The 55,854-nt window shown below is 59.7% G+C and carries 55 protein-coding genes, 2 tRNA genes, 2 rRNA genes and 2 pseudogenes (1 of these 61 only partly in view); 36 read left to right on the top strand and 25 right to left on the bottom strand.

The annotated features are described in order from the left end of the window. Nucleotides 1-2,159, top strand: partial view of an autotransporter domain-containing protein gene (locus AC07RO_RS00305; RefSeq protein ID WP_495085017.1) — the 3' portion only. Its footprint begins 940 nt before the window's first position; 2,159 of the gene's 3,099 nt are visible here — the last part of the coding sequence; its start codon lies beyond the left edge, outside the window; the stop codon is at nt 2,157-2,159. Nucleotides 2,160-2,163: 4 nt separating this feature from the next. Here AC07RO_RS00305 and AC07RO_RS00300 read toward each other — a convergent pair whose 3' ends face one another. After that, nucleotides 2,164-2,433 (bottom strand): hypothetical protein, encoded by a 270-nt coding sequence (locus AC07RO_RS00300; protein ID WP_172609708.1) that lies wholly within the window; start codon nt 2,431-2,433, stop codon nt 2,164-2,166. A gap of 140 nt (nt 2,434-2,573) precedes the next feature. On the opposite strand from AC07RO_RS00300, the gene AC07RO_RS00295 reads away from it, so the two are divergent. Continuing rightward, nucleotides 2,574-2,777 carry a hypothetical protein gene (locus AC07RO_RS00295; RefSeq protein ID WP_065991803.1) on the top strand — a complete coding sequence of 68 codons (204 nt, stop codon included), beginning with the start codon at nt 2,574-2,576 and terminating at the stop codon, nt 2,775-2,777. Between the two features lie 101 nt (nt 2,778-2,878). Here the strand turns inward: AC07RO_RS00295 and AC07RO_RS00290 are convergent, their stop codons facing one another. Beyond that, nucleotides 2,879-3,460, bottom strand: coding sequence for a YajG family lipoprotein (locus AC07RO_RS00290; RefSeq protein ID WP_192174929.1), 582 nt, complete (start codon nt 3,458-3,460; stop codon nt 2,879-2,881). 221 nt (nt 3,461-3,681) lie between these two features. Here AC07RO_RS00290 and AC07RO_RS00285 point away from each other — a divergent pair, with 221 nt between their 5' ends. The 3 genes from AC07RO_RS00285 (at nt 3,682) to mqo (ending at nt 6,155) form a co-directional block, all read left to right on the top strand. Beyond that, the gene (locus AC07RO_RS00285; RefSeq protein ID WP_346626974.1) at nt 3,682-3,915 is read left to right on the top strand and encodes a hypothetical protein; all 234 of its coding nucleotides are present in this window, start codon (nt 3,682-3,684) and stop codon (nt 3,913-3,915) included. A 540-nt stretch (nt 3,916-4,455) separates the two neighbouring features. Further along, nucleotides 4,456-4,650, top strand: a complete 195-nt coding sequence (locus AC07RO_RS00280; RefSeq protein ID WP_133771915.1) for a hypothetical protein — start codon at nt 4,456-4,458, stop codon at nt 4,648-4,650. Next, complete coding sequence (mqo, locus tag AC07RO_RS00275; protein WP_192174931.1) at nt 4,650-6,155, top strand: malate dehydrogenase (quinone); 1,506 nt, start codon at nt 4,650-4,652, stop codon at nt 6,153-6,155. The genes AC07RO_RS00280 and mqo overlap by 1 nt, the downstream gene beginning before the upstream one ends. 117 nt (nt 6,156-6,272) lie before the next feature. Here mqo and AC07RO_RS00270 read toward each other — a convergent pair whose 3' ends face one another. The 4 genes from AC07RO_RS00270 to AC07RO_RS00255 form a co-directional block, all read right to left on the bottom strand. Next, on the bottom strand, nt 6,273-6,734 hold the full coding sequence (locus tag AC07RO_RS00270) for a hypothetical protein (RefSeq protein WP_192174932.1): 462 nt from the start codon (nt 6,732-6,734) through the stop codon (nt 6,273-6,275). Nucleotides 6,735-6,960: 226 nt separating this feature from the next. Next, a complete protein-coding gene (locus AC07RO_RS00265) occupies nt 6,961-7,248 on the bottom strand; it encodes a PA4642 family protein (RefSeq protein WP_192174933.1) in 288 nt (95 codons plus the stop codon). A 67-nt stretch (nt 7,249-7,315) separates the two neighbouring features. Continuing rightward, on the bottom strand, nt 7,316-7,801 hold the full coding sequence (locus AC07RO_RS00260) for a hypothetical protein (protein WP_495009151.1): 486 nt from the start codon (nt 7,799-7,801) through the stop codon (nt 7,316-7,318). A 152-nt stretch (nt 7,802-7,953) separates the two neighbouring features. Then, a complete protein-coding gene (locus AC07RO_RS00255) occupies nt 7,954-8,511 on the bottom strand; it encodes a hypoxanthine-guanine phosphoribosyltransferase (protein WP_423574078.1) in 558 nt (185 codons plus the stop codon). A 197-nt stretch (nt 8,512-8,708) separates the two neighbouring features. Between AC07RO_RS00255 and upp the strand changes: the two genes are divergently transcribed. Then, the gene (gene upp / locus AC07RO_RS00250; RefSeq protein ID WP_133771905.1) at nt 8,709-9,347 is read left to right on the top strand and encodes a uracil phosphoribosyltransferase; all 639 of its coding nucleotides are present in this window, start codon (nt 8,709-8,711) and stop codon (nt 9,345-9,347) included. Continuing rightward, complete coding sequence (locus AC07RO_RS00245; protein WP_037018282.1) at nt 9,347-10,627, top strand: uracil-xanthine permease family protein; 1,281 nt, start codon at nt 9,347-9,349, stop codon at nt 10,625-10,627. The genes upp and AC07RO_RS00245 overlap by 1 nt, the downstream gene beginning before the upstream one ends. Before the next feature lie 224 nt (nt 10,628-10,851). Here the strand turns inward: AC07RO_RS00245 and hemH are convergent, their stop codons facing one another. Together hemH and AC07RO_RS00235 are read right to left on the bottom strand one after the other, a co-directional pair. Then, nucleotides 10,852-11,880, bottom strand: a complete 1,029-nt coding sequence (hemH, locus tag AC07RO_RS00240) for a ferrochelatase (RefSeq protein ID WP_495085016.1) — start codon at nt 11,878-11,880, stop codon at nt 10,852-10,854. A gap of 14 nt (nt 11,881-11,894) precedes the next feature. Beyond that, a complete protein-coding gene (locus tag AC07RO_RS00235; RefSeq protein WP_346626969.1) occupies nt 11,895-12,797 on the bottom strand; it encodes a TIGR01777 family oxidoreductase in 903 nt (300 codons plus the stop codon). A 299-nt stretch (nt 12,798-13,096) separates the two neighbouring features. Here AC07RO_RS00235 and AC07RO_RS00230 point away from each other — a divergent pair, with 299 nt between their 5' ends. From AC07RO_RS00230 to AC07RO_RS00205, 6 genes are all read left to right on the top strand, one after another. After that, entirely contained in the window at nt 13,097-14,083 is a 987-nt protein-coding gene (locus AC07RO_RS00230; RefSeq protein ID WP_495085015.1) for an NAD(P)/FAD-dependent oxidoreductase, read from the top strand. Then, nucleotides 14,080-14,295 (top strand): TIGR02450 family Trp-rich protein, encoded by a 216-nt coding sequence (locus AC07RO_RS00225; protein ID WP_495085014.1) that lies wholly within the window; start codon nt 14,080-14,082, stop codon nt 14,293-14,295. The genes AC07RO_RS00230 and AC07RO_RS00225 overlap by 4 nt, the downstream gene beginning before the upstream one ends. A gap of 169 nt (nt 14,296-14,464) precedes the next feature. Next, on the top strand, nt 14,465-15,445 hold the full coding sequence (locus AC07RO_RS00220; RefSeq protein WP_192174941.1) for a YbgA family protein: 981 nt from the start codon (nt 14,465-14,467) through the stop codon (nt 15,443-15,445). Nucleotides 15,446-15,447: 2 nt separating this feature from the next. Next, entirely contained in the window at nt 15,448-16,386 is a 939-nt protein-coding gene (locus AC07RO_RS00215) for a MerR family transcriptional regulator (protein ID WP_192174942.1), read from the top strand. Between the two features lie 9 nt (nt 16,387-16,395). Next, nucleotides 16,396-17,841 (top strand): deoxyribodipyrimidine photo-lyase, encoded by a 1,446-nt coding sequence (gene phrB, locus AC07RO_RS00210; RefSeq protein ID WP_495085013.1) that lies wholly within the window; start codon nt 16,396-16,398, stop codon nt 17,839-17,841. A 53-nt stretch (nt 17,842-17,894) separates the two neighbouring features. Continuing rightward, nucleotides 17,895-18,206: a YkgJ family cysteine cluster protein gene (locus AC07RO_RS00205; protein ID WP_122536194.1), complete on the top strand. Its 312-nt coding sequence runs from the start codon at nt 17,895-17,897 to the stop codon at nt 18,204-18,206. 186 nt (nt 18,207-18,392) lie between these two features. On the opposite strand, the gene AC07RO_RS00200 is transcribed toward AC07RO_RS00205, so the two are convergent. From AC07RO_RS00200 to hemA, 6 genes are all read right to left on the bottom strand, one after another. Continuing rightward, nucleotides 18,393-18,911 carry an acyloxyacyl hydrolase gene (locus AC07RO_RS00200; protein ID WP_192174944.1) on the bottom strand — a complete coding sequence of 173 codons (519 nt, stop codon included), beginning with the start codon at nt 18,909-18,911 and terminating at the stop codon, nt 18,393-18,395. Nucleotides 18,912-19,024: 113 nt separating this feature from the next. Further along, entirely contained in the window at nt 19,025-19,825 is an 801-nt protein-coding gene (murI, locus tag AC07RO_RS00195) for a glutamate racemase (RefSeq protein ID WP_495085012.1), read from the bottom strand. Further along, complete coding sequence (locus tag AC07RO_RS00190) at nt 19,818-20,591, bottom strand: molybdopterin-synthase adenylyltransferase MoeB (protein WP_495085011.1); 774 nt, start codon at nt 20,589-20,591, stop codon at nt 19,818-19,820. The genes murI and AC07RO_RS00190 overlap by 8 nt, the downstream gene beginning before the upstream one ends. Then, nucleotides 20,585-21,418, bottom strand: coding sequence for a peptide chain release factor N(5)-glutamine methyltransferase (gene prmC / locus AC07RO_RS00185; RefSeq protein ID WP_346631459.1), 834 nt, complete (start codon nt 21,416-21,418; stop codon nt 20,585-20,587). The genes AC07RO_RS00190 and prmC overlap by 7 nt, the downstream gene beginning before the upstream one ends. Then, complete coding sequence (gene prfA / locus AC07RO_RS00180) at nt 21,419-22,501, bottom strand: peptide chain release factor 1 (protein ID WP_192174948.1); 1,083 nt, start codon at nt 22,499-22,501, stop codon at nt 21,419-21,421. Further along, complete coding sequence (hemA, locus tag AC07RO_RS00175) at nt 22,498-23,775, bottom strand: glutamyl-tRNA reductase (RefSeq protein WP_192174949.1); 1,278 nt, start codon at nt 23,773-23,775, stop codon at nt 22,498-22,500. Before hemA ends, prfA begins: the two co-directional genes overlap by 4 nt. A gap of 258 nt (nt 23,776-24,033) precedes the next feature. Between hemA and AC07RO_RS00170 the strand changes: the two genes are divergently transcribed. From AC07RO_RS00170 to ychF, 8 genes are all read left to right on the top strand, one after another. Beyond that, complete coding sequence (locus tag AC07RO_RS00170) at nt 24,034-25,761, top strand: tetratricopeptide repeat protein (RefSeq protein WP_282369452.1); 1,728 nt, start codon at nt 24,034-24,036, stop codon at nt 25,759-25,761. Nucleotides 25,762-25,765: 4 nt separating this feature from the next. Further along, complete coding sequence (gene lolB, locus AC07RO_RS00165; protein WP_282369450.1) at nt 25,766-26,383, top strand: lipoprotein insertase outer membrane protein LolB; 618 nt, start codon at nt 25,766-25,768, stop codon at nt 26,381-26,383. A gap of 2 nt (nt 26,384-26,385) precedes the next feature. Next, entirely contained in the window at nt 26,386-27,237 is an 852-nt protein-coding gene (gene ispE / locus AC07RO_RS00160; RefSeq protein WP_495085010.1) for a 4-(cytidine 5'-diphospho)-2-C-methyl-D-erythritol kinase, read from the top strand. Between the two features lie 36 nt (nt 27,238-27,273). After that, a tRNA-Gln gene (locus AC07RO_RS00155) sits at nt 27,274-27,348 on the top strand. A 47-nt stretch (nt 27,349-27,395) separates the two neighbouring features. After that, the gene (locus AC07RO_RS00150; protein WP_037018241.1) at nt 27,396-28,337 is read left to right on the top strand and encodes a ribose-phosphate pyrophosphokinase; all 942 of its coding nucleotides are present in this window, start codon (nt 27,396-27,398) and stop codon (nt 28,335-28,337) included. A 140-nt stretch (nt 28,338-28,477) separates the two neighbouring features. Next, nucleotides 28,478-29,089 (top strand): 50S ribosomal protein L25/general stress protein Ctc, encoded by a 612-nt coding sequence (locus tag AC07RO_RS00145; RefSeq protein WP_065991778.1) that lies wholly within the window; start codon nt 28,478-28,480, stop codon nt 29,087-29,089. Between the two features lie 75 nt (nt 29,090-29,164). After that, complete coding sequence (pth, locus tag AC07RO_RS00140; protein WP_108120616.1) at nt 29,165-29,749, top strand: aminoacyl-tRNA hydrolase; 585 nt, start codon at nt 29,165-29,167, stop codon at nt 29,747-29,749. Between the two features lie 21 nt (nt 29,750-29,770). Continuing rightward, nucleotides 29,771-30,871, top strand: coding sequence for a redox-regulated ATPase YchF (ychF, locus tag AC07RO_RS00135; RefSeq protein WP_192174953.1), 1,101 nt, complete (start codon nt 29,771-29,773; stop codon nt 30,869-30,871). A gap of 123 nt (nt 30,872-30,994) precedes the next feature. Here ychF and AC07RO_RS00130 read toward each other — a convergent pair whose 3' ends face one another. Both AC07RO_RS00130 and AC07RO_RS00125 read right to left on the bottom strand, forming a co-directional pair. Continuing rightward, entirely contained in the window at nt 30,995-31,651 is a 657-nt protein-coding gene (locus AC07RO_RS00130) for a class I SAM-dependent methyltransferase (protein ID WP_192174954.1), read from the bottom strand. Between the two features lie 147 nt (nt 31,652-31,798). Then, complete coding sequence (locus AC07RO_RS00125) at nt 31,799-33,856, bottom strand: methyl-accepting chemotaxis protein (protein WP_346626960.1); 2,058 nt, start codon at nt 33,854-33,856, stop codon at nt 31,799-31,801. A 431-nt stretch (nt 33,857-34,287) separates the two neighbouring features. On the opposite strand from AC07RO_RS00125, the gene AC07RO_RS00120 reads away from it, so the two are divergent. From AC07RO_RS00120 to AC07RO_RS00110, 3 genes are all read left to right on the top strand, one after another. After that, nucleotides 34,288-34,364 (top strand) — tRNA-Met (locus AC07RO_RS00120). Between the two features lie 438 nt (nt 34,365-34,802). Then, nucleotides 34,803-35,507 (top strand): hypothetical protein, encoded by a 705-nt coding sequence (locus AC07RO_RS00115; protein WP_346631462.1) that lies wholly within the window; start codon nt 34,803-34,805, stop codon nt 35,505-35,507. Between the two features lie 141 nt (nt 35,508-35,648). Next, a complete protein-coding gene (locus AC07RO_RS00110) occupies nt 35,649-37,229 on the top strand; it encodes an aldehyde dehydrogenase (NADP(+)) (protein ID WP_495085009.1) in 1,581 nt (526 codons plus the stop codon). Nucleotides 37,230-37,327: 98 nt separating this feature from the next. Here the strand turns inward: AC07RO_RS00110 and AC07RO_RS00105 are convergent, their stop codons facing one another. Then, entirely contained in the window at nt 37,328-37,936 is a 609-nt protein-coding gene (locus tag AC07RO_RS00105; protein WP_192174958.1) for a flavin reductase family protein, read from the bottom strand. Nucleotides 37,937-38,118: 182 nt separating this feature from the next. On the opposite strand from AC07RO_RS00105, the gene AC07RO_RS00100 reads away from it, so the two are divergent. The 5 genes from AC07RO_RS00100 (at nt 38,119) to AC07RO_RS00080 (ending at nt 41,577) form a co-directional block, all read left to right on the top strand. Further along, nucleotides 38,119-38,256 carry a hypothetical protein gene (locus AC07RO_RS00100; protein ID WP_423574088.1) on the top strand — a complete coding sequence of 46 codons (138 nt, stop codon included), beginning with the start codon at nt 38,119-38,121 and terminating at the stop codon, nt 38,254-38,256. Further along, on the top strand, nt 38,253-39,005 hold the full coding sequence (gene aztA, locus AC07RO_RS00095) for a zinc ABC transporter ATP-binding protein AztA (protein WP_192174959.1): 753 nt from the start codon (nt 38,253-38,255) through the stop codon (nt 39,003-39,005). Before AC07RO_RS00100 ends, aztA begins: the two co-directional genes overlap by 4 nt. Continuing rightward, nucleotides 39,002-39,871, top strand: coding sequence for a metal ABC transporter permease (locus AC07RO_RS00090; RefSeq protein ID WP_192174960.1), 870 nt, complete (start codon nt 39,002-39,004; stop codon nt 39,869-39,871). The genes aztA and AC07RO_RS00090 overlap by 4 nt, the downstream gene beginning before the upstream one ends. A gap of 27 nt (nt 39,872-39,898) precedes the next feature. After that, nucleotides 39,899-40,786 (top strand): metal ABC transporter substrate-binding protein, encoded by an 888-nt coding sequence (locus AC07RO_RS00085; RefSeq protein ID WP_192174961.1) that lies wholly within the window; start codon nt 39,899-39,901, stop codon nt 40,784-40,786. Nucleotides 40,787-40,926: 140 nt separating this feature from the next. Further along, a complete protein-coding gene (locus tag AC07RO_RS00080; protein ID WP_192174962.1) occupies nt 40,927-41,577 on the top strand; it encodes an HD domain-containing protein in 651 nt (216 codons plus the stop codon). 13 nt (nt 41,578-41,590) lie between these two features. On the opposite strand, the gene AC07RO_RS00075 is transcribed toward AC07RO_RS00080, so the two are convergent. Together AC07RO_RS00075 and AC07RO_RS00070 are read right to left on the bottom strand one after the other, a co-directional pair. Continuing rightward, entirely contained in the window at nt 41,591-41,872 is a 282-nt protein-coding gene (locus AC07RO_RS00075; RefSeq protein WP_495085008.1) for a BrnA antitoxin family protein, read from the bottom strand. Nucleotides 41,873-41,881: 9 nt separating this feature from the next. Next, a complete protein-coding gene (locus AC07RO_RS00070) occupies nt 41,882-42,103 on the bottom strand; it encodes a BrnT family toxin (protein WP_495085007.1) in 222 nt (73 codons plus the stop codon). Between the two features lie 231 nt (nt 42,104-42,334). Here AC07RO_RS00070 and AC07RO_RS00065 point away from each other — a divergent pair, with 231 nt between their 5' ends. The 3 genes from AC07RO_RS00065 (at nt 42,335) to AC07RO_RS00055 (ending at nt 45,278) form a co-directional block, all read left to right on the top strand. Next, a complete protein-coding gene (locus AC07RO_RS00065) occupies nt 42,335-43,186 on the top strand; it encodes an MCP four helix bundle domain-containing protein (RefSeq protein WP_495085006.1) in 852 nt (283 codons plus the stop codon). A 17-nt stretch (nt 43,187-43,203) separates the two neighbouring features. Continuing rightward, entirely contained in the window at nt 43,204-43,992 is a 789-nt protein-coding gene (locus tag AC07RO_RS00060) for a methyl-accepting chemotaxis protein (RefSeq protein ID WP_423574095.1), read from the top strand. Nucleotides 43,993-44,111: 119 nt separating this feature from the next. Further along, nucleotides 44,112-45,278 carry a hypothetical protein gene (locus tag AC07RO_RS00055; protein ID WP_495085005.1) on the top strand — a complete coding sequence of 389 codons (1,167 nt, stop codon included), beginning with the start codon at nt 44,112-44,114 and terminating at the stop codon, nt 45,276-45,278. A 122-nt stretch (nt 45,279-45,400) separates the two neighbouring features. Here the strand turns inward: AC07RO_RS00055 and can are convergent, their stop codons facing one another. After that, the gene (can, locus tag AC07RO_RS00050) at nt 45,401-46,042 is read right to left on the bottom strand and encodes a carbonate dehydratase (RefSeq protein WP_065991764.1); all 642 of its coding nucleotides are present in this window, start codon (nt 46,040-46,042) and stop codon (nt 45,401-45,403) included. 161 nt (nt 46,043-46,203) lie between these two features. Between can and AC07RO_RS00045 the strand changes: the two genes are divergently transcribed. Next, nucleotides 46,204-46,617 carry a serine kinase/phosphatase gene (locus AC07RO_RS00045; protein ID WP_495009162.1) on the top strand — a complete coding sequence of 138 codons (414 nt, stop codon included), beginning with the start codon at nt 46,204-46,206 and terminating at the stop codon, nt 46,615-46,617. 57 nt (nt 46,618-46,674) lie between these two features. On the opposite strand, the gene rimI is transcribed toward AC07RO_RS00045, so the two are convergent. The 3 genes and pseudogenes from rimI to AC07RO_RS00030 all read right to left on the bottom strand — a co-directional run. Beyond that, nucleotides 46,675-47,127, bottom strand: a complete 453-nt coding sequence (gene rimI / locus AC07RO_RS00040; protein ID WP_237254780.1) for a ribosomal protein S18-alanine N-acetyltransferase — start codon at nt 47,125-47,127, stop codon at nt 46,675-46,677. Beyond that, a pseudogene (locus AC07RO_RS00035) lies at nt 47,120-47,722 on the bottom strand (energy transducer TonB); the annotation flags it as partial. The pseudogene AC07RO_RS00035 and the gene rimI, both read right to left, overlap by 8 nt. Nucleotides 47,723-47,802: 80 nt before the next feature. Next, a pseudogene (locus AC07RO_RS00030) lies at nt 47,803-47,926 on the bottom strand (energy transducer TonB); the annotation flags it as partial. Between the two features lie 144 nt (nt 47,927-48,070). Here AC07RO_RS00030 and mksB point away from each other — a divergent pair. The 3 genes from mksB to mksF are packed head-to-tail and all read left to right on the top strand — an operon-like array spanning nt 48,071 to nt 52,876. Continuing rightward, nucleotides 48,071-49,348, top strand: coding sequence for an Mks condensin complex protein MksB (gene mksB, locus AC07RO_RS00025; protein ID WP_192174971.1), 1,278 nt, complete (start codon nt 48,071-48,073; stop codon nt 49,346-49,348). Next, nucleotides 49,338-50,045 (top strand): Mks condensin complex protein MksE, encoded by a 708-nt coding sequence (gene mksE / locus AC07RO_RS00020; RefSeq protein WP_122536222.1) that lies wholly within the window; start codon nt 49,338-49,340, stop codon nt 50,043-50,045. The genes mksB and mksE overlap by 11 nt, the downstream gene beginning before the upstream one ends. Then, nucleotides 50,042-52,876: an Mks condensin complex protein MksF gene (mksF, locus tag AC07RO_RS00015; RefSeq protein WP_495085004.1), complete on the top strand. Its 2,835-nt coding sequence runs from the start codon at nt 50,042-50,044 to the stop codon at nt 52,874-52,876. The genes mksE and mksF overlap by 4 nt, the downstream gene beginning before the upstream one ends. A gap of 222 nt (nt 52,877-53,098) precedes the next feature. Here the strand turns inward: mksF and rrf are convergent. Both rrf and AC07RO_RS00005 read right to left on the bottom strand, forming a co-directional pair. Next, nucleotides 53,099-53,214 (bottom strand): 5S ribosomal RNA (gene rrf, locus AC07RO_RS00010). Between the two features lie 146 nt (nt 53,215-53,360). Beyond that, nucleotides 53,361-55,854 (bottom strand): 23S ribosomal RNA (locus AC07RO_RS00005); the annotation flags it as partial.

Raw genomic sequence — 55,854 nt, 5'->3', positions numbered from 1 at the left:
CTCAACACGCTCAGGACAAGGCGCTGTTCACCTCGCGCATGACCTACGGCTTCGATCCGGTGGGCCCGACCAACCTGGCCGCCGTGGTGCCAACCAACGCCGAAGTGTTGCTGGAAACCCGCTTCCCTTACCTGGACGCCAGTCAGCGGCGCGAGATTCTGGCGACCACTGAAATCTCCTCAGGCTATGCGGTGATCGATCAGTCAGGTGGCTACGGCCGCCTGAACCTGTACGCTGCGGGCGATGGTTATGCGGCATTCAATTCCAACGTCACGGTCAACATGGACGCCAGCCTCGGCGGCTATAACGCCATCGACGCCTGGCGCAACGACATCAGCGGCAACGGCGGGCTGATCAAAAACGGCAGCGGCAATCTGATGCTGACCGGCAATAACACTTACTCGGGCGGCACCGTGATCAACGGTGGCGTGCTGACCGGCCATGCCAAGGCGTTCGGCAGCGGGACGATCACCGACAACGCGACGCTGGTCGTCGATCAGTCGACCAACGACACCCTCGCCAACACCCTGACGGGCAACGGTGCGTTGATCAAACGTGGCGTCGGCTCGCTGAACCTGACGGGCAACAACAGCCTGTCCGGTGCAACGACGGTGCAAGCGGGCCGGCTGGCGGTCAACGGTAACCTGGGCAACTCCATCGTCAGCGTGCAGCAAGGCGCAACGCTGGGTGGCAATGGCACCGTCGGGGGCATCAATGTCGCTCGGGGTGGCGTGGTTGCACCGGGTAATTCGGTCGGGCAACTGAACGTCAACGGTGATGTAAACCTTGCTCAGGGCTCGGTCTACCAGGTCGAATCGGACGCCAATGGCAATGCCGACCGCATCGTCGCCAGCGGCCGTGCAACCCTCAATAACAGCACGCTGTCGCTGGTTGAAGGCGGTAACTGGCTGGCCGCGAGCCGTTACTCGATTCTCTCGGCAGCCGGTGGCGTCAGCGGTGCGTTTGCCAACGTGCAAACCAACTTCGCTTTTCTCACCCCGACGCTGAATTACACGGCGACCGATGTCGGACTGATCCTGGACCGCAACGCACAGACCTTCGCCAGCCTGGCGACGACCCGCAATGCCCGAGCCGTCGCGCAAGGGCTGGACAGCGCGGGCGCTGGCAACGCGCTTTGGCGTGAAGTGGTGCAGGACGATACGTCGACCGCACAGGCCACGTTCAAGGCGTTGTCCAACGAGCTGCATGCGTCGACGCAGTCGGCGCTGATCGAAGACAGCCGTCTGGTGCGCAACGCCGTGAACGATCGCTTGCAGCAAGCGCAGTCAGCACCGGCACTTCGCGGCACGACGCAAACCCTCGTCGGTGACGACTCCCGTGGCGTGGTTTGGACTCAGGCCATCGGTGCGACCGGCAAAACCGACAGCACCCGTGATGTGTCGGGCCTCGACACGCACACCAGCGGTTTGCTGTTCGGCGCTGACGTGCCGCTCGACGACACCTGGCGCGTGGGCGCGATGGCCGGTTTCAGCAACAGCAGCTTCGACCTGCGCCATGCCTCCGGCTCCACCGACAGCGACAACTACCATCTGGGCGTCTATGCCGGCGCCAAGTGGGGCCAGTTGGGCCTGCGCCTCGGCGCGGTACGCACCTGGCACGAGCTGACAGCCAAGCGCACGCTGGACTTGCCCGGTGCTTCCGAGCACTTCAAGGAAGATTACAACGCGGCGACCAATCAGGTATTTGGCGAACTGGGTTACGCCATCGAGCTGGGCAATGCGCAACTTGAGCCCTTCGCCAACCTCGCCCATGTGCGACTGGACACGGATTCCTTCGATGAAAACAGCAACGCGATCAGACTGGAGAACAAGTCTCAGGACAACAACATCACCTTCAGCACCCTCGGCCTGCGCGCCGCCACTCGCTTGAATGCGGGCAGCGTCGCGATCAAGCCCAACGCGACACTGGGCTGGCGTCGTGCCTACGGCGACGTGACGCCAGAGAACCGCGCGGCCTTCAGCGGCGGCGACACCTTCGATCTCTCCGGCGCACCGATTGCCCGCAACGCAGCAGTGCTTGGTGCGGGGGTCGATCTGGGCTTGAGCGACACGCTGAGCGTCGGGCTGAGTTACAACGGACAAGTGAGCAGCGATGCGTCGGATCAAACCCTGAACGCCAGGGTGACGCTGGCCTTTTAAGCGATCACAGCTTGGTGCTCACCCACGACAACAGCAGCGCGAACGCGAGGCACGCCGTGCCGAACCGATAGCTCAGGCGGATCATGCGCAAGGTGGGCACATCCATCAGGTGCATGGGTTCGTCGATTGGGGCTTGTTCGGTGAGATGGTGCAGATGGGCCATCTCCCGCTGCTCGCGAGTACGGGTGGTGTGCAGCAGCCAGATGCCGGGGCCGGCGGCGAGCAAGGCGCAGAGGTTGATGGCGAGACCGGGGGCGTGATGGATAAGCGACATGGTGCCTCGATGACGCCGGATTAATGGGCGCCGCAGACTCTGTTTGGATCTGTCGCTCACACTAGTCGCTGTCACCTTAACGTCACCTGAACCGGGCACTGTGTGGGACCTCAAATCGACCCACCGCCACGGAGAGCGTCATGCTGCACGCCCACAACCAGGACCGCCTTTACCTCATCGCCCCCAGCGACGAACAGGAAGCATTGATCGACGCACTGGCGTTCAACGTTCAGGACAGGCACTGGCTGGTGTACTGCGCGCTCGGCGGCCATGCGCACAACGATCTGCCGGAAGTGGATCTGCAGACCGGTTTCAGTTTTCTGGACTTTTATCAGGCAGCTTGACCCCCGCGCTGCGAGCCCCAGGTGACGCCGCTGAACAAACAAAAAGCCCCGGCTTCTCGCGAAACCGGGGCTTTTTTGTACGTCAGAATCAGGCGCTGAACTTACTGGCCGAGGGTGCGGCCAATCGTCTGATCCTGGAACAGGCGGGTCAGTGCGTCACTGAGCACGTCGCTGATCAGCTTGGTGTTGGTCTCTTCGTTTGGCGCCATGCCGAAGCGTTGATCCAGTGAGGCCGCGTAGCGACCGCTGTAGTTACGGCCGGCGTTCTGAACGTCAGCGCGGAACGTAGAGCTGATGTTGGCTTCGGTGACGTACAGGCCTTCTTTCGGCGATTGATACTTCAGGTCTGCCAGGGTGACGGTCAGCTGCGGACCATTACCATTCTGCACGGGCGTGAAACCCAGCAACCGCACGCCGGCTTCAGCCTGAGCCTGCAGCTGCGGCAGCAACTGCTGACCATTGACGGTGATCGAACTGGTTTCCGGGTACAGGCCACCACGAGTGCCCAGTTGCTGCGACTGACGACCGTCAACCACGCGCACGACCACTTGCTGGCCGTGGCCGACCGGCGCCAGTTGAGCGTTCAGCTTGGGTTCCGGGGTAAGGGATTGCGGGCTGTGGGCACAGCCCGCCAGGGTCAGACTGCCAGCGGCAAGCAAACCGAACAGAACGCGACGCAACATGCTCATTTCTCCATGGGCCAAGGCACAAAATGTGCCGCAGTATAGCGACCTCCCAAGGCCGCTCACTAGGGTAAAGATACGACAAAGTGCCATCCCACCGGTTCCGGGCAGACGACGTTGTCCACAGGATCAAAATCAACACAATTGCGCAATCGCAACGTCACAGCGGTGTCATGCCTGCCGACCATACTTTTTTCAACTCTCCAGCAAGGAGTCCTGCCATGGACTTTCTTTGGTCGTTGTTCTCGTTGCGCCGCCGTCATCGTCACTATGCCCGTCTGGACCAGCACGGCATTTGCCTGGCATTCAAGCACTGCGCAGAAACGCCCTGTGGTCAGGGCTGGGTCGAAGTCCACGAAGCAAACCTGTGCTGGCTGCAGCGCCCACTCCCCTCCAGCGCCCGCGTGACTTCCCGGTCACGGGCGATTACCGCCCGGCATATGCTCAGCATCTGACCAAAAGACGAATAAAAGTCATTTTTCCTGGATCATTTCTGCCCGTTTCATCGCTATAATCTTCCCCCGATTATAAGGACGTCTCCTGATCGGGCCTCGCAGCATCGTCGATAGCCATTATCGACTCCTTCGTAACGCCCACAGAGAGCCTTCCACACAGACATGTGCAGCCCGATGTGGCCGCAGCGCAGACGCCGGATCGTCGACTACTCCGAACGTCCTTCGCCAGTTCTTGCCTCACATCGCGTATGAACCTGATCTGCAGAGCTGCCATCGCGCAGCCCTTTTTGAGGTTCGCGTCTCCAAAAGAGCGTGAAAAAAAACGGGTTTTCACAACTTCACAAGAGTGTGGCAAGCAAATGAATAGTTTCGCGTTTGTAAATGCACCGTTAGCGTCTGACCCAGCCCCCTTGCAAAGGACCGACCGCACCGCAGTCTCCGTCAAAAGAGCCTGAAGCCTGTCCGCTACGGATTTGGTTGCACAACCGGACGCCTTGACGATAGTCGAATGGCTGTACGGGCCGAAAAATGCGTTCATGCTTGCCTTATAAAAGCATCAACCAGGCTCGTTCGGTGGCGTCCGCTGAAGATGCAAAAAATTGCGAAGAATCGGACATGGCGATCCCGGCCAGGTTGAACGAGGCACTGCGCGAACACCGCGCCGCCCGAACCTGGCGACTGACCACGGGAACGCATGCCGTCAATTTGGTGCTGCAGATTTTGGAGACGCGTTAATGGCGCATAACGAAGCAGTCGACGTAGTGCTGGTCGGGGCAGGCATCATGAGTGCCACCCTCGCCGTACTGCTCAAAGAGCTGGACCCGAGCCTCAAGGTTGAAGTCGTCGAGCTAATGGATTCCGGTGCTGCAGAGAGCTCCAACCCCTGGAACAACGCAGGTACCGGCCACGCCGGGCTGTGCGAGCTGAACTACACGCCGGAAGCGGCCGACGGCTCGATCGACACCAAGAAAGCGATTCACATCAACACCCAGTTCGAAGTCTCCAAACAGTTCTGGGCCTACTTGGCTCGCAAAGGCACGTTCGGCTCCTCGCGCTCGTTCATCACGCCGGTTCCGCACCTGAGTTTCGTTCAGGGCGAAAAAGGCATGGCGTACCTGAAAAAACGCTACGAAGCACTGCGTCCGCACCACGCCTTTTCCTCGATGGAATACACCGAAGACAAAAGCAAGCTGGCAGAGTGGATGCCGCTGATGATGCCCGGCCGTCCAGCCGATGAGCCTATCGCGGCGACGCGAGTCATGCACGGCACCGACGTCAACTTCGGCAACCTGACCAACATGCTGCTCAAGCACTTGGCCAGCGCGCCCGATGCGCAGGTCAAATACTGCAAACGCGTCACCGATCTGAGCCGCCAGGGTGACGGCTGGACCGTCACCATCAAGGACGTGAACAGCGGCGAGACTCGCAACATCGACGCCAAATTCGTGTTCCTGGGCGCAGGCGGCGCGGCGTTGCCATTGCTGCAGATGTCCGGCATTGAGGAAGGCAAGGGTTTCGGCGGCTTCCCGGTGAGCGGCCAGTGGCTGCGTTGCGATAACCCTGAAGTGGTGAAGCATCATCAGGCCAAGGTGTACAGCCAGGCGGCAGTGGGGTCGCCACCAATGTCGGTGCCACACCTGGACACCCGCGTTGTCGACGGCAAGAAGTCCCTGCTGTTCGGACCTTACGCCGGCTTTACCACCAAGTTCCTCAAGCACGGTTCGCTGCTGGACCTGCCGCTGTCGATCCGCGCAGCCAACATCGCGCCGATGCTGGCAGTGGCCCGCGACAACATGGACCTGACCAAGTACCTGATCAGTGAAGTGCGGCAGTCGATGGAACAGCGGCTCGATGCACTGCGCCGTTTCTACCCGGAAGCCAAAGCCGAAGACTGGCGCCTGGAAGTGGCCGGTCAACGGGTACAGATCATCAAGAAGGACCCGAAAAAAGGCGGCGTTTTGCAGTTCGGTACCGAGCTGGTGTCGGCGAAGGACGGCTCCCTTGCCGCACTGTTGGGCGCCTCGCCGGGCGCTTCAGTGACCGTTTCGATCATGCTGGACCTGATCGAGCGTTGCTTCCCGGACAAGGCGCGCACCGAGTGGGCCACCAAGCTGAACGAGATCTTCCCGGCTCGCGAAAAGGCACTGGAAACCGATGCGCAGCTTTATCAGCGTGTCAGTGCTCAGAGCGATGCCAGCCTGGATCTGGTGCAGAACAGCGAAGCAGCCACTTTCGCCTGATCGTTGGGTTGCTTCAAAAAGCTGTAAAAGAAAACCCCGCCAAACCAGGCGGGGTTTTCTGTTTTTGCACTCAATGGCAGCCGCTTTAACCGGAAGATCCGGGCTGCAGCTTCAACGCTACTTCATCACAAATCTGACGGAGTACGCCTGCATCGAGTTCGTCCCTTTGGTCACCGATGCGATGCATTCCGCCGGTACTGTTCCGAGCGACCTGCCCGTTGCCGACTTCTCCGGCGCCGGTGTGATCGAGACCCAACTGAACGTCACCGAGTGGGCTGCCGTGAACTCGCAGGTCTTGCCTTCGCCGCTCACGCGGAAGCTCGCAGAATCATTGCGAGGATTCTTCAGCGGGATGGACACAGATGCAGTGGGTGCGTCAGCCGAAAAGCCGTAACCGGTGTAATCAGCATTGGGTTTGGCCCAGCTGGACCATACCAGCGCGAGGTCGATGCCTGTCTGATTCCACATTTCCATGTTGAGCTGGATTTTATTGGGGTAAGCCGCCTGAGCGGATGCTGCCGCGACCATCATTGCGATGGCGGCGATTGTGCGCGTGAAGCAAGTCTTTACGTTGTTCATGTCATGAATTCCTTTTCGCTTGATGATGCGAGCGTCCTGCTCGCGTTCCTGTGAGCGTTGTCACAGGGCTGAGTATGAATCAGCGTGCCGCTTTCGATAGTCGCAAACGCCGAAGGAGGAGGTAGGAAGGGTCTTTCGGTTCTGTAGTGAGAGCGCGTAAGCAGGAATCTGATTACCGGAGGGAAGCATCAGGCGCCGAGAGACGGCGCCCGGGAAGCGGGTCGAATCAGCCTTTCGCCCTGTCGATCAGTTCGATGTATTCCTCGGCATTGCGTTGATCCTTGATCAGCGCCACGAAGTCATTGCCGTGTTCGTCTTTGCCGTCGAGGTCGTAACCGGCTTCCTTGAAGAACGTCAGAAACCGCGCGAAATCGTCAACGCGCAGGCCTCGATAAGCCTTGATCAGCTTGTGCAGCGACGGCGAAGTCGCGTCAACCGGCTCGAAATCCAGGAACAGCTTGATCTGGGCGTCGCCGATTTCATCGCCAATCACCTGCTTTTTATCTTTACGCATTGCTGACTCCAACTGACTTGCGGGACATTTCACGGGCGGGCAGTTTACCCCCCGCCCGGTCGCCGGCTCAACGCGCGCGTACGCTGCCGGTGTGCAGGTCGGCCCAGACGTGACCGTTGGCATAGCTGAGGAATTGGCAGTAGACCTTTTCGTTACGCAGCAAATCCACGAGCACGCGGTATTGCGTCGCCGGGTAATAGAGCGTCAGCGTGCGCGACGGCTCGTCGTAAGTCGGTTTTTTCAGGCTTTTGCTTTCGCCGTCGAAGTGGATCAGCACGTCGGCAATGGTCGCGCCCTTGTTCATGGGCTTGCCTTTCAGGCGCAGGATCAGTGGCGAGGTGACCGGGATCGGTTGCTGATTGGACTGACGCTGGCTGCCGATCACCACCGAATACTCAGTGATCTGCAGCAATTGCTGCTGCTCGGGTTCGCCCTCGCGCACGGACAACTCGTCCGGCGGCAGGTACTGCGCGTGCATGGGTTCGGCGAGTGCGGGGAGCGGCAGTGTCAACAGCAACATCCACGCAGCGGTGGTTCGAAACGATAACGACATGGGCGCCTCCCGAAAAGTGGGGGGCACTCTATCATGCGAGTGCCTGTCGACCGTCACCACCCTCCAATCGACCCGGCACCACCCAAAACATCGATAGATGTGGCATGTGTGAGAGCGAGCACGCTCACTCCCACACTGTGACGATGCTTGTCTTACATGCCTTTAACGGCGTAGATCCCGGCCGCATTGCGCCAGTAGCCTTTGTAGTCCATGCCGTACCCGAAGATGTAGCGGTCAATGCAAGGCAGACCGACGAAGTCTGCTTTCAGGTCAGGGCGCGCCTTGCGGTCGTGGTCCTTGTCGATCAGCACAGCGGTATGAACAGCGCTTGCACCGGCATGTTTGCAGAAGTCGATGATCGCCCCGAGGGTGTGACCTTCGTCAAGGATGTCGTCAATGATCAGCACGTCACGGTCGATGAACGAAACTTCAGGTTTGGCTTTCCAGAACAGGTCGCCACCGCTGGTTTCGTTGCGATAGCGGGTAGCGTGCAGGTAGGACGCTTCCAGCGGGAAATTCAGATGAGTGAGCAGCTTGCCAGCGAAGATCAGGCCGCCGTTCATGACGCAAAATACCACCGGGTTACGGTCGGCCAGCACGCCATTGATTTGCTCGCCGACGCGGGCGATGGAGGCTTCGACTTCGGCCTCGCTGTAAAGGCAGTCAGCCTCGCGCATGACTTGACGGATATGCTCGAGATCAGCGGACATGACGCTCTCCAAGGGGGCTGTGTAAGGAAAAGCGGGCAAAGGTACGCATCCGCCGACATCAGGGCAAGTGTTTCTGGACTAACGTTGCACTGCCGTTCCAGAAATCTCGACACGCGAACCTAACCGTCAGGACAAGTTACAGCTGAATAGATTAATCTAAGCCGTTTTTTTTGCCCGCCCGCTGGAGCCTTTCCCCTATGCCCATTCGTGAGATCCGCCATCCGCTGATCCGCCACAAGCTCGGCCTGATGCGCCGTGCCGATATCAGCACCAAGAATTTTCGTGAACTGGCTCAGGAAGTCGGCGCGCTGCTGACGTATGAAGCGACCAAGGATCTGCCGCTGGAAACCTACGAGATTCAGGGCTGGGCCGGCACGGTTCAGGTCGAGAAGATCGCCGGCAAGAAGATCACCGTGGTGCCGATCCTGCGGGCCGGCATCGGCATGCTTGAAGGCGTGCTCAGCCTGATCCCGGGCGCCAAGGTCAGTGCCGTGGGCGTCGCGCGCAATGAAGAAACCCTCGAAGCCCACACATACCTGGAAAAGCTCGCCCCCGAGATCGATCAGCGTCTGGCGCTGATCATCGACCCGATGCTCGCCACCGGCGCCTCCATGGTTGCCACCATCGACCTGCTGAAAAAAGCCGGCTGCCGCGACATCCGCGCGATGGTGCTGGTTGCCGCGCCGGAAGGCATCGCTACCGTCGAGAAGGCCCACCCGGACGTCAACATCTACACCGCGTCCATCGATCAGCAACTGAACGAACACGGCTACATCATTCCGGGCCTGGGCGATGCCGGTGACAAGATTTTCGGCACCAAGCAGAAGGACGCCTGATGAAGCCGGATGAGTTCAACGATCCACTCTGGCGCACCATCTTGTCGGGCGCGCAGATGCTGTTCGTGGCATTCGGCGCGCTGGTATTGATGCCGCTGATCACTGGCCTCGATCCCAACGTTGCGCTGTTCACGGCAGGCCTGGGCACCCTGTGCTTCCAGGTGGTGACAGGCCGTCAGGTGCCGGTCTTCCTCGCGTCGAGCTTTGCTTTCATTACCCCGATCATTCTCGCCAAGGGCCAGTTCGGCCTGGCCGCGACCATGGGCGGGGTCATGGCAGCAGGCTTCGTCTACACCTTCCTCGGCCTGGCCGTGAAGATCAAAGGCACCGGTTTCATCGACCGCCTGCTGCCGCCGGTGGTCATTGGGCCGGTGATCATTTCCATTGGTCTGGCGATGGCACCCATTGCCGCCAACATGGCAATGGGGCGGACGGGTGACGGCGCCGCAGAGCTGATCCCGTACAACACCGCCATCATCATTTCGATGGCGGCGCTGCTGACGACGTTGATCGTTGCCGTGTTTGGCAAAGGCATCTTCCGTCTGGTGCCGATCATCTCGGGCGTGCTGGTGGGTTTTGCGCTGTCGTTCTATTTCGGCGTGGTCGATGTGGCGAAAATTGCTGCCGCGCCCTGGCTGGCCTTGCCGCACTTCACGGCACCGGAATTCAACTGGCAGGCGATCCTGTTCATCGTACCGGTGGCACTGGCTCCGGCCATCGAGCACATCGGCGGCGTGATTGCGGTCGGCAGCGTGACGGGCCGTGATTACCTGAAGAAGCCCGGCCTGCACCGCACCTTGCTGGGTGACGGCATCGCGACGACCGTGGCTGGCGCTTTCGGTGGCCCGCCCAACACCACCTACGCCGAAGTGACCGGCGCAGTGATGCTGACCAAAAACTACAACCCGAAGATCATGACCTGGGCGGCCATTTTCGCCATTACCCTGGCCTTCATCGGCAAGTTCGGCGCGTTGCTGCAAAGTATTCCGGTGCCGGTCATGGGCGGGATTCTGTGCCTGCTGTTCGGCTCGATCGCGGCGGTGGGCATGAACACGCTGATTCGCCACAAGGTCGACCTGGCCGAAGCGCGCAATCTGGTGATCGTGTCCGTCACGCTGGTGTTCGGCATTGGCGGCGTGCTGATCGGCACCGGCAACGGCCCTGATGATTTCGGCATGAAAGGCATCGCGCTGTGCGCCGTGACCGCCATCGTGCTGAACCTGATCCTGCCGGGGAATGACGCGTGGAAGAACAAGCACCTCGATGATCAGCTGCCGTAGTTTGGAAGCGTTATGAAAAAGGGGGTATCACTCAAGTGATGCCCCCTTTTTGCTTGTGCATCCCCTGAGATCCTCGGCGTACACCGAAACTGTGGGAGTGAGCTTGCTCGCGAACGCGGTAGGCAGTTGCATCGATCTCGCATGTTCGAACGCTTTCGCGAGCAAGGTGGAACGCCACCCCGGTCGCTCCCACATGGTTCTACGTGAAAGCTAAGCTCGCGTTATTACACGACCATCGCCGGTGCCTTTTCGCACAATGTGTTCAGCGCCTTCGCCCAGTTCGGGTCGTCGTTCAGACACGGAATCAGCACCAGCTCCTCGCCCCCGGCTTCCCTGAACACTTCAGCCCCGCGATCACCAATTTCTTCCAGCGTTTCGATGCAGTCCGCGACAAACGCCGGGCACATGACCAGCAGTCGCTTCACGCCTTGAGCAGCAAGCTCCTCCAGATGCGGTTCGGTGTAGGGTTCGATCCACTTGGCGCGGCCCAGGCGCGACTGAAACGACACTGACCACTTGCCATCGGCAATCCCCATCAGCTTGGCGAACTCTGCCGCTGAGCGCATGCACTGGGCGCGGTAGCAGACCGCCAGGACCTCAGGCGACGCCGTCTCACAGCAGTTGCCGCTCTTGAAACAGTGATTGCCGGTCGGGTCGAGCTTGGTGAGATGCCGCTCGGGCAGACCGTGAAAACTCAGCAGCAGGTGATCGTAATCCTGCTGCAGATGCGGCCGCACGCTCGCCACCAGGGCGTCGAGGTATTCCTGCTGATTGAAGAACGGCGCCAGCAGCGAGAAGTCAAAATTCAGCTTTTTCTCACGCACTACGCGCTTGGCTTCTTCAATCACCGTGGTCACGGTACTGTCCGCAAACTGCGGATACAGCGGCGCCAACGTGACCTTTTTGATGCCCTGGGCTGCCAGGCGCGTGAGCACGGTCTCGATCGACGGCTCGCCGTAACGCATCGCCAGTTCGACCGGGCCGTGTTTCCATTCCTTGACCATGGCCTGCTGAAGTCGCTTGCTCAGCACCACCAGCGGCGAACCCTCGTCCCACCAGATTGACGCGTACGCATGGGCCGACTGCTCCGGGCGCTTGATCAGAATCAGCGACACGATCAGGCGACGCACTGGCCACGGCACGTCAATAACGTAAGGGTCCATCAGGAACTGATTGAGGTAGCGGCGCACGTCAGCGACCGACGTGGACGCCGGTGAACCCAGATTAACCAGCAATAAAGCGTGATCGGTCATGCAACACCTTGATGTCAGTGGCGGCCCAAAAGGTTTTCCAGGGCCGCGCGCAGATCAGTGAATCGGAAAGTGAAACCCGCCTCTTGCAGGCGGTCTGGCCGGGCGCGTTGACCGCCCAGCAACAGGATCGATAGCTCGCCCAGCAACACTCGAAGCGCAACGGCCGGCATCGGCATGAAGGATGGTCGGTGCAGCACGGACGCGAGGGTCTTGGCGAAATCCCGGTTGCGGGCCGGTGACGGCGCGCAGGCATTATAAGGACCTCGGGCATCGTCCCGGCTCATCAGAAAATCAATCAGGGCGATTTGATCTTCTATATGAACCCACGGCATCCATTGGCGTCCGTTGCCGATCGGCCCGCCCATGCCCATCTTGAACGGCGGCAACAGCCGCTGCAGCATGCCGCCTTCGTCGGCCAACACCAGTCCGGTGCGTACCAGCACCACGCGAATGCCCAGGGTCTCGGCACGTTGCGCGGTCTCCTCCCAGGCAATGCACAGACGGCTGGCGAAATCTTCGCTGACCGGTTGCGCATTTTCGTCGAGCTCGCGCTCACCGCCGTCGCCATACCAGCCTACCGCCGAGCCGGATATCAACACGTCGGGTTTCTGCTCGCGGCGCTCAAGCCACGTGACCAATTGCTCAGTCAGGGTGATGCGGCTGTCCCACAGCAGTATTTTGCGTTTGCGGGTCCACGGACGGTCGGCGATGGGTGCGCCGGCCAGATTGATCACCGCGTCGACGTGCTGGCTGCCTATGTCGTCGAAGTGAGCTATCCCGCGAACGTTGGCGCCGCAGAGCCGCGCAACGTCATCGGGTTTGCGACTCAAGACCGTCAGCTGATGGCCCTGCGCGAGCCAGTGTTTACACAAACGACGCCCTATCAAGCCTGTACCGCCGGTCAGCAAGATGTGCATGACTGAGTTCCTTACGTGGCGTTCATCGCAATTGCGGAGTCTATTTCTTCACAAGCCATGAGCTCGTGCGCGGAGTGATCACTCAACTTTAGGTCAGGTTAGAGCGATCCACTTCACTGCTGTTCTTTAGGACAGCCTGATCGTGCAGTTGAACGATTGAAGCAAAGCGTCAGACTTGTCAGCGAGCCCTTGGAAAGGTCCGCGTCCTGCGTATGCAGGGCGACAACTTATACCGAAAAACGGCATTGTACAGCTTTTGCCTGAGGCGTAGTCTGTGCAGACAAGGTAACGAGGCCCCTATGACTGTCCCCATTGCAATCATCGGTACCGGCATCGCCGGACTCTCCGCCGCCCAGGCGCTGCAAGCCGCCGGGCATAGCATTCATCTCTTTGACAAGAGCCGCGGCAGTGGCGGCCGGATGTCCAGCAAACGCAGCGATGCCGGCGCACTGGACATGGGCGCGCAATACTTCACCGCCCGCGACCGTCGCTTCGCCGCCGCCGTCCAGCAGTGGCAAGTCGAGGGCCACGTGGCCGAGTGGAAGCCGCTGCTCTACAACTATCATGGCGGAAAACTCAGCCTGTCGCCCGACGAGCAAGTGCGCTGGGTCGGCGCGCCGCGCATGAGTGCAATCACCCGGGCCATGCTCGGCGACATGCCGGTGACCTTTTCCTGCCGCATCACCGAAGTCTTTCGTGGCGAACAACACTGGAATCTGCTGGACGCCGACGGCCAAAGCCACGGCCCGTTCAGCCAGGTCGTGATCGCCATCCCTGCGCCCCAGGCCACGACCCTGCTGGCCGACGCGCCGAAACTGGCGAGCGTTGTCGCGGGCGTGAAGATGGAGCCGACCTGGGCGGTCGCGCTGGCTTTTGATACCCCGCTGGACACGCCCCTCGAAGGCTGCTTCGTGCAGGACAGCGCCATCGACTGGCTGGCCCGCAATCGCAGCAAACCCGGGCGCGACAGCCAGATGGACACCTGGATTCTGCACGCCACCAGCGCCTGGAGTCGCCAGCATGTGGACATGGCCAAGGAGGACGTCATCGAACACTTGCACGGCGCGTTCGCCGAGCTGATGAATTGCGCGATGCCGGCCCCGGCATTCACCCTCGCCCACCGCTGGCTGTACGCAAGGCCGGCTGGCGGACGCGAAGTCGGCGCGTTGTCCGATGCAGATCTGGGTCTGTACGTCTGCGGCGACTGGTGCCTGTCGGGCCGAGTCGAAGGCGCCTGGCTGAGTGGTCAGGAAGCCGCGCGACGTCTGCTGGAACACCTCAAATGAATCGAATCAACCCGCGCAAGCTGCTGCTGTCGAAATGGACGGCAGCGTCTCCTCAAAACCGTGAAAAGCACTTTTTGGTCACCGAGTTGTTTTGTGATGAAGAAGGGACGGTGCTGGAGATCGAACTGCAAGCCGTCATGACCAAGCGCAGCCAGACGCTGGCCTGGCAGACCCTGAAGAATGACCAGAGCTGGCAGATGGGTTGGAAGTAAACCCTTCCCAACTGCCGCGTCAGCCCGTCATTACGGCTGAATTCCCGCACCTTGTCGTTTCATTCACCGATCTTGTACAAATTATTTGACTTGCACTGCTACAAACCTATGATGGGCAAATGTTGTACAGAGAAACGGATCTGTATAAGAAGTTCATCGAGGGTTTGTCATGTCTGCTGTACTCGATCATTCATCAGAGCAAGCCTCCAAACCCAAGCTGGGCGTCAGCGCCTGCCTGATGGGTGTGGAGGTCAGGTTCAATGGCGGGCACAAGGAATCGCACCTTCTGACCCGTGCCCTCAACGAATACTTCGATTTCGTGCCGGCGTGCCCCGAGGTCGCCATCGGTATGGGCATCCCTCGCGAAGCCATTCGTTTGGTGGGAGACACAGATCACCCTCGGGCGATCGGCACGGTTCATCACGCCATGGATGTTACCGAGCAACTGGCTGATTACGGCGAGCACATGGCTACTGAGATGAGCGACATCTGCGGCTATATCTTCATGCAGAAATCGCCGTCGTGTGGCCTGGAGCGGGTCAAGGTGTACCGCGATAACGGCGTGCCGTTCGAAACCGGCGGACGTGGCATTTATGCCCAGGCGTTCTGCGCGCGTCATCCTGATCTGCCGGTTGAAGAAGACGGCCGTTTGAACGACCCGGTGCTGCGGGAGAATTTCATCACCCGCGTGTTTGCCTATGCCGCGTGGCAAGAGCTGCTGAAAAGCGGCATCACCCGCCGTGCGCTCACCGAGTTTCACGCCCGCTATAAATACCAATTGATGGCCAACGATCCCGTCCAGTACAAGGCGCTGGGGAATCTGCTGGGCACCATGGGCCGGAATGACCCTGCCGAGATCGCCCCGCGCTACTTCAGTCAATTGATGAGCGCGCTGAAAAAACCGGCGACGCGGCGCACCCACACCAATGTGCTGCAGCATCTGTGCGGTTATCTGCGCCAGACCCTCAGCGCATCCGACAAGAAAGAAATCCAGGGCGTCATCAATCAGTACCACCAGGGCATCGTGCCGCTGGTTGTGCCGCTGACGCTGCTCAAACACCATTTCCGCCGACACCCCGATCCGTACATTGCGCTGCAGGTTTATCTGCAGCCGCATCCGGAAAACCTCAGTCTGCGCAACGCGATTTGAACATGACAACTACCGAGCAAGAACCGCCGGAAGGCGACCCGCAGGACCCCGCGAACGCCTTTGAAAACGGCTGGCTGCCGATTCGCGAAATCGCCCGACTGACCGGTGTGAACGCAGTGACCCTGCGCGCCTGGGAACGTCGATATGGCCTCATCGTTCCGCACCGTACAGCCAAGGGCCATCGTCTTTACAGCAACGAACATGTCGACCGCGTGCTGACCATCCTCACGTGGCTGAATCGCGGCGTGTCGGTCAGTCAGGTCAAGCAGTTGATCGACGATCAGCAGGCGCCAGCGCCCAGTGTCGAGAATGACTGGGACATTCTTCGCCAGACTCTGCAGGAAGCCATCGGCGCCCTGGCCGAGCGGCGACTCGATGATTCCCTCAACCGCGCGATGTCGCTGTATCCGCCGCGCACGCTTTGCGAACAACTGTTGCTGCCGCTGCTGGCGTCACTTGAGCAGCGCTGGCAAGGCCAGTTCGGCGCGCAGCTTGAGCGGGTGTTTTTCTATTCGTGGCTGCGCAGCAAGTTCGGCGCCCGGCTTTACCACAACAACCGTCAGGTCAGCGGCGCGCCCTTGCTGCTGGTCAATCAGTCCGACCTCCCGCTCGAGCCGCATCTGTGGCTGACCGCGTGGCTGCTCAGCAGCGCCGATTGCCCGGTGGAAGTGTTCGACTGGCCATTGCCGGCCGGCGAGCTGGCCCTGGCCTGCGAATACCTCAAGCCGCGCGCAGTGCTGTTGTATTCCAGCAAGTCACTGAACGTCGGCCAGTTGCCTCGCCTGCTGCACAACATCGAGTGCCCGAAGCTGATCGTCGGGCCTGCGGTGCGTATTCATTCGACGGAATTATCCGCAGCCGAGGGTGAAGTCTCGGGCCTGTCCCTCGCCGAAGACCCTTTGACCGCCCAGGCTGCCTTGCAGCGGCTGGGGCTTATCTAAGGAATAACTATGCAATTGATATGGCTGCGCAGTGATCTGCGTGTGCACGACAACACCGCGCTGAGCGCTGCCATGGAGCAGGGCCCGACTCTGGCCGTGTACGTGATCAGCCCGGGCCAGTGGCAGAGCCATGACGATGCCCCATGCAAAGTCGATTTCTGGCTGCGCAACCTTCGCGAATTGAGCAAGTCACTTGCGGCGCTCAACGTCCCTTTGCTGATTGTCCATGCGGACACGTGGGCGCAGGCACCCAATTCGATCCTGAAGCTGTGTCAGCAACACGGGATCGAAGGTGTACACGTTAACGACGAGTACGGCATCAACGAGACCAAACGAGACCGTGAAGTGGAGGCGGCTCTCGACGGCGCCGGCATTCTGTTTCGTCGTCACCTCGACCAGCTGTTCTTCCAGCCGGGCAGCGTGCTGACCAAAAGCGGCGGCTATTTCAAGGTCTTCACGCAGTTCCGCAAGGTCTGTTACGCCCGCTTGCATTACTCGATGCCGGCGCTGGTTGCACGGCCCAAGCCGCAACAGAAGCTGTCCGTCAAAAGTGACGTCGTTCCCGATGGCGTCAAGGGCTTCGCTGCGCCGACCGAGACCCTGCGCTCGCTCTGGCCGGCCGGTGAAGATGAGGCGCGTGATCGCTTGCACAACTTCACCGACGAGCAGGTGCATTACTACGATCAAGAGCGCGACTTCCCCGCCAAGCCCGGGACCAGCCAGCTGTCTGCGTACCTGGCGGCCGGGGTGATCTCGCCCCGCCAATGCCTGCATTCAGCACTGCGCAGCAACAGCGGCGAATTCGAGACCGGTAATCCGGGCTCAGTCACCTGGATCAATGAGCTGCTCTGGCGTGAATTCTACAAGCACGTGCTGGTGGGGTTCCCCCGTGTCTCCCGTCACCGCGCCTTCCGCCCGGAAACCGAAGCGCTGAAATGGCGCAATGCGCCCAAGGATCTGGAAGCCTGGCAACAGGGTAGGACCGGGCTGCCGATTGTCGATGCAGCCATGCGCCAGCTGCTTGAAAACGGCTGGATGCACAACCGCCTGCGGATGATCTCGGCGATGTTCCTGACCAAGAATCTGCTGATCGACTGGCGCGAGGGTGAGCGCTATTTCATGCAGCACCTGATCGACGGCGATCTTGCGTCGAACAATGGCGGCTGGCAGTGGAGCTCATCGACCGGTACCGACGCATCGCCCTACTTCCGGATCTTCAATCCACAAAGTCAGTCGGAGCGCTTCGACCCTGAAGGTCGATTCATCAAGCAATGGGTGCCTGAACTGGCTGAGTTGAACAAGCGAGACATTCATAACCCGTCCGCGCTGGGCGGGCTGTTCGGCGTGGAAGGCTACCCCGCGCCCATCGTCGATTTGAAAGCCAGCCGCGAACGCGCCCTGCAAGCGTTCAAGTCGCTGCCCCAGCGGCAAGCCGAGACGCAGGAGAATGGGTGAGCATTCGTCACGCCGGTTAGCGGTCTACTGCGCGGTGATTTAAACTGCCGCCCATGACGACTGTGATCCCTTCGCTTCAACTCCCTGACGAACCCGCAATCACGTGTTCCACCTGCGCGGCCTGCTGCTGTCAGCTGGAAGTCATGTTGATTACCGACACCGGCGTGCCCGAGCGTTACATCGACACCGATGACTGGGGCGGCGAAGTGATGCTGCGCCTGGACGATGGCTGGTGCGCGGCACTGGATCGCGACACGATGATGTGCACGATCTACGACCGTCGACCGTTGATTTGCAGGGAGTTCGAAATGGGTGCGCCGGAGTGTATTGCCGAGCGAGAAGGAATCGCGACCGCTTATCTGTGATGGTCGCGGCAAGCAGGAAGCACGGGATTTGATGTTTGCCTGGCTCAGCTGTTTTGGCTGACACGTTCCCGGCTAAAGCCGGTCCTACGAGGTGATTTTTCAGTAGGACTGGCTTTAGCCGGGAAGAAGCGGGTAGTGCATTGCAGGTGCGGTTAAACCCGCTCGTGCAATAACGCAATCAAACGCTTAGAACGGCATCGTGTAGTGAATCGCGTAGCTTTCGATACCGTCGTTATTGGTGGTCATGCCGCCGTTGGAGTAGTGAGTGGCGCGCAGGCCAACTTCATGTCCACCAGCAAAGCGCAGACCGAAACCCAGACGGTCTTCAAACTGGAACGCGCTGCCCAGCTTGTTGCCTTCCACTTCGGTGCGCTGGAATACAGCGGCGCCGATACCGGCTTCAATGTAAGGCTTGACGCTCTCACCCGAGAACTCATAAACGAATACCGGAGAGAACGACAGGCTGTTGTTGCTGGAGCTCTTGTCGCCTTCCCAGTAGGTGTAAGCGCCGCTCCAGTAACCGGTCAGGCGACCGACACCGGTTTGCCACCAGCTTTGATCCCAATCAAATTGCGCGCCCAGACGATAAGTCATCGTGGATTCGCCAGTGTGTCCTACGGAAAACTCGACCCCATCAGCTTGAGCAATTGCGCTTTGCCCCAACAACGCAGCCGCAATCGCAGCCAAACAAAACAGTCGCTTCATCTGAAACATCCTATTTTCGAAAGCAGTTAAAAATTTTTTATATCGACAGAAGTGCTGTAGAAGCCGGCGGCTGAACGTTAGTTCACCCACAGCCGAAGCGATTCACGTTTTTTTCACGAAACGAAGCTTCGCACATTGTCGGAGTTGTTACAAAGCACGCGTAGGACGTTTCTGAAATCTTCTGGATCACCGGTCGTCCAGAACTGAGCAGTCCGAGGATGACCGCTCGCCAGCAGCTCGCGCTCGCCCAGTAACCGCTGCAACTGCCGGGCTACAGCGGCACCGGTGTCGATCAGCGTGATGGAGGCAGGGATCATTTCCCGCAGCAATGGTTTGAGAAACGGGTAATGGGTGCAGCCCAGAATGATGGTGTCGCACCCCGCCGCGAGTAACGGCGCGACGTAACCCTGCAGCAACTGGCGAATCGCCGGGCTGACCAGATCGCCCGTTTCGATCAGCTCCACCAGGCCCGGACACGGCTGCGTGATGACTTGCACGTCTGCCGCAAAGCGATCGAGCAACGCGGCGAACTTGGCGCTTTGCAAAGTACCGGTGGTCGCCAGCACGCCGACGACGCCGGTCCGCGTTGCCGCAGCTGCAGGCTTGACCGCCGGCTCCATGCCCACAAGTGGCCAGTCAGGGTAGCGGACGCGTAAGTCGGCGATGCCGGCCACTGTTGCCGTATTGCAGGCGATCACCAGGGCCTTGGCGCGCTGGCTGTGGAAAAACTCGGCAATCGTCGCGCAACGTTCGCGAATGAATTCCGGGGTTTTCTCACCGTAGGGAATGTGGCCGCAATCGGCGACGTAGAGCAACGATTCCCGTGGCAGCAACTGCTGTATTTCCGCCAGCACCGACAACCCGCCGACGCCGGAATCAAACACCGCCACCGGCGCATCGCTGTCTCTATTCATGCTCGGCGGTAACTCGGGGCCCGGTACCGCACACACTGCAGCCAGGGTCGCGTTTGACTTTCAATTCGCGGAATCGCGTGCTCATGACATCAATCAGCAGCAGTCGCCCCACCATCGGCTCGCCAAATCCGGCCAGCAGCTTCAGGGCTTCGAGAGCCTGCAAACTGCCAACCAATCCTACCAACGGACCGATCACGCCCGCCTCGCTGCAAGTCAGTTCGGTTTCGCTGCCGTGCCCGTACAGGCAGTGGTAACAAGGGCTCTCCGGACGACGCGGATCGAACACCGACAGTTGCGCTTCGAGGCGAATCGCAGCGCCGCTGACCAGTGGTTTGCAGGCGGCGACGCAGGCGGCATTGACGGCTTCACGCGTAGAGAAATTGTCGGAGCAGTCCAGCACGAGGTCTACCCCGGCAACGGCTGCGGCCAGCGAGTCAACATCAAGGGCGGCGCGATGGGGCACCAGTGTGATCAGCGGATTGATCGCAGTCAGCCGCGCAATGGCTGAATCAACCTTACTCAGCCCCACGCTCTGGGTGTCGTGAATGATCTGGCGTTGCAGGTTGGTGAGATCGACGCTGTCGAAATCCGCCAGATGCAGTTCGCCGACGCCGGCCGCCGCCAGGTACAACGCCACCGGCGAACCCAGCCCGCCGAGGCCGACGATCAAAACGCGGCTCTGCTTGAGGCGCAGCTGACCGTCGATGTCGACCTGTTGAAGAAGGATCTGCCGGCTATAGCGCAGCAGCTCTTCGTCCGTCAGCACGGCACTCGCCCGAAGGTAATGCGCTCGTGGTCGCCCAGGTCGCGGCGGGTCTTGATCTCTTCGAATCCGTGCGCAAGCAACAACTCGCGAACCGCTGCGCCTTGATCGTAGCCATGCTCCAGCAACAGCCAGCCGCCAGCTTCAAGGTGCACGGGCGCTTGCGACACAATCAGGCGCAGGTCGTCCAGGCCATCGGCGCCGGAGACCAGCGCACTGCTTGGCTCGAAGCGCACATCGCCTTCGACCAGATGCGGGTCATTGGAGGCAATGTAGGGTGGGTTGCTCAGGATCAGGTCAAAACGCTGACCTTCGACGGCACTGAACCAGTGGCTGTGAAAGACCTTCGCGTTGTCCAGATGCAGGCGCTGACGATTGCGTTCGGCAAGCTCGACCGCCTCTTCAACGCGATCCACCGCCGTGACGCTCCACTGCGGACGATCCTTGGCCAGCGACAGAGCAATCGCGCCGGTGCCCGTGCCGAGGTCGAGCAGCGTGTGAGGAATCGCACCAGGCAGAAGCTCCAACGCGGTTTCCACCAGCATCTCGGTTTCGGGCCGGGGGATCAGCGTATGGGGAGCGACTTCCAGGTCGATGTTCCAGAACCCTTGCAGGCCCAGGATGTACGCGACGGGTTCGCCGGTTCGACGACGCTTGAGATAGCCGTCGAAAGCGTGCGCCGCTTCGGTGCTGACAATACGCTCGGGCCAGGTGTGCAAAAAGCTGCGTGGCTTGCCCAGGGCAGCGGCCAGCAACAATTCTGCATCCAGGCGCGCTGTCGGAGAATCCGGCAACTCGGCGCTTCTTAACAAGCTGGCGATGATGGTCATTTAATCACCCAGTGCCGCAAGTTGGTCTGCCTGATACTCGGCAAGTAACGGTTCTATCACTGCATCGACCCCGCCGGCCAGAACTTCATCAAGGGAGTAGAGCGTCAGGTTCACGCGGTGATCCGTGACTCGCCCCTGTGGGAAATTGTACGTACGAATGCGTTCCGAGCGATCCCCGGAACCGACCAGCAATTTACGCTCACTGGCGATGGCGTTGGCCGCCGCAGCGGTCTGCTGATCGTTGAGCTTGGCCGACAGCCAGGACATGGCCCGCGCACGGTTCTTGTGCTGCGAACGCTCTTCCTGACACTCCACCACAATGCCGGACGGCAAGTGCGTAATGCGGATGGCCGAGTCGGTCTTGTTGACGTGCTGACCACCGGCGCCGGATGAGCGATAGGTGTCAACGCGCAAGTCGGACGGGTTGATCTCGATGGTCTGCTGTTCGTCAGGCTCTGGCAACACCGCCACGGTACACGCAGACGTATGAATGCGGCCCTGGGATTCGGTTTCCGGCACGCGCTGAACGCGATGCACACCCGACTCGAATTTCAGCTTGCCGTAGACGTGCTCGCCTTCGACCCGCGCAATGACTTCCTTGTAGCCGCCATGCTCGCCCACGTTCTCCGACAGAATCTCGACACGCCAGCCACGCCGCTCGGCATAACGGGAATACATGCGGAAAAGGTCGCCGGCAAAGATCGCGGCTTCGTCACCGCCCGTGCCGGCGCGGATTTCCAGAAACACGTTACGGCCATCGTTCGGGTCTTTGGGCAGCAGCATTTTTTGCAGGTCAGCTTCAAGGACCAGCAACTGATCCTTGGCTTCGCGCACTTCCTCGACTGCCATTTCGCGCATGTCGGGATCGCTGTCCTTGAGCAGCGCCTGCGCGCCTTCGAGGTCGCTCTGCACTTTCTGCAGCTGCCGGTATACCTGAATCACTGGCTCGACTTCGGCGTACTCACGGGAATACGCGCGAAATTTGGTCTGGTCGGAGATGACTTCGCCATCGCCGAGCAGCGCGGTCAATTCCTCGAAACGGTCGCTGAGCACGTCCAGCTTATTAAGCAGTGAAGCTTTCATTGCGGGGATTTATCCGTGGAGCCCTCGTTGAGGGCAAAGAGTTCCTGGGCCATGGCCAGCGCATCGACGCGGCCTTCAGCGGAGAGCTTTTTGAGCTGCACGCTCGGGGCGTGCATCATTTTGTTCGTCAGGCCACGTGCCAGCGCCATCAATACATCTTCGGCGTTGCTGCCATTGGCAAGCATGCGCTGGGCTTTCTGCAATTCTTCGTCACGCAGGCGTTCGCTCTGCTGACGATACGCCTTGAGCACGTCGACCGCCGCCAGTTCGCGCAGCCGCGACATGAAATCGTCGACGCCCATGCTGACCAGTTCTTCGGCCGCCTGCGCCGCGCCCTGGCGGCTTTTGAGGTTTTCAGCGACGACTTCGTGCAGATCGTCGACGGTGTAGAGATAGACGTCGTCCAGCTCGCCGACCTCAGGCTCGATGTCGCGCGGCACGGCGATGTCGACCATGAAGATCGGCTTGTGCTTGCGCAGTTTCAGCGCGCTTTCCACGGCGCCCTTGCCCAGAATCGGCAACTGACTGGCCGTGGAGCTGATGACGATGTCGCTGTTGACCAGCTCGGCCGGGATGTCGGCCAACAGCACCGCATGAGCCCCGAACTGCTCGGCCAGAATATTCGCGCGTTCGAGGGTGCGGTTGGCAACAACGATACGCTTGACCCCGAGATCATGCAGGTGACGCGCGACAAGCGTGATGGTCTCCCCCGCCCCGATCAACAGCGCTTGGCTGCGCTGCAGGTCGCTGAAAATCTGCTTGGCCAGGCTGACGGCGGCAAAGGCGACGGACACCGGGTTCTCGCCGATGGCGGTGTCGGTGCGTACCTGTTTGGCAGCGCTGAAAGTGGCCTGAAAAAGACGCCCGAGCAGTGGGCCGACGGTGCCGGCCTCCCGGGCAACGGCATAGGCCGATTTCATCTGACCCAGGATCTGCGGCTCGCCGAGCACCAGTGAGTCCAGGCCCGACGCCACGCGCATCATGTGTCGCACTGCCGCGTCGTCTTCATGCACATAGGCACTGGCGCGCAGCTCATCGACATTCAGGTGGTGATAATCCGCCAGCCAGCGCAACACGACGTCGGCGGTCAGCTGATCCTGTTCGATATAAAGTTCGCTGCGATTGCAGGTGGAGAGAATGGCCGCTTCCCGGCTGCGGGTCAGGCGGCAGAGCTGCTGTAGCGCCTCAACCAGCTGCTCAGGCGTAAATGCCACGCGCTCGCGGACATCAACTGATGCAGTCTTATGGTTGATACCCAGAGCAAGAAAGGCCATTCAAGGTCGCTGATGGTGACGTGAAGCCGGCAATTGTCCTACTTCGATAGAGTCAGGACAACCACCGCAATACATTCAGAACGTCCGCAGCACACTATTGTCCCTATACAGGTTGCTTATCACCGCCTCTGGCCTGCGACAAAATGTCCACGCACAGGCTGTAGATTAAGCATATCCAGATTTCGCGCGGGCTGTGGGTTTGCTCCCGGCCTTGTGTCATGATGCTTCCAAACCGCAGGTAAGCCGCCCCTCCTCTATATGAATAAATCCTCCGCGTTGTTCCTTGCCCTTGTCGCTCTGAGTGGCTGCCAGTCTACGGCCTCCGTTTCTACGGAGCCTTCTGCTCCCGCGAAAGAAGCGCCGCCCGCACCCGAGGCCAAACCTCAGGTGTACGGCTCGTTTACTCAGGAAACCGTCGTCAGCCTGCTGACCGCCGAGCTTGCCGGCCAGCGCAATCGCTTCGACATCGCGCTGGACAACTACGTGACCCAGGCGATCCAGACCCAGGATCCGGGGATTTCCGAGCGCGCCTTCCGCATCGCCGAATACCTGGGGGCCGATCAGGCCGCCCTCGACACCTCAATGATCTGGGCGAAAAACGACCCGGGCAATCTCGAGGCACAGCGCGCGGCAGCCATCCAGCTGGCGCGGGCCGGGCGCTACGACGACTCCATGCGCTATATGGAGAAGGTTCTTCAGGGCCAGGGCGACACGCATTTTGATTTCCTCGCGTTGTCTGCGTCGGAAACCGATTCCAATACGCGCAAAGGGCTCATCACCAGCTTCGATCGCCTTCTGATGAAGTATCCGAAAAACGGCCAACTGATCTTCGGCAAGGCGCTGTTGCTTCAGCAGGAAGGCGACAGCGCCGCCTCGCTGAAACTGCTCGAAGACAATCCGCCGGGTGAAGGTGAGGTGGCGCCGATCCTGTTGCGTGCCCGACTGCTGCAAAGCATGAACCGCGGCAAGGAAGCGATCCCGCTGCTCGAAAAAAGCATCAAAAAATACCCGGATGACAAGCGCCTGCGCCTGACCTATGCGCGCATGCTGGTGGAACAGAACCGCATGGAAGACGCCAAAGTGCAGTTCTCCAGCCTGGTTCAGCAGTACCCGGATGACGACGAGCTGCGTTATTCGCTTGCCCTCGTCTGCCTGGAAAACAAGGCATGGGATGAAGCGCAGGGTTATCTCGAAGACCTCGTTGCACGCGGCAGTCACGTCGACTCGGCCCACGTAAACCTCGGCCGCATCTACGAAGAGCGCGACGATCCGCAAACCGCGCTCGCCGAATACGCTCAAGTGGGCCCCGGCAACGACTTCCTGCCTGCGCAGCTGCGTCAGGCCGATATCCTGATGAGCAACGGCAACACTGCAGAAGCGTCGAAGCGGCTGGCCCAGGCACGTGCCGATCAACCCGATTACGCCATTCAGCTGTACCTGATCGAAGCCGAGACCCTGGCCAACAACAACCAGAGCGACCGCGGCTGGCAAGTGTTGAGTCAAGCGCTCAAGCAGTACCCGGATGATCTGAATCTGCTCTACACCCGCTCAATGCTGGCCGAGAAACGCAACGATCTGAAACAGATGGAGAGTGACCTGCGGGCCATTCTCAAGCGCGAGCCGGACAACGCCATGGCGCTGAACGCTCTGGGCTATACCCTCTCGGACCGCACCACACGCTACGCCGAGGCCAAGGAATTGATCGAGCGCGCGCACCAGCTCAATCCGGAAGACCCGGCGGTGCTCGACAGCCTCGGCTGGGTCAACTACCGCTTGGGCAATCTGGATGAAGCCGAGCGTCTGCTGCGTCAGGCGCTGGAGCGCTTCCCGGATCACGAAGTTGCCGCGCACCTGGGCGAAGTCCTGTGGGCCAAAGGCGAGCAGCGTGAAGCTCGCAAAGTATGGGGCAAGGCCCTTGAACAACAACCTGACAGCCCGGTTCTGCGCAGCACCATCAAACGCCTGACCGGCGCCGAGACCCTTTGAATTTATGCAATTGCGCCACGTACTCGTATTCAGTCTGATCGCCCTGCTCGCCGGCTGTGCCGGCATGTCCTCCCGCGAAGCCGTGCAAGGCAAGGGGGACGCCAATCAATGGCGTGTGAACAAAGAACAACTCAGCAGCCTCGATGGCTGGCAGATCAACGGCAAGGTCGGCATCCGCGCGCCAAAGGATTCCGGCAGCGGCACGCTGTTCTGGCTGCAACGCCAGGATTACTACGACATTCGCCTGTCCGGCCCGCTGGGGCGCGGTGCTGCCCGCCTGACCGGTCGACCTGGCGCGGTGTCGCTGGAAGTCGCCAATCAGGGCCGCTACGACGCGCCGGACCCGGAAACCCTGCTCAAGGATCAGCTCGGCTGGAAATTGCCGGTGTCGCATCTGGTCTGGTGGGTGCGCGGTTTGCCCGCGCCGGACAGCAAAAGCAACCTGACCCTTGACGGTGACAGTCGCCTGGCCAGTCTTGAGCAGGATGGCTGGCAGATCGAATACCTGAGCTACACCCAGCAAAATGGTTTCTGGCTGCCTGAACGCATGAAGCTGCACGGGCAGGATCTGGACGTCACGCTGGTCATCAAGGACTGGCAACCACGCAAACTGGGACAATGAGCATGTCGCAAGCACGACTGACACTGCCCGCCCCTGCCAAACTGAACCTGATGCTGCACATCACCGGACGCCGCGCCGACGGTTATCACGAACTGCAGACGTTGTTCCAGTTTCTCGATTACGGCGACGAGCTCAGCTTCGCGCTTCGTGACGACGGCGAAGTGCGACTGCAGACGGAAATTGCCGACGTCCCCCACGACAGTAATCTGATTGTCAGAGCGGCTCGCGCCCTCAAGCAACAATCGGGTTGCCCGCTTGGCGTTGATATATGGCTGAAAAAAGTCCTGCCCATGGGCGGCGGCATCGGCGGCGGAAGTTCCGACGCGGCAACCACACTGCTGGGCCTGAATCACCTTTGGCAACTGGGTTGGGATGAGGATCGGCTGGCGGCGCTGGGCCTGCTGCTTGGGGCTGACGTGCCGGTTTTCGTGCGCGGACATGCTGCTTTTGCCGAAGGCATCGGCGAGATCCTGACCCCCGTAACCCCCGAAGAACCTTGGTATCTGGTGCTAGTGCCGCAAGTATCTGTAAGTACAGCAGAAATTTTTTCAGATCCACTGTTGACACGTGACACTCCTCCCATTAAAGTGCGCCCCGTTCCCAAGGGAAACAGTCGAAATGACTGCTTACCGGTTGTAACGAGGCGGTATCCAGAAGTTGGTAACGCTTTGAATTTGTTAGGTAAATTTACCGAAGCAAAATTAACCGGAACTGGAAGTTGTGTGTTTGGGGCCTTCCCAAGCAAAGCTGAAGCTGATAAAGTCTCGGCCCTTCTTACAGAGACCCTTACAGGGTTTGTAGCAAAAGGCGCAAACATCTCGATGTTGCACCGGAAGTTACAGGCGCTGCTCTAAAAGGAACCGAGTGCCAGGCACTCGTGCAACAGATACAGGGGCGTCGCCAAGCGGTAAGGCAGCAGGTTTTGATCCTGCCATGCGTTGGTTCGAATCCAGCCGCCCCTGCCATTTTCCTATAGTCATCCAGGCATACCCTAAGCCTCCAGGTACTGCGCGTGTCCAAGATGATGGTCTTTACGGGGAACGCCAACCCCGATCTGGCTCGGCGTGTCGTACGTCAGCTGCATATCCCTCTCGGTGACATCTCTGTTGGAAAGTTCTCCGACGGTGAGATTACCGCTGAGATCAATGAAAACGTTCGCGGTAAAGACGTCTTCATTATTCAGCCGACCTGCGCTCCGACCAACGATAACCTGATGGAACTCGTCGTGATGGCAGACGCCTTCCGTCGCTCCTCGGCCACTCGTATCACTGCTGTAATCCCTTACTTTGGTTATGCCCGCCAGGATCGCCGTCCGCGTTCTGCCCGTGTGGCTATAAGCGCTAAAGTGGTTGCGGACATGCTCACTGTCGTCGGTATCGACCGTGTGCTGACTGTCGACCTGCACGCTGACCAGATTCAAGGCTTCTTCGATATTCCGGTAGATAACATCTACGGCTCCCCGGTTCTGGTGGATGACATCGAAGACCAACGCTTCGAAAACTTGATGATTGTCTCCCCGGATATCGGCGGCGTCGTGCGTGCACGTGCTGTTGCCAAATCCCTGGGCGTCGATCTGGGCATCATCGACAAGCGCCGCGAGAAGGCCAACCACTCCGAAGTGATGCACATCATCGGTGACGTGGAAGGTCGTACCTGTATTCTCGTCGACGACATGGTCGATACCGCGGGCACTCTGTGCCATGCGGCCAAGGCGCTGAAGGAACACGGCGCTGCCAAGGTCTTCGCGTATTGCACACACCCTGTTCTGTCGGGCCGTGCGATCGAGAACATCGAAAATTCCGTGCTGGACGAACTGGTGGTGACGAACACTATCCCGTTGTCCGCTGCTGCACAGGCCTGTGACCGTATCCGCCAACTGGATATCGCACCGGTAGTCGCTGAGGCGATGCGTCGCATCAGCAACGAAGAATCGATCAGCGCGATGTTCCGATAAGGGCCCTGCCCTGCCGAACCATCCGTTGACGAAAAGCGCCCCGCCCCGACACTCAATGCCGGGGCGGGGCTTTTTTGCCCATACCGTGTCAGGCGCTGGTCGCAAACGCCGCTCGGTCATGGCTATTTTGGAGATACAAAATGAACGAATTTACTCTGAACGCCCAAGCGCGTACTGACCTGGGGAAAGGTGCGAGCCGCCGCCTGCGTCGTCTCGCCGCCTCCGTCCCAGCCGTTGTCTACGGTGGTGGCCAGGAAGCTACTTCGATCACCATCGAAGCCAAAGAACTGGCCAAGATGTTTGAAAACGAAGCTGCCTACAGCCACGTTATCGAGCTGAACATTGCTGGCGCCAAGCAGAACGTCATCGTTAAAGCGATGCAGCGTCACCCTGCCAAGCAGTTCATCATGCACGCCGACTTCATCCGCGTCGTGGCTGGCCAGAAACTGACCGCTATCGTTCCAGTGCACTTCATCAACGAAGAAGCACCGGTCAAGAAAGGCGGCGAGATCTCGCACACCACCACCGAGCTGGAAGTGACCTGCCTGCCGAAAGACCTGCCTGAGTTCATCGAAGTTGACCTGGGCGCGCTGGAAATCGGCGACAACGTTCACCTGTCCGACGTTAAAGCACCTAAAGGTGTTGAATTCGTTGCTCTGGCGCACGGCAAGGACCTGGACATCGCAAACGTCCACGCTCCTCGCATCGTCCAGGACGAAGAAGAAGGCACCGCAGAAGGCGAAGCAGAGTAATCATTACTCGCTAGTCGGTTGAACCCGTGATGATGCTCGCCATCATCACACTCGACCCAAGGAAGAGCCCCTGACGTGACCGCCATCCAACTGATCGTCGGCCTGGGAAATCCAGGCCCCGAATACGAACAGACCCGGCATAACGCAGGGGCTCTTTTCGTTGAGCGCATTGCCAGCGCACAGCGTGTCAATCTGACCGCTGACCGCAAATATTTCGGCCTGACGGCTAAGTTCAGTCATCAAGGCCAGGACGTTCGTCTGCTGATTCCCACCACCTACATGAACCGCAGCGGCCAGTCCGTCGCAGCTCTGGCGGGTTTCTTCAGGATTCCTCCGCAAGCCATTCTGGTGGCCCACGACGAACTCGACCTGCCTCCGGGCGTCGCCAAACTCAAACTGGGTGGCGGGCACGGCGGGCATAACGGGCTGCGCGACATCATTGCGCAGCTCGGCAACCAGAACGGCTTCCACCGCCTGCGGCTTGGCATCGGCCACCCGGGCGACGCCAGTCTGGTGTCCAATTTCGTCCTGGGTCGTGCGCCACGCGCCGAGCAGGAAAAACTGGACGCCAGCATCGACTTTGCCCTCGGCGTGCTGCCGGATGTACTCGCTGGCGACTTCGCCAAGGCGATGCGCGTCCTGCACAGCCAGAAGGCCTGACATCACTCGAGGGGAAACACCATGGGATTCAACTGCGGCATCGTCGGCCTGCCCAACGTCGGCAAGTCCACCCTGTTCAACGCCCTGACCAAATCAGGTATTGCGGCGGAGAACTTTCCCTTCTGCACCATCGAACCGAACACCGGCATCGTGCCCATGCCGGATCCGCGCCTGCAGGCCCTGGCTGACATCGTCAACCCGAAGCGCATCCTGCCGACCACGATGGAGTTCGTCGACATCGCCGGGCTGGTAGCCGGTGCCTCCAAAGGTGAAGGCCTGGGCAACAAGTTCCTCGCCAACATCCGCGAAACCGACGCCATTGCTCACGTCGTGCGCTGCTTCGAAGACGAGAACGTGATTCACGTCTCCAACAGCGTCGACCCGAAACGCGACATCGAGATCATTGATCTGGAACTGATTTTCGCTGACCTCGACAGCTGCGAGAAACAACTGCAGAAAGTCACGCGCAACGCCAAGGGCGGCGACAAGGACGCAGTGGTCCAGAAAGGCTTGCTGGAGCAACTCATCGCTCACTTCACACTGGGCAAACCTGCGCGCAGCCTGATGAAGAGCATGAGCGCCGATGAGAAAGCCGTCATCAAGGGCTTTCATCTGCTGACCACCAAACCGGTCATGTACATCGCCAACGTCGCTGAAGACGGTTTCGACAACAACCCGCACCTGGACGTGGTTCGCGCCATCGCTGAAGAAGAAGGCGCCATGCTGGTGCCGGTCTGCAACAAGATCGAAGCGGAAATCGCCGAACTCGACGACGGCGAAGAAAAGGACATGTTCCTGGAGGCCCTGGGCCTTGAAGAGCCTGGCCTGAACCGCGTGATCCGTGCCGGCTACGAGATGCTGCACCTGCAGACCTACTTCACGGCCGGCGTCGAAGAAGTGCGTGCATGGACCGTCCGCGTCGGCGCTACCGCGCCACAGGCTGCGGGTGTGATCCACACCGATTTCGAAAAAGGCTTCATCCGCGCCGAGTGCATCGCCTACAACGACTTCATCCAGTACAAGGGTGAGGCCGGTGCCAAGGAAGCGGGCAAATGGCGCCTGGAAGGCAAGGATTACATCGTCAAGGACGGTGACGTTCTGCACTTCCGTTTCAACGTCTAACGCGCGCGTGGACCTCCACGACCCCCGTTGAACATCAAAGCCCGCGTATCACTCAGTGATTCGCGGGCTTTTTGCTTTCAGCGCTTTGTATCTGTCAGCAACGCCCGCCTGCCTCGGTGCAGCTCAGACAATCGGCTGTGCTGCGCGGAACAGCAGAACGACGCCTTCGAGCCTGAGCGTCACATCGCGAAAATGCATGCGCAAATGCGCTTCGAAACCGGCCTGGGTGTCGTGGCTGTTTCCGAAGATGCCTTTCTTGTTGTAGACCGCCATCAGCTTGCGGCCAAAGCCATTGTGACCCGCCTCGTCCCCCAGAATAGTCGCGCCAAACAACACGCCGTCCGGGTTCAGGTTGTGCTTGAGGTGAGCGAAGATCGCCGCCTTGGCGTCCAGCGGGCCCGGCAGGCAATGCAGCAGGTAAAACAGCGATATCGAATCGAAGCGCTCGTTTCCGGGTATCGGCGTCATCACGTCATGCTGGAGGGTGCGCGTGTCTGGCCGGCCGATCCTGCGCTTGGCGGCGGCGAGGCTGCTCGGGTTGAGGTCCATCAGGGTGATTCGGGTGTTCGGCGGCAGCTTGGCTTTCGCCAGGTAGTAACCCGTGCCGACGCCAATATCCAGATGATGAGCACGTACGTTGGCGCGGAAGAACGGCAACAGCACGTCATCGGTCGGGCAACGCCAGGCATACCGGTTGGAAATGCCCAGCACCCACGCGTCGTACAACGCTAACGTCAGGGGCGAATAAACCGCCGCACCCGCGGCACTGCTGTCGGTCATGGAAAAATCCCTACGGCGATGGGTATCGAAATACGGTGAGAAAGCGACAAATCTTATACGTCGCCTGGCTTTCGTCTTTCAACCCACACCCCATGCGCACCCGTGAAAACGTGCGCGCTGATCGCCCTCGTGCCTTGCTTGCGCGGCTTACCCCAGCTGGAATCTCGCGGTGTTGTCGCTCAAGGCCCTGCTGCCTTTGGTCAGGGTGTCTGCAGCCTGATTGACCGCACGCGCGCCGTCCAGCAAACGGCCTGCAGCCTGATCCACCTGTTGGATGTTGCCACTGACCTCGTCCGCCGTTGCGGCCTGCTCTTCAACCGCGGTGGCGATCTGTGCCAGCGTGTCGGTGACGATCTGCACGGCGCTGGCAATCTCTTCCAGCCGCTCGCCCAGCCCGGTCACCGACTGCGCATCACTCACCGCCTGGCCACACGCCGCTTCCATCAGGCTGACGGCTTGGCTGACGGTCGAGCGCAAGCTGTCCACGGTCCCGGCAATTTGCGCGGTCGACGCCTGGGTCCGCTGGGACAAACTGCGCACTTCGTCAGCGACCACGGCGAAGCCACGGCCCTGCTCGCCCGCACGCGCCGCCTCGATGGCGGCATTGAGCGCCAGCAGATTGGTCTGTTCGGCGATGCCGCGAATGGTGTCGACCACAGACTGAATTTGCTGGCCCTGCTCGCTGACCTTGCTCAGCGCGTTGGCGGTGTCGGTGAGTTTCTGGTTCAACTGCTGAATGCTCGCGGTGGTGCGCTGACTGTCGCGGCTGCTGTCCTCGGCGATGCGTCGGGTGGCCTGAGCGCTGCCGGACGCCGCTTCACAGCTGCGGGCAACGCCCATGGAAGTCGCGGCGAGCTCAGTAGCCGCCGCTGCAATCTGGCTGATCTGCTGTTGTTGATCTTCGACTTCGTTGAGCGTGCTGCCGGACTGCGCATTGAGGGTTAGCACCGCAGAGCCCAATTGCTGGGTTTCGTGGTTGACGCCCAGCAGACTGGTGCGCAGTTGCACCACGGCAACGTTGAGCGCGGTGCTAATGGCAGCCAGTTCGTCACGCCCTTCAACGGCGACCTCGACGCACAAGTTGCCGTCACGCAGGGACTCGGCCAAGGTCGTGATGCCTTTGGCGCTGCGCTGAATCGACGCCTGGAGGCACATGAAGAGGTACAGCGCCGCGAGCGCGAGAATGCTGAATATCGCGGCCACCGGCACAAACTGCTGAGTAGCCTGTTCATGGTAATAATCGAGCCGGCTGGTGAGTGAAGACAGTGACTGCTTGCGCAGGGCCGCCAGTCCGTCGCTGACGTTATCGACGCTGCGTTCGAAGCCGGCCGGGTCGAGCTTGATGCTGCCGCCGAACACACCGTCGTCGAGCACTTTCAGTTCGGTATCGAGGCGCTGAAGACTGTCTTCATACTGACGCGTCCAGACCTCCATACCCGGGTAAGCCTTTGCTTTTAGCGAGCCTACTGCTTTGACCAACTGATCGCGGGCGTCGCCGATGCGACTGCGCAGGTCGCGCATCTGAAGACGGCTTTGCAACGAGAACTGTCCGGACGCGATCGACGACTGGCCGATACTCGCCATGCGCCCTACCCGCTCGACAAGGTCCGGCGCCTGCTGCGTCGCGATCTGCATCAGCAAGTAGGTTTCAAGCCAGGGGTCTAGGATCAAGCCGCTGTCCATGGCGATCTGTTCGCGCAGGCTCTGCAGCGCTGTAAGAGCGGATGTGAAGCGGTCGTAGCCGTCCGGCCACCAGCCGACCGCCCGCAAGGATTCCGAATCCATGCCTTTGACCGAGGCCTGCAGCGCTTGATACCGGGTCATGATGTCCGCGCTGGCGTTCTGTGCCTTGAGTTCATCACCCAGGGAAGCCAGGGACCGGTTCAGGTCAGGGTTCGCAGCATCCAGCGCGCTCATGGCTGCCTTCGCGGCCGGCGTTGGATCATGAAGAATGTCGGCCGCCTTCCAGCGCGCAGCGCGATTGCGCTGGGCCGTCAGTTGCACATCCAGCGCATCGAGGGCCATGAGCTGACGCACGCCGGCTTGTTCCTGGGAAATCACCGCCAGCTTGCTGCGGTAATCCTGGCCGATCATCCACAGGCTGCCGGCAAGCGGCAAAATAAACAGAAAGAAGAGCACCTGAAACTTGCGTGCGAACCCGAGACGTCCGAGCAGGCGGATGCCTGGCGACAAAAGACTCTGCATAGCCGACTACTCCTCACCGACAAACGCTGCATGACAAATGATCGTCGCTGCGCTGCCTTACATTCTTACCGGCAAAATGCCATGTCTGTGTTTTGAAAACGATAACCGCCCATCTTTTGAACAAGGGAAGCGTTTGGGCCTATCGAAGTCTGCTGCCGCTTCCATCTATAACGGCAGCGTTGCGGCAGGCATAAGCAAGAACCGGACCGATAGCACGAAGCCATCAAACCGGGCACAAGCCCGAGGACGGTGCAGGATAGGTGCGCGAAAGTGGGGCAAAAGCACTCAGCGCCGAGTTAGAAACTGTCACCGACGTGCAGGGATGAGGAATGGCTGAAGGGCCGCGAGGCTAACCGATTGATCGTGTGGATAAATTTTTTCAAAGAGACGCTTGACACATCTCCGATCTGAGCGAATAATGCGCGCCACTTGGCTACATAGCTCAGTTGGTTAGAGCATAGCATTCATAATGCTGGGGTCCGGGGTTCAAGTCCCTGTGTAGCCACCAAGTACCTCAACAAAGCCCGCCTTGTGCGGGCTTTGTTGTTTCTGGCTTTCCGTGGCTAAAGTGGGATCCCAATACGCCGATAGCCCTGTACTGCATCTCGCAGGGCACGGAGGCAATATGAAGAAGATCGCTATCGCTGGACTGGTCGCTCTGCTTTCCATCGTTTCACTCTCCGCGTCGGCGTGTCCGAAAGGCACCCATCCGACAGGCGGGACGGGCTCTCACCACAAAGGCGGGACCTGCGTATAAGACCAGCCCGGCAATTGCCGGGCTTTTTGATGCTGTGGTCTAGTCTGAGGCGTCCAACGCCAATCTTCCTGTGGTCCGGGTGCAAGCGGCAATCCGTGACAACCGCGCCCTCGTCCAATAGATTACGCCCCTCGAAACGCCCCGAGCTTTTCGCGCCTCAACCCCAGTTAACGAAGCAGTGGATGTTCAATGTCTGATTCCCATACCGATCCGGCGGCAAACGCCGTGTCGTCGAAGCAAGCCTACGAAGAAGCCATCAACCTTTCACAACACGTGCCACAGGCCAAAACCATCAGCGAGATGGTGCTCGACGCTTTCCAGAGTGCCAAGGAAAGCGACCAGATTCGCGATCTGCGCCTGGCCATACGCGCCGCCCATGACCGATTCGATGATGACCAGGCCTACGAACTGATGGGTCAGCTTAAACAGCTCAAGGACGCCGAAGCCGCTGACATGGCCGCGCTCGAAGACCTGAGCGCGAAGTTTCCGATCAGCCGGATTCTCTCCAGCTATAAAGACGATCCGAGTTTTCAGGAGCTCGTCTACAGCCTGGCGTTGAAGGTACTGAACCAGACCCATCAAGCGGTCAGCAACCCGAGTGGCGGCAAGGGCAAAGCGACGCGGCCGAAGAAGGAAGCCGAGGTTTTCGTCATCAGCAAGGACGGCGCCAGCGTCACCCTGCCCCTGCGCACGCCGCGCTCCAAAGCCAACGCTGACCGCGAAGCCTATGAATTCCTCGGGTTCTCGTTCATCGGTGAAGGCGATGAAGCCGAACTGCAGAGCGAAGTGTTCGTGGACAAGGACGGCAACCAGCAGCCCGCCACGCGCAAAAACATCGTCAGCGCGATCCAGCAGCAGACGGCGTTTGAAGGGTTCAGCGCCGTTCAGCAATAAGCGGCAGCAATACGCTCGGCCCTAAGCCGGGCGACAAGCTCAACACCAGGACCGGTGGCGATCGTAGCGCCATGATGTAACCTCAGAGGCTGGCCACAGCGGTACCCACTGACGGTCGCCGCCCTCGAGAGGTGTTGAGCAATGCAGATTCTTGGTGAAACGATCATCGGGCAACGTGCTGTGCGGGGCCAGGCCGGAGAGGTGTTCGCCCTCGCCGCCACCACGGGTGAACCCCTGACACCTTCATTTGGCGCCAGCACGCTGGAAGACGTCAATGCCGCGTGCGAACTGGCCGAAGCTTCGTTCGACAGTTATCGACAACTGAGTGACGACCAACGCGCCACCTTTCTTGAGGCCATCGCCCAAGGTCTTCTCGATCTGGGCGATGTGCTCACCGAACGCGTGCATGTCGAAAGCGGCCTGCCCAAGCCGCGCCTTGAAGGCGAGCGGATGCGTACGGTCAATCAGCTCAAACTGTTTGCCAGCCTGCTGCGCGATGGGCGTTGGCACGGTGCCGTGGTCGACACCGCGCTGCCGCAGCGCCAGCCCCTGCCGCGCGCCGACTTACGTCTGCGGCGCATCGGCCTTGGTCCGGTGGCAGTGTTCGGTGCGAGCAACTTCCCCCTCGCCTTCTCGGTTGCGGGCGGCGATACCGCCTCAGCGTTGGCGGCCGGTTGCCCGGTCATCGTCAAGGCGCACCCGGCTCACTTGGGGACCAGCGAACTGGTGGGGCGCGTGATCCAGAAAGCCGCGCGCGACACCGGCATGCCTGAAGGCGTGTTCTCGTTATTGATCGACAAAGACATTGCTGTCGGCCAGGCGCTGGTCAGCCACCCGTTGATTCAAGCCGTGGGCTTTACTGGCTCCCGCCGTGGCGGTCTGGCGCTGGTGGCAGCGGCTCAAGCGCGTGCGGTGCCGATTCCGGTGTACGCCGAGATGAGCAGCATCAACCCGGTGTTCCTGCTGCCGGCCGCTTTGCTGGCCCGCGCCGAAACCATTGCCAAAGGTTTTGTCGAATCGCTGGTCATGGGCGCGGGGCAGTTCTGCACCAACCCCGGCATTCTGCTGGCACTGGAAAGCGACGCGCTGGAAACGTTCGTGTCGGCTTCGGCCAAGGCGCTGTCCGAGAAACTGCCGACCACCATGCTGACGCCGAACATCCACGGCGCTTACTGCAACGGGCTGAATAATCTGCACAGCGCATCCGGCGTGACGCTGGTGGCGGAGGGTCAGGAGGCCGAAGGTTCATTCCAGGCCCGCCCCGCATTCTTCCGTACCGACTCGGCCACCTTCCTCGCCAACCCTGCGCTGGAAGACGAGAACTTCGGGCCAAGCGCGTTGTTGATCGTTTGCACCGACGTCGCCGATCTGCAGAAGGTCGCCGCCAGCTTCGATGGTCAACTGACCGTAACCCTGCAATTTGACGATGGCGATGAGGCAACTGCTCAGGCGCTGCTGCCGATTCTGGAGCGCAAGGCGGGACGGATTCTGTTCAACGACTTCCCCACCGGCGTCGAAGTGAGTTATTCGATGGTCCATGGCGGACCGTTCCCGGCCACTTCCGACAGCCGCAGCACCTCGGTGGGCGCGACCGCTATTGATCGCTTCCTGCGGCCTGTCTGTTATCAGAACGTGCCGGACTCGCTGCTGCCCCCTGCGTTGAAAGCCAGCAATCCGTTGAAGACCTGGCGTCTTGTGAACGGCGAACTGTCGAAGGACTGAGGTGCATCGGTGCCCGCCGCGCGCCAGCCTGGCAACTGAAAACTGCGTCGCCGCGCCCCTTCAGCCAAGGGGCGCGGTCCTATCCAGTCCGGTTTGGGTCAGTCAGCGGATCGCTGCAAGACCTTCCCATCCACGCCATCGCCGATTACCAGAAAATGCCCGCCTGCCACATGGTGAAGGGTGCGCAGCGCGTCATGCCCCTCGAAATGCCAGTGCCCTTCGGAGAACACGCGCTCATCCGCCCATGCTGCGACCACTTCGCCAATGAACAGATCATGCGCGCTCTGATTGTGCGGCTCGGGAATCAATCGGCATTCCAGCCAGCCCGCGCAGCCTTCCAGCAACGGCGCTTCAACGTGGGAGCCTGCGAAGGTCTCCAGACCATAAGCCTTGAATTTATCCAGGCCCTGCTCCTGGGAGATCTCCAGCCCTGAGGTCGAGCCGACCGTTTCGACGATATCGATCTGGCTGAGGGTCGGCACGTTGATCACGAACGTGCCCGAGTCTTCGAGCAACTGCCGCGTCCACACCGACTTATCCAGGACGACCGTGACTTTCGGTGGCTGGAAGTCCAGCGGCATCGCCCACGCTGCCGCCATGATGTTGCGCTGACCCTCGTGAGCGGCGCTGATCAGTACAGTCGGGCCGTGGTTGAGCAGGCGATAGCATTTGGCGAGGGGTACCGGACGCCGGTGGGAAGCGCTCATGGGGATCATCCTGACAAAGAGAAAAGTGATCGAAAACTACAGGGTTTATCGCGCCGGGGAAACGCCACCCTCCGCAGCGTGATGGAAACTGTCGCCTGCCTGAACTTCGCCCAAATCGCGCTTTGCAGATCAACCTAAAGGTGATGTAATACTATAACAAAGCATTTCAGGCAGTCCTTTTTGTGAAACGCGATTCCCGGCTTCCTTCCTCCCTTGCAAGATCCGCACTGGCTCAATCGGCCGGCAAACGCGTGTTGATTTCCTTCGCCATGCTGGTCTTGCTGTGGATCGGCGTTGCCTGGGCGGTGGCGATCCCATGAGTGCCGCCATCGACCTCCATGACCTGACACTGACCTACGAACGCCGGCCAGCGGTGCATCACGCCAACGGCCGATTCGCGGCGGGCAGCCTGACGGCGATCGTCGGCCCCAACGGCGCCGGTAAATCCACGCTGATCAAAGCCATCGCCGGCACGCTCAAACCCGCGGTCGGGCGCGTCGAGCGCAATCAGTTGGCAACACGGCATATTGGTTATCTGCCCCAAGCCGCCGAGATCGACCGCAGCTTTCCGCTCAGCGTAGCCGACACCGTAATGATGGGCGCCTGGCGCAGCATCGGGGCGTTCCGGGGCGCCACGCGACAGCATGCTCAACAGGCTCAAGAGGCGCTGGGAGCCGTAGGTCTCGCAGGATTCGAGCAACGCAGCATTAGCTCGTTGTCGTCCGGTCAGTTTCAGCGCGTGCTGTTCGCCCGGCTGTTATTGCAGGACGCCTCGGTGATTCTGCTCGACGAGCCGTTCACAGCGATCGATGCACGCACCACGCGGGACTTGTTGCAGTTGATCCGCACCTGGCACGGCCAGGGCCGAACCGTCATTGCTGTGCTGCATGACATCGAGCAAGTGCGCCAGCATTTTCCGAGCACGCTGTTGCTGGCGCGAGAAATCATTGCCTGGGGCGACACCGCCGACATCCTCAACGACGACAACCTGCGCCGCGCCAAGAACATGGCCGAGCACTGGAACCCTGACGCACAACCGTGCGACGCCGATGCGGAGCAAACGCTGTGACGCTCTATAGCCTCTTGATCCAGCCCTTCGTTGAATTCGGTTTCATGCGCCGCGCCCTGGTGGCATGCCTGGCGCTGGGCATCGGCTCCGGCCCGGTCGGCGTGCTGCTGATGCTGCGGCGCATGAGTCTGGTGGGCGACGCCATGAGCCACGCGGTGTTGCCGGGTGCCGCCGTGGGCTTCCTCTTCGCCGGGTTGTCACTGCCAGCCATGGGCTTCGGCGGTTTGATCGCAGGTCTCGCCGTGGCGTTGCTCTCAGGGTTGGTGAGTCGCTACACAACGCTGCGCGAAGACGCCAGTTTCGCCAGTTTTTACCTGACGTCCCTTGCTGCCGGCGTGCTGATCGTTTCTCTGCACGGCTCCAACGTGGATCTGCTTCACGTGCTGTTCGGTACCATTCTGGCCATCGACGATCAGGCGATTTTCATGGTCGGCGGCATCGCTTCATTCACCTTGATTCTGCTCGCGCTGATCTACCGCCCGTTGATCCTCGAATGCTTCGATCCGGGCTTCCTGCGCGCGGTGGGCGGGCGCGGGTCGCTATATCACGTGCTGTTTCTGCTGCTGGTGGTGCTCAATCTGGTGGCGGGCTTTCAGGCGTTGGGCACGTTGATGGCCGTCGGCATGATGATGCTGCCCGCCACGGTCGCGCGGTTCTGGGCGCGCTCGTTGACCGGCATGATCGTGATTTCGACTGCAGTCGCCACGCTCTCGGGCTTCATCGGCCTGATCGTCTCCTACCACGCCAGCGTCGCTTCGGGCCCGGCCATCGTGCTCACCGCCAGCGCCTTCTACGGGTTCTCACTGTTCTTTGGACGCAGCGGCTTTGTGCGCCGACTGTTCCCGAGGGTTCATCTGTCCGGCTGATCGTTCTCTTACCGCAAGGAAACCACCATGAAACGTTTCACGCTTCTGACCGCCGCGCTGGCGTTGTCGGGCCTGGCCAACTTCGCCCAGGCAAAAACCCTGGAGACCGTCGCATCCTTCACCGTCATCGCCGACATGGTGCACAATGTCGGCGGCGATCACGTGCACGTGACCTCGCTCATCGGGCCCAACGGCGACCCTCACGTCTACGAGCCCACCCCCAATGACGCCCAGGCACTGAAAAAAGCCGACGTGGTGTTCGTCAGCGGTTTGCATCTGGAGGGCTGGCTGGATCGGCTGATCACTGCCTCCGGCTACAAAGGCCAGCCGATCGTGCTGTCTGACGGGATGATGACCCGCAGCATGGAAGAAGACGGCAAGAAGATTACCGACCCCCATGCCTGGAACAGCGCGGTAAACGGCGTCGTTTACGTCAGAAACATCATCAAGGCCTTACAGAAAGCCGACCCGGACAATGCCGCCGATTACAAAGCCAACGGTGAGAAATACATCGTCCAGCTGCAGGATATGGATGCCTACGCCCGCGCGCAGATCAGCGCCATCCCGGTCGCACAGCGCAAGGTGCTGACGTCCCACGACGCCTTCGGCTATTTCGGCGATGCCTATGGCGTGACCTTTCTCTCGCCACTGGGCTTTTCCACTGAAACCGAAGCCTCGGCAGCTGACGTTGGCAAGCTGATCCAACAGATCAAGCAGGAGCACGTCAGCGCCTACTTCTTCGAGAACTCTGGCGACCCGCGTCTGGTGCAACAGATCGCAAAAGCCAGCGGCGCGCACCCGGGCGGCGAGCTGTATGTGGAATCGCTGTCACCTGCAAACGGCCCGGCGGCGACCTACGTGGCGATGTTTCGTTACAACGTGGACAAGCTGACGGCGGCAATGAAAGGCCAGTGATGTAGCGTCGCGACGGCTCACTGATCTCTGCTGCGCAACGTGCGTGGCAGAGGTCCGCGACCGCCATTGCGAACCGGCTGCGCAGGCGCGGGTCAATCTGTATGCTGGCGCACCGTCCGCCGACATCGACAGGATGATCCATGACCGCCCTCTCCTTCGCGCCTTTTCAGTCCCTCGCCGACCTGCTGATTCCCCACACCGTGGCGGAGAGGCTCGACGGCTCCCACGACGTATCCCACCTGCACCGGGTCTGGACCAACGTCTGCGCTATTCGCAACACCGAAGGCGGCGATCATCAAATCCTGCTTGCCGCAACCCTGCTCCACGACTGCGTCTCCGTGGAAAAGAACTCGCCGTTTCGCTCAAGCGCCTCGCGTCTGGCAGCGGCAAAAGCGACGGAGCTGCTCGCAGAGATGGGCTGGGAAGAAGAGCGCACCCAGGCCGTTGCCCACGCTATCGAGTCCCACAGCTATTCCGCCGACATCACGCCCACCTCGCTGGAAGCGAAGATCCTGCAGGACGCCGACCGTCTCGACGCCCTCGGCATGGTCGGCGTGGCACGGCTGTTCTACGTGTCCGGGCGCATGGGCAGCCACCTCTACGACCCCGCCGACCCCCAGGCGCAACAGCGCGACCTGGACGACAAACGCTTTGCCGTCGATCACTTCACCACCAAGATATTCACTTTGGCGCAGGGCTTTCAAACGGCCACGGGGCGCCACATGGCGCAGGTCAGGCATGCACGCGCGGAGCGGTTCTTGATGGAGTTTATGGAGGAGATTGGTGCTTAGGGGGCCTGGAAGGTCATAGCGCTATTTCGGACGGCTCATGGGTTTTTAGCCAGTCTACCAGCGCGGCATTCATTCGCGTCTGCCAGCCCGGTCCTGACGCCCGGAATTGCTCCACCACGCCATGCTCCAAGCGAATGGTAATCCGCTCTCGCACAGCCACAGCACGTGGTCGGCCACGCTTGACCAACTGATCACCCACGTCTTCATCAGCCTGATCGAAGTATGCATCGGACAATTCGGGTGCATCGTCGGGATCAACCCAGTCGATGCCGGTAGAGGTTTTGTTCGCGCTCATTGGCTTTTCTCATGGAAATGATCGGCGAGCCGCGCCGTGCGGTGTCCAGACCAGGACCACCATACGTTCTGACAACAGACCAACCGTGATGTAGCGGGCCTCCCCGTGATCCTGCCGGCAATCTTCGCCGGTCAAATGTCTGCCGGCGAATACCAAGCCGGCATCCCCAAAGTCGAGGCCACGCTTAAGAAGGCTGATGTCGCGTTTTGCGATGTCGAAGATTGTCTGCATTGAATTATTGTATGTACAGAAAATAACTCAACAAGGCCGCCGAGACTCGCAGAGACCTATCCCACAAACAGCGTTGACATTGCCCACCCGACTACCCCCTCACATCATTTTCAATCGCATCATCTGACCGTACCGCAACAATTCCGAAACATCTCCAGCAATGTCATAAAGACATCACGGAACACCTCTATAACCATCTCTCCGGTGTTTTCGTCGATGGGATGGGTGGCAGTGAAAAGGTTATTGCGTCGTGTAGTCCGTCCTTCCTCCAAACCTGCATTCCTGCGTCGTTTCAGGATTACCCAGCGGTTGGTGCTGTGCTTCGGCGTGACCGCGCTGTTGCTGGTGGCGCTCGGTGTGTTCTGCCTGTTGCAGATGCAGAGCATCCGCGATCAGGGCGAAGCGGTTGAGAGCGGGTCGCTGCCCAGTATCGCCATGGCCGACGCGATCGCCATCGACCTGATCAAGTTGCGCGGCGAGAGCGCCAGGCTGATTGCCAATGCCGACGACCCCGGCGCAGTGGTGACCAGCAAGATCAATGTCGAGCAACTGAAGAACGAAGTCGAAAAAGGCTTCGCCGATTATCTCGCCCATGCCACCGACAGCACCGAGCGGGATTCCATCAAGGCCCTGCAAGATGCCTATAACGCTTTCATGCCAGGGCTGCACGACGAAATCGCGCTGATCGAACAACGCAAACTCGACGACGCGCGCATGCTCCTCAACACAATGCTGAGCCTGCAGGGTGACCTGATGGACATGCAGGTGCAGTTGCTGCGCGAGTTGAATAAGCAAAGTGCGGCGGGCACCGTCGACGCGGCCGGCGCGCGGTTCCAGCAGACCCGAATCATTGCCGTCAGCGCCATCGTGGTGGCATTGGTGCTGACGTTGCTGCTGGCGTGGCGATTGAGCCTGAGCATCATTCGTCCCCTGCGTCAGTCACTGCATATCGCCAGCACCATTGCTCAAGGCGATCTGAGCCCGCAGCCGATTCCGGAAGGCAAGGACGAAACGGCTCAATTGCTGAAGACCCTGATCTGCATGGCACGATCGATCAGATTTACGCTGCAGCGGGCCAGTTGAGCCAGTCGGTCCACGAAATGGGCGCGATTGCAGAGGCCAGCGCGAAGAACCTGCAATTGCAGAACGATGAGATCGAACAGGCGGCAGTTGCCGTGAATCAGATGAGTCAGGCTGCCGGAGAAGTTGCCGACAACGCCAGCAGCACGTCGAGCGAGTCGAAGGCGTCCAACGAAGCCGCTGCTGAAGGACGTCTGCGCCTGACTGGCACCATTGATTCGATCAAGGAGCTGACCGACAACGTTCTGGATTCTTCTCACCAGGCCGACGGTTTGGCCGAGCGCACGCTGAGCATCAGCAAGATTCTCGAAGTCATCCGCGCGATTGCCAACCAGACCAACCTGCTTGCACTGAATGCCGCCATCGAGGCCGCACGGGCAGGCGAAGCAGGCCGCGGGTTCGCCGTGGTCGCCGATGAAGTGCGCTCTCTCGCCCAACGCACCAGCGCGTCGACCACCGAGATCGAAACCCTGATCAACGATGTACAGAAAAGCACTCAGGAGACCGCGCAAACGCTACGCGTCACCGCTGCCCAGGCCAATCTGACCCTGGAGCAGGCCGCTGCAACCGGTCACGCACTGACCGTCATCATCAGCGCAACGTCGACCATTAGCGACCGGAACACGCTGATCGCCAGCGCCGCCGAACAACAGGCGCAAGTGGCTAACGAAGTTGACCGCAACCTGAGCAGCATTCGCGATCTGTCGTCGCAATCGGCGTCGGGCGCTCAGCAAACCACGGTGGCGAGCAATGCGCTTTCGATGCTGGCCACCGACCTGAACACGATGGTTCAGCGGTTCGTGCTTTAACGAGCGCGCCATTAAAATGGCCCCGCAGCCATCGTTGCCCATTCCCAGTCATGTCCAAGTGTTTCATCATCGAAACACCACCCACGCAGAGGGGTGTCTACGCCAACAAGGACATGAGCATGAAAAAAACAGCCGCATTGAGCATCGCCCTTACCGCGCTGACGCTGAGCCTCACCGCTCAGGCCGACGTCAACGTCAAACTGGGGAGCAAGGAACGCGTCACACACCTGTTCGCCTACCCGAACAACTGCAATATCATCTGCTTCCGAAACTGGACGCTGGAACAGACCGTCGAGCACTACCTCACGCAAAGCGTCCAGCGTGACGGTTACGCCGCGGCCAAGGTTGCGGTGCACAACGACAACGACGTGATCTACGCCGACATCACCGGCGTGCCGGACGGCTACGACAAACCGCTTTCAGCGCTGCTCGACGCAGGCGACCTGGCCTACGCTGGCGCAAGCAAACTCAACGCCGATAACAAGTTCGCCTACAACTGGTATCTGTTTTTGCCGCTGGGCATGGCGCTGGAAAATCGCAAGAGCGTCGAGCTGCTGCATTTCCCGCCGGACTACTCGCTGACTCAGGCTCAGGACTATCTGTTCTCGGCCACTACCGACCGCTGGTCCGAGCTGCTCACGGATAACGGCATTCCCAAGGAGCAGACGCCTGCTTATCAGACCATCATCGACATCGCGCCCATTGCTGCGCCCTCCAACGCCGGCAAGGACCTCGAGAACGTCTACAGCTACTTCACCGATTACCAGACCAACATGGTCAAGCAGCTGACCCAAAGCGCGGCGGGCACATCGCTGCCGATGGTCGCGTTCGGTGCGCCGGTGCGCGCGTGGCTCAAGCAGCAATACAACGTCACCGTCCCGGTGTTGGGTCTGGCGAGCATCAGTCCGGCAGGCGGGCAAAGCGTCCCTGTGCTGGGTTCGAATCACCCAAGCTATATCTGGAATGCGGCGGACAAAAGCAATTACGGCGGGGACGAAACCAAGGCGGATGAGGCCGGTTTGAAGGTCATGGGCCAGGACCTGAGCGCGGCGTGCTGGCAAGCCGGCATGGGCCAGAAACCGACAAACGACCCGGCGGCGCTGTTGAAGCAGTGCACCACCAACTGGCAGGTGACCAACAAGGTTGAGACCTGCAAGCTGTTCTTCACCACAGTGCGCAAGTTGACGCCGGATCAGGCAGCAGCGAAGTGCCGGACGGGTGAAGTGTCGCGGCAGATCAAGCAGCTGCAAAAGCCGCTGCCGGAAATGAAGAGCGCTCAGCTCTAACACAACGATCCTGCAGGAATGAGCTTGCTCGCGACGTCTTTAACTCAGATCGATGTGACTGGACTAACGCTATCGCGAGCAAGCTCACGCCCACAATTTTGATGGACGCTTGCCCTACCCGATCACTCCCCCTGCGGACGCAAGCGATACTGTGGCGGCAATTGCTCCGGCCCGCTGATGGTCGCGTTCAGACTTTTCCAGCGCCCGTCCTTGATGCCGTAGATGCAGCCGTGGACCGACAACTTCTGCCCGCGATGCCAGGCGTTCTGCACAATGCTGGTATGGCCAACGTTGGCGACCTGCTGAATCACGTTCAGCTCGCACAGCCGGTCGACCTGTTCTTCCTCAGTCGGCAGCTTGGCCAGCAGCTCACGGTTTTCGTAGTACAGATCGCGAATGGTGCGCAGCCAGCCGTCGATCAGGCCGAACTGGCGATCCTGCATCGAAGCACGCACGCCGCCACACCCGTAGTGACCGGTGACGAGAATGTGTTTGACCTTCAGCACGTCGACTGCGTACTGAATCACCGACAGGCAATTGAGGTCTGTGTGCAGCACGACGTTGGCCACGTTGCGGTGCACGAACAGATCGCCTGGCAGCATGCCGACGATTTCATTGGCGGGGACACGGGCGTCCGAACAACCGATCCATAGGAATTCCGGCGTCTGCTGGCGGGCCAGCTTGGCAAAGAATTCGGGGTCTTCTTCCTTGATGGCGGCAGCCCAACGTTCGTTGTTGTCGATCAAGTCTTGTAGTTCGTTCATGCGTTGATGCCTCGGAAATGATGCTCAGCTATGACTGGGGCTCGGCGCTTCGGGTCACGCGGGAAGATCGACCGACCAGCGACGACCGATCAGGAACCGGATGGAATCTTCGCCATGTCGTCCGGTCCACCCATTAGGACCGACATTATTGAGGATTTGCCATGAACGATTCACGCCGTCCATTCGATGCCACTCAACCCGAGCCCATCGATGACAACGAAGACCGCATGGGATCGATGGAAGAGCTCAACTTCAACGACAACAATGAGCCGAGCGGGCGCATTGGCGACATGATTCCCGAAGATGAGCTAGACACATTGATCCCTGATGAACGCGTACGTGAGGCAGGGCTGACCGGTGCATCCACCGAAGATCACAACCCGACCGATGACGACATGAGCCCTGAAACATTGATCCGGGAAGACGGTGCGCGCGGTCCCCGTGAAGCAGGTGAAGATGGCCCGGCTGACCTGGATTTGAGCATCGTTGATGAAGATGACATCGGCGGTGGGGATGGTCTGGACGAAGAAGAAATGGCCATTCTTGATCCGCTGGACGGCAAGCCTGGCGTTTGATCACTGGCTCGACTTATGTGGGGGCGAACCTTGTTCGCCCCACACACCAATCTCGGATTATTCAAACAGCGTGCATGCCATGACGATCGCGTCTTCACGCCCGCCCACTGCCGGGTAGTAGTCCCGACGGCGACCTATTTCGTTGAAACCGTAGCGCTCATACAAACGATAGGCCGACCGGTTGCTGTCTCGCAGTTCAAGAAAGCATTCCCGGCCATTGATCTCGTAAGCGCGCTTCATAAGCTGTTCCAGCAGCATCAGCCCCAAACCACGGCCCTGACTCTCCGGTTTAACGGTGATGTTGAGCAAGTGCGCTTCATCGATGATCACGTTGATCACCCCGTGCCCCACCTGCTGACTGCCTTCGAACATCAGCCATACTTCGTATGACTTCAGCGCATCGATGAAAATGCCCCGCGTCCAGGGATGACTGAAAGCGGCGTATTCGATCTTCAGCACGGCATCCAGGTCAGCTTCGGTCATGCGGCGAAACGTTACTGCGTCATTCATCTACGGTCTTCCAACGGCCCATCAATTGACGCATGGAGCGCCACACTTCGGCCTTTCGCTGCGGCTCGTCCATCAACAGTTCCAGACCCGGCAGCGCCCAGGCTAACCCCAGGCCATCGACCTGGAGTTCAAGATTGTAAGATTCAGCATCCGTTTCAGCCGCGAAACGCAGCGCCGGAAGGCCGATCAGCCATAGGCAGGTGCAAGGTTGTTCCTCGACGCGGGCGTAGAGAAAACCCTGCACGAAATCCCGCGCTGCTTCGGGCCCTTGATCCATTTGCCCACGCACCAGCAGCGGCCAGCGCACAGGCTCACCGATGATCTGCGGGCTGTCCGGCAGACCGGCAGCGCGGAGCATGTCTTTGAGCAACAGATAGGAAGGGTCGCGGCTTTGGAACGGCTCGCCGGTCACCAACTCCACGAGCAACAGGCAACTCCCGGCGCGCAGCAGTTGCAGGGCAAAACGTGGCGGCGGCGCAACCGGCGCTTTCACCACGGCCGGTGCGGCCTCTTCCTCCTGCACCACTTTTGGCTTGGGCGCGCTGGAGGGGCGAGGGATTTCGATCTTTGGCCGCTCGACGGTACGCGCAACGGGTGTCGGCGCGACGGAGGGCGAATCGCGATCCGGCGCGCGAGGCGTATCCGCCTGAATAATCGGCGCAGGCGCCTCTTCAAGCTGCGGCACCGGCGCAAGCAATTCGGGACGCGATGGCGCAGCAAAAGGCAATTCAGTGCGCGGCAGCCAGCTGACCACCTGCATGGCGGTCAGATAAGCGCGACGACGAGGCTCGTTGAGCAAAGGTCAGCTACCTGTGGATAAAGTCAGGCGAAAGATTCTACAGGCCTTCACCGCTTCACGCCGCTGTTGATCGACTGAGGGTGAAAAACGAGCCCGGCGATGCAGTACAATCGCCGCTTTTATTTGCCAGTCAGCGACCATCCGATGATCGAACCTAAGCGCGTCCTGCGCGCCCTTGCCGAACACTGGGCGCTTCTCGAGCCACTCTGCGAGCACTTCGACCAGGGCACTCTGAGCCTGAGCGAACTGCGTTTACAGCTGGCGGCCCAGCAACTGGAAAGCACGCCCCAGGACATCACCACTTTGCTGGACGTCTGGATACGGCTCGACATTCTGGTACCTGTGGCGAAAAGCCCGAACCGTTTCGAGCTGAACGCGCAGATACACGATTTCCTCTCGTACCTGCGCCGCGAGCATCGGCTGGGCTTATGCCTGGAAATCGAAGCGTACCTGCGCCACCTCGAACGGCTGGCCGGCTATATACAGGAAGCCTTCGACGCCCGGGACGCCAATGACCTCGCGCGGCAACTGCGCCTGCTCGACATGCGCGTACGCGACGTCCTGAAGAAGCTCGCCAATGACGAACAGGCCCTTGTGTCCGTGGCCGAACGCGCCAAGACCAGTGACCGGCAGATTCCGCTGCGTCAGCGTTACGCGGAAGTGCTGGCGACCTGGGATGAATACGTGGAGCCGATGATCCAGCTGGTGAACGCCGATGGCGCCTTCGAACAGGGCGTGCGCAAGGTCGAGAACGTGCTGCTGCGCATGCTCACCGATCAGCAACGTCTCGGTCATCTGGTTGACGACGACATGCTCCTGCGCACCCATGCACGCATCCTCGAAATGCAGACCAGCGCGCAACTGACCTTGCGCCACGCGCGTGAACTGCTGCTGCCACTGCGTGAAGAAGCGCGTCGCCACAACGCCGTGACGCGCGGTGCTGCCCTCGCGCTGTCGGCGATTCGTCGACGAGGGCTAGACGCGGTGCCACAAGCGGCGATGCCGATGTTCACCCGCCCGCAAAGCACGTTCCTCGGCAGTGCCAACCAGGTTGAAGCGTACGTGTATGCACTGGCGCGCTTCGAGCCGAAACCAGCACGCTTTCCCAAGGCCAATATCACCCGCAAGGGCGAGCCGCCGCGTGCACCGCGTACGGTCAGGGAAATGGTCGAACGCTGCGAAGACGCCCTGCCGATGCCGGATCTGATGGTCTGGCTTTTGGAACAGGAGCCCACCGGCGCGACTGATGAATTGCTGTATTGGTTTTCGCGGCTGTCGCGAGACAAACGCTTCAAGCGCGAGCGCCTTGAGCGCCGCGAATACCTGACCCAGGAGCACCGCGTCAGCCTGCGCTCCTTCGCCCTGCTCTCGAGCAAAGACGCCACCCCAGAGAATTCCGAGGGCACTGCCCATGCATCTTGATCTATCCGAAATGACCCAGCTGGCGCCGATCTTCCGCGAGCTGTTCAAGGGCTACCACGTCAGCCGCCGCGATCCCGAGCTGTACGCGCAACTGTCCAATCTGCAGGACCAGTACCGCGGCCTGTTCAAGGCGTTGGGCTTCGAGCTGGTCTGCGACACTCGTGGGTTCTACTACTTCGTGCCTGATCTGGCAGCCGCGCAGGTCAACAAGACCGCGCAACGTCTGGCGCTGTTCACATTCATCCTCGTCGAGCATTTGGCCGACCAGGGCCGCGATCCGGTCGCCGTGCTCGATGGCGGCAGCCTGGGCCGTGACGAATTGCCCTCGCTGCTGGAAAAGTACCGCGATCTGTTCCTGCAAGCTGAGGTCCAGACCCAGGAAGAGCTGGAAGAAAAAATCATGCGCCGCATGACCCAGCTGGGATTCGCCGCCGAAGAAGTAGGCATTTATCGCTTCCTGCCGCCGATGCATCGCTTCCTCGACGTCTGCCTGTCCGTGCAGCAGGACCGTGATCTGGCGGCCAGCCTGCACAGCGCACTGCCGTTGCCGGCCCCGGTGCTGATCGACGAAGACAGCGATGAGCGACTGCTGGAAACGGACGACCCGCTGGACCTCACCGAATTCGATGAATCCGCAGAAACCGAAGAGCAAGCGCTAGCCCGGGCGATCGCTGAAGAACAGGAGCATGACGCATGAGCCAGGAACGCTACGGCATACGCCGCTTTGCGCTGCTGAACACGGCCGGTTACAGCCTCGGGTTGTTTCCACTGGAGCATCCGCTATCGGTCTACGGCGCGAATAACCTGGGCAAGAGTGCGTCGATCAACGCTCTGCAGTTCCCGATTCTGGCGCGCATGTCGGACATGAGCTTCGGCAAATACAGCCTCGATCAATCGCGTCGGTTCTATTTCGCTTCTGATACCAGCTACATCCTCGTCGAAGTCTCCCTGCCCCACGGCCCCCATGTGATTGGCGTGGTCGGTCGAGGCCCGGGCGGCGGTTTCGGTCATCAGTTCTTCGCCTATGCCGGCAAGCTGGACCTGGCTCACTACCAGAAGGACGACACCTGCCTGCGCCAGAAAGAGCTGTTTGCCAATCTGGAAAGCCAGGGCCTGAAAGCCTATGAGCTCAAGCCCGATGAACTGCGCCGTTTGCTGGTCGGTGGCCATACGTCGATCCCGCTGGACCTGACGCTGATTCCCCTGCGCTCGACCAGTGAGCAGAGCCTCAAAACGTTCCGGGCGCTGTTCATCAACTTGCTGCACATGCGCGAGATCACCGCTGCCAAATTGAAGCAGCTGTTTCTCGACGCGTTTGAGCACAGCCTGCGTTCCGGCAGCGTCGATTACATCGCCGCGTGTGAAGAAGCCTTCCGTGACGTACGACGCATGGAGCAGGACTACAACGCATTGGTGCTCGCCGGGCCGCTGGTTGAAGCGTTGGCCAATGGCGTGAGACAGCGCGACATCCTCCGCGGCAAGCTGCATCGCCTGTCGCCATTGCTCGACTCGTTGCTGGGCACATGGCAGGACTACTCCAACGCGCGCAAAGAAGAGTTGGTCATCCAAAGCGAGCACTACCGTAACGAACAGGATTCGCTGCAGAACGACCAGCGGGGCAGCACTCAAGAGCTGATGCGACTGGAGCGTGAGATCAGCAACATCCAGCGCTGGATCGGCGAATTGGCGGTGTTGAAGAACCGCTTCGCGCTGGTCGACGACGTTAAAGTCCTGGAACAACAGTTACTGGCTGCAAAAGACGCCCACGATGAACTGGCCGGTGCTCTCGCACAGTCGCGCCAATTCAGCGCCGAGGATCTGGATGAGCGCCTGCGCGATCTGGAAAAACGCCTGAAATCAGTCAAGCAACAGCTCGATCATGCGGACAACAACAGTTATGCCCGCCTCCGCGAAGAGTTCTCGCAGCCTGATGTAGAGCGTCTTATGCGCCTGTTCAACAGCGCGCTGTTCAGCTTGCCACTGGGCGAGCAAGGCATCGCGCTGGATGATGGCGATGCATGGGTCAAATCCCTCGAAGCGATTCTCGATGGGTTCAAGGGCGAACGCTTTGAAGTACCCGGCCTGACTGTCAACCTGTCGAACATCGAGCCACCTGCCCTCCAGGCGCTGGCCGATCGCGCCGCGCTGCGTGATCAGAAGGAACGCCTGGAGAAGGAACTCAAGCAGCTAAAGACTCAACAAGCTGTCGCGGCCGACCGTGCGGCGAGCAAAACCCAGACTGAAGCGTTGTATCAACAGGTGCTGGACGCGCAGAAGGCGCTCGAAGACTTCCGCCGCGCTCAAACATTGAGCGCCGAAGAGGGCGAGAAGCTTGAGCAGTTGGCCCAGATGGAAGCGGCGCAGGATGAGCTCAAGCGCTCCAGTGATGCATTCACCGAGCGCGTTCAACAACTGTCGGCCAAGCTGCAGCTGATCGGTCGTCAGATCGGCGATCTCGAATCCAAGCAACGCACGCTGGATGACGCGCTGCGTCGTCGTCAGCTGCTCCCGACCGATCTGCCATTTGGCACGCCGTTCATGGAGCCGGTTGATGACTCGCTGGAGAACTTGCTGCCACTGCTCAATGATTATCAGGACAGCTGGCAGGGCCTGTTGCGCTGCGATGGTCAGATCGAAGCGCTGTACGCGCAGGTGCGTTTGAAAGGTGTCGCCAAGTTCGACAGCGAAGATGACATGGAGCGGCGTTTGCAACTGCTGATAAACGCTTACGCTCACCGGACTGATGAAGCGCTAACTTTGGGTAAGGCACGTCGTGCCGCTGTGACCGACATCGCTCGGACGCTGCGCAACATCCGCAGCGACTACGACAGCCTCGAGCACCAACTGGCATTGTTCAACCGGGAGATTAACCGCCGGCAGGTTTCCAACCTGGAGAGCTTCCGCATTGTGCTCGCGCCGAACAAGGAAGCGCTCAAGCACATCGACCAGATCATCCACAGCGCCGGTCAGTACGAAGAGGGCGAGACACTGTCGGTGTTTGATCTGAGCCAGAGCGCCGAGCAGGACAACAAGAACGAGGAAGCCAAAGAGTATCTGGCTCGCCTGGTTGCAGCTAACCACAACCAGCTCGGCTTGAAGGACTTGTTCGAACTCGCGTTCGAGATCACCAAGGTTAACAGCCAGCCGGTTATCCACACCGACATCGATGGGGCAGCGTCAAACGGCACGACGATGACCATCAAGGCACTCACCAACATGTACCTCTTGCTGCACCTGATGGATCGCGAGCAGGCTGGACGGATTCGTCTGCCCTACTACCTCGACGAAGCCGCTGACATTGATGAAAGAAACCAGGCAGCGTTGCTGGAAACTAGCCTGCAACTGGGCTTTGTACCGATTCTGGCAAGTGTTAAGCCTCAAGTGTCGGCACATGTGGCCATTGACCTGGAAGGCGGCAGTGGGCCAGCCGGGATCTACATCGACGAAGCAGACTGGAAGTACATTCAACGTCGTGATGGGGCTACTCCGTTAAAAGCGACCCAAGCAGTTGAAACGCTAAGCGAGTAAGTAAGTCGCCTGGTAGCAGAAAGCCCCGCAGTGATGCGGGGCTTTTTTATGGGCGCTGATTATTGGCTGCTTGCTGTTGGCTGTTGGCTGTTGGCTGTTGGCTGTTGGCTGTTGGCTGTTGGCTGTTGGCTGTTGGCTGTTGGCTGTTGGCTGGGCAAATAACTTTTCCGCACCCAAAAACAAAACCCCATCTGCTTTCGCAAATGGGGTTTCGGAATTTAATCTTGACGATGACCTACTCTCACATGGGGAAACCCCACACTACCATCGGCGATGCATCGTTTCACTGCTGAGTTCGGGATGGGATCAGGTGGTTCCAATGCTCTATGGTCGTCAAGAAATTCGGGTACTGACTCGTTCTCTCGAACGCTTCAGCAAATCGGGTATGTGATCAGGGTACAGCTTGTGCGTTCGCAAACTTTCGTCTTCATGCGTCTTCACACACCGCAATCTGCCGTCTTTGTGCAGATTGCTTGGGTGTTATATGGTCAAGCCTCACGGGCAATTAGTATTGGTTAGCTCAACGCCTCACAGCGCTTACACACCCAACCTATCAACGTCGTAGTCTTCGACGGCCCTTCAGGGAACTCAAGGTTCCAGTGAGATCTCATCTTGAGGCAAGTTTCCCGCTTAGATGCTTTCAGCGGTTATCTTTTCCGAACATAGCTACCCGGCAATGCCACTGGCGTGACAACCGGAACACCAGAGGTTCGTCCACTCCGGTCCTCTCGTACTAGGAGCAGCCCCTCTCAAATCTCAAACGTCCACGGCAGATAGGGACCGAACTGTCTCACGACGTTCTAAACCCAGCTCGCGTACCACTTTAAATGGCGAACAGCCATACCCTTGGGACCGGCTTCAGCCCCAGGATGTGATGAGCCGACATCGAGGTGCCAAACACCGCCGTCGATATGAACTCTTGGGCGGTATCAGCCTGTTATCCCCGGAGTACCTTTTATCCGTTGAGCGATGGCCCTTCCATACAGAACCACCGGATCACTAAGACCTACTTTCGTACCTGCTCGACGTGTCTGTCTCGCAGTCAAGCGCGCTTTTGCCTTTATACTCTACGACCGATTTCCGACCGGTCTGAGCGCACCTTCGTACTCCTCCGTTACTCTTTAGGAGGAGACCGCCCCAGTCAAACTACCCACCATACACTGTCCTCGATCCGGATAACGGACCTGAGTTAGAACCTCAAAGTTGCCAGGGTGGTATTTCAAGGTTGGCTCCACGCAGACTGGCGTCCACGCTTCAAAGCCTCCCACCTATCCTACACAAGCAAATTCAAAGTCCAGTGCAAAGCTATAGTAAAGGTTCACGGGGTCTTTCCGTCTAGCCGCGGATACACTGCATCTTCACAGCGATTTCAATTTCACTGAGTCTCGGGTGGAGACAGCGCCGCCATCGTTACGCCATTCGTGCAGGTCGGAACTTACCCGACAAGGAATTTCGCTACCTTAGGACCGTTATAGTTACGGCCGCCGTTTACCGGGGCTTCGATCAAGAGCTTCGCGTTAGCTAACCCCATCAATTAACCTTCCGGCACCGGGCAGGCGTCACACCCTATACGTCCACTTTCGTGTTTGCAGAGTGCTGTGTTTTTAATAAACAGTCGCAGCGGCCTGGTATCTTCGACCGGCATGAGCTTACGGAGCAAGTCCTTCACCCTCACCGGCGCACCTTCTCCCGAAGTTACGGTGCCATTTTGCCTAGTTCCTTCACCCGAGTTCTCTCAAGCGCCTTGGTATTCTCTACCCAACCACCTGTGTCGGTTTGGGGTACGGTTCCTGGTTACCTGAAGCTTAGAAGCTTTTCTTGGAAGCATGGCATCAACCACTTCGTGTTCTAAAGAACACTCGTCATCAGCTCTCGGCCTTGAAACCCCGGATTTACCTAAGATTTCAGCCTACCACCTTAAACCTGGACAACCAACGCCAGGCTGGCCTAGCCTTCTCCGTCCCTCCATCGCAATAACCAGAAGTACAGGAATATTAACCTGTTTTCCATCGACTACGCTTTTCAGCCTCGCCTTAGGGACCGACTAACCCTGCGTCGATTAACGTTGCGCAGGAAACCTTGGTCTTTCGGCGTGGGTGTTTTTCACACCCATTGTCGTTACTCATGTCAGCATTCGCACTTCTGATACCTCCAGCAAGCTTCTCAACTCACCTTCACAGGCTTACAGAACGCTCCTCTACCGCATCATCCTAAGATGATACCCGTAGCTTCGGTGCATGGTTTGAGCCCCGTTACATCTTCCGCGCAGGCCGACTCGACTAGTGAGCTATTACGCTTTCTTTAAAGGGTGGCTGCTTCTAAGCCAACCTCCTAGCTGTCTAAGCCTTCCCACATCGTTTCCCACTTAACCATGACTTTGGGACCTTAGCTGACGGTCTGGGTTGTTTCCCTTTTCACGACGGACGTTAGCACCCGCCGTGTGTCTCCCATGCTCGGCACTTGTAGGTATTCGGAGTTTGCATCGGTTTGGTAAGTCGGGATGACCCCCTAGCCGAAACAGTGCTCTACCCCCTACAGTGATACATGAGGCGCTACCTAAATAGCTTTCGAGGAGAACCAGCTATCTCCGAGCTTGATTAGCCTTTCACTCCGATCCACAGGTCATCCGCTAACTTTTCAACGGTAGTCGGTTCGGTCCTCCAGTTAGTGTTACCCAACCTTCAACCTGCCCATGGATAGATCGCCCGGTTTCGGGTCTATTCCCAGCGACTAGACGCCCTATTAAGACTCGCTTTCGCTACGCCTCCCCTATTCGGTTAAGCTCGCCACTGAAAATAAGTCGCTGACCCATTATACAAAAGGTACGCAGTCACCCAACAAAGTGGGCTCCCACTGCTTGTACGCATACGGTTTCAGGATCTATTTCACTCCGCTCTCCGCGGTTCTTTTCGCCTTTCCCTCACGGTACTGGTTCACTATCGGTCAGTCAGTAGTATTTAGCCTTGGAGGATGGTCCC

The sequence above is a fragment of the Pseudomonas sp. GW821-FHT07F05 genome (genome assembly GCF_059418765.1).
Note: the sequence above shows the minus strand (reverse complement) of the source record. Positions and strands in the feature narration are given on the sequence as shown.

Bases quoted from the DNA above. Each gene is read 5' to 3' on its own strand.
- AC07RO_RS00300 (WP_172609708.1), bottom strand. From the start codon at position 2,433: ATGTCGCTTATCCATCACGCCCCCGGTCTCGCCATCAACCTCTGCGCC.
- AC07RO_RS00295 (WP_065991803.1), top strand. From the start codon at position 2,574: ATGCTGCACGCCCACAACCAGGACCGCCTTTACCTCATCGCCCCCAGC.
- AC07RO_RS00290 (WP_192174929.1), bottom strand. From the start codon at position 3,460: ATGTTGCGTCGCGTTCTGTTCGGTTTGCTTGCCGCTGGCAGTCTGACC.
- AC07RO_RS00285 (WP_346626974.1), top strand. From the start codon at position 3,682: ATGGACTTTCTTTGGTCGTTGTTCTCGTTGCGCCGCCGTCATCGTCAC.
- mqo (WP_192174931.1), top strand. From the start codon at position 4,650: ATGGCGCATAACGAAGCAGTCGACGTAGTGCTGGTCGGGGCAGGCATC.
- AC07RO_RS00270 (WP_192174932.1), bottom strand. From the start codon at position 6,734: ATGAACAACGTAAAGACTTGCTTCACGCGCACAATCGCCGCCATCGCA.
- AC07RO_RS00265 (WP_192174933.1), bottom strand. From the start codon at position 7,248: ATGCGTAAAGATAAAAAGCAGGTGATTGGCGATGAAATCGGCGACGCC.
- AC07RO_RS00260 (WP_495009151.1), bottom strand. From the start codon at position 7,801: ATGTCGTTATCGTTTCGAACCACCGCTGCGTGGATGTTGCTGTTGACA.
- AC07RO_RS00255 (WP_423574078.1), bottom strand. From the start codon at position 8,511: ATGTCCGCTGATCTCGAGCATATCCGTCAAGTCATGCGCGAGGCTGAC.
- upp (WP_133771905.1), top strand. From the start codon at position 8,709: ATGCCCATTCGTGAGATCCGCCATCCGCTGATCCGCCACAAGCTCGGC.
- AC07RO_RS00245 (WP_037018282.1), top strand. From the start codon at position 9,347: ATGAAGCCGGATGAGTTCAACGATCCACTCTGGCGCACCATCTTGTCG.
- hemH (WP_495085016.1), bottom strand. From the start codon at position 11,880: ATGACCGATCACGCTTTATTGCTGGTTAATCTGGGTTCACCGGCGTCC.
- AC07RO_RS00235 (WP_346626969.1), bottom strand. From the start codon at position 12,797: ATGCACATCTTGCTGACCGGCGGTACAGGCTTGATAGGGCGTCGTTTG.
- AC07RO_RS00230 (WP_495085015.1), top strand. From the start codon at position 13,097: ATGACTGTCCCCATTGCAATCATCGGTACCGGCATCGCCGGACTCTCC.
- AC07RO_RS00225 (WP_495085014.1), top strand. From the start codon at position 14,080: ATGAATCGAATCAACCCGCGCAAGCTGCTGCTGTCGAAATGGACGGCA.
- AC07RO_RS00220 (WP_192174941.1), top strand. From the start codon at position 14,465: ATGTCTGCTGTACTCGATCATTCATCAGAGCAAGCCTCCAAACCCAAG.
- AC07RO_RS00215 (WP_192174942.1), top strand. From the start codon at position 15,448: ATGACAACTACCGAGCAAGAACCGCCGGAAGGCGACCCGCAGGACCCC.
- phrB (WP_495085013.1), top strand. From the start codon at position 16,396: ATGCAATTGATATGGCTGCGCAGTGATCTGCGTGTGCACGACAACACC.
- AC07RO_RS00205 (WP_122536194.1), top strand. From the start codon at position 17,895: ATGACGACTGTGATCCCTTCGCTTCAACTCCCTGACGAACCCGCAATC.
- AC07RO_RS00200 (WP_192174944.1), bottom strand. From the start codon at position 18,911: ATGAAGCGACTGTTTTGTTTGGCTGCGATTGCGGCTGCGTTGTTGGGG.
- murI (WP_495085012.1), bottom strand. From the start codon at position 19,825: ATGAATAGAGACAGCGATGCGCCGGTGGCGGTGTTTGATTCCGGCGTC.
- prmC (WP_346631459.1), bottom strand. From the start codon at position 21,418: ATGACCATCATCGCCAGCTTGTTAAGAAGCGCCGAGTTGCCGGATTCT.
- prfA (WP_192174948.1), bottom strand. From the start codon at position 22,501: ATGAAAGCTTCACTGCTTAATAAGCTGGACGTGCTCAGCGACCGTTTC.
- hemA (WP_192174949.1), bottom strand. From the start codon at position 23,775: ATGGCCTTTCTTGCTCTGGGTATCAACCATAAGACTGCATCAGTTGAT.
- AC07RO_RS00170 (WP_282369452.1), top strand. From the start codon at position 24,034: ATGAATAAATCCTCCGCGTTGTTCCTTGCCCTTGTCGCTCTGAGTGGC.
- lolB (WP_282369450.1), top strand. From the start codon at position 25,766: ATGCAATTGCGCCACGTACTCGTATTCAGTCTGATCGCCCTGCTCGCC.
- ispE (WP_495085010.1), top strand. From the start codon at position 26,386: ATGTCGCAAGCACGACTGACACTGCCCGCCCCTGCCAAACTGAACCTG.
- AC07RO_RS00145 (WP_065991778.1), top strand. From the start codon at position 28,478: ATGAACGAATTTACTCTGAACGCCCAAGCGCGTACTGACCTGGGGAAA.
- ychF (WP_192174953.1), top strand. From the start codon at position 29,771: ATGGGATTCAACTGCGGCATCGTCGGCCTGCCCAACGTCGGCAAGTCC.
- AC07RO_RS00130 (WP_192174954.1), bottom strand. From the start codon at position 31,651: ATGACCGACAGCAGTGCCGCGGGTGCGGCGGTTTATTCGCCCCTGACG.
- AC07RO_RS00125 (WP_346626960.1), bottom strand. From the start codon at position 33,856: ATGCAGAGTCTTTTGTCGCCAGGCATCCGCCTGCTCGGACGTCTCGGG.
- AC07RO_RS00115 (WP_346631462.1), top strand. From the start codon at position 34,803: ATGTCTGATTCCCATACCGATCCGGCGGCAAACGCCGTGTCGTCGAAG.
- AC07RO_RS00110 (WP_495085009.1), top strand. From the start codon at position 35,649: ATGCAGATTCTTGGTGAAACGATCATCGGGCAACGTGCTGTGCGGGGC.
- AC07RO_RS00105 (WP_192174958.1), bottom strand. From the start codon at position 37,936: ATGAGCGCTTCCCACCGGCGTCCGGTACCCCTCGCCAAATGCTATCGC.
- aztA (WP_192174959.1), top strand. From the start codon at position 38,253: ATGAGTGCCGCCATCGACCTCCATGACCTGACACTGACCTACGAACGC.
- AC07RO_RS00085 (WP_192174961.1), top strand. From the start codon at position 39,899: ATGAAACGTTTCACGCTTCTGACCGCCGCGCTGGCGTTGTCGGGCCTG.
- AC07RO_RS00080 (WP_192174962.1), top strand. From the start codon at position 40,927: ATGACCGCCCTCTCCTTCGCGCCTTTTCAGTCCCTCGCCGACCTGCTG.
- AC07RO_RS00075 (WP_495085008.1), bottom strand. From the start codon at position 41,872: ATGAGCGCGAACAAAACCTCTACCGGCATCGACTGGGTTGATCCCGAC.
- AC07RO_RS00070 (WP_495085007.1), bottom strand. From the start codon at position 42,103: ATGCAGACAATCTTCGACATCGCAAAACGCGACATCAGCCTTCTTAAG.
- AC07RO_RS00060 (WP_423574095.1), top strand. From the start codon at position 43,204: ATGGGCGCGATTGCAGAGGCCAGCGCGAAGAACCTGCAATTGCAGAAC.
- AC07RO_RS00055 (WP_495085005.1), top strand. From the start codon at position 44,112: ATGAAAAAAACAGCCGCATTGAGCATCGCCCTTACCGCGCTGACGCTG.
- can (WP_065991764.1), bottom strand. From the start codon at position 46,042: ATGAACGAACTACAAGACTTGATCGACAACAACGAACGTTGGGCTGCC.
- AC07RO_RS00045 (WP_495009162.1), top strand. From the start codon at position 46,204: ATGAACGATTCACGCCGTCCATTCGATGCCACTCAACCCGAGCCCATC.
- rimI (WP_237254780.1), bottom strand. From the start codon at position 47,127: ATGAATGACGCAGTAACGTTTCGCCGCATGACCGAAGCTGACCTGGAT.
- mksB (WP_192174971.1), top strand. From the start codon at position 48,071: ATGATCGAACCTAAGCGCGTCCTGCGCGCCCTTGCCGAACACTGGGCG.
- mksE (WP_122536222.1), top strand. From the start codon at position 49,338: ATGCATCTTGATCTATCCGAAATGACCCAGCTGGCGCCGATCTTCCGC.
- mksF (WP_495085004.1), top strand. From the start codon at position 50,042: ATGAGCCAGGAACGCTACGGCATACGCCGCTTTGCGCTGCTGAACACG.